Annotated in this window: 46 protein-coding genes and 2 pseudogenes (1 of these 48 cut by a window edge); 24 read left to right on the top strand and 24 right to left on the bottom strand. The window is 72.4% G+C overall.

Annotation, left to right across the window (positions count from 1 at the left end; all coding sequences use genetic code 11):
* Window positions 1–1,518, bottom strand: the 5' portion of a protein-coding gene (gene mdeB / locus FJ694_RS22325; RefSeq protein WP_157269532.1) for an alpha-ketoglutarate dehydrogenase. The gene continues 1,200 nt to the left of window position 1, outside the view; 1,518 of the gene's 2,718 nt are visible here — the first part of the coding sequence; its start codon is at window positions 1,516–1,518; its stop codon lies beyond the left edge, outside the window.
* Between the two features lie 119 nt (window positions 1,519–1,637).
* On the opposite strand from mdeB, the gene FJ694_RS22320 reads away from it, so the two are divergent.
* Window positions 1,638–2,105, top strand: coding sequence for an Lrp/AsnC family transcriptional regulator (locus FJ694_RS22320; protein ID WP_157269531.1), 468 nt, complete (start codon window positions 1,638–1,640; stop codon window positions 2,103–2,105).
* Between the two features lie 70 nt (window positions 2,106–2,175).
* Here FJ694_RS22320 and FJ694_RS22315 read toward each other — a convergent pair whose 3' ends face one another.
* A complete protein-coding gene (locus FJ694_RS22315) occupies window positions 2,176–3,144 on the bottom strand; it encodes a Bug family tripartite tricarboxylate transporter substrate binding protein (protein WP_157269530.1) in 969 nt (322 codons plus the stop codon).
* A 293-nt stretch (window positions 3,145–3,437) separates the two neighbouring features.
* Between FJ694_RS22315 and FJ694_RS22310 the strand changes: the two genes are divergently transcribed.
* Complete coding sequence (locus FJ694_RS22310) at window positions 3,438–4,367, top strand: hypothetical protein (RefSeq protein WP_157269529.1); 930 nt, start codon at window positions 3,438–3,440, stop codon at window positions 4,365–4,367.
* A 92-nt stretch (window positions 4,368–4,459) separates the two neighbouring features.
* Window positions 4,460–4,777 (top strand): hypothetical protein, encoded by a 318-nt coding sequence (locus tag FJ694_RS22305; RefSeq protein ID WP_157269528.1) that lies wholly within the window; start codon window positions 4,460–4,462, stop codon window positions 4,775–4,777.
* A 24-nt stretch (window positions 4,778–4,801) separates the two neighbouring features.
* Here FJ694_RS22305 and FJ694_RS22300 read toward each other — a convergent pair whose 3' ends face one another.
* Entirely contained in the window at window positions 4,802–5,764 is a 963-nt protein-coding gene (locus FJ694_RS22300) for a rhodanese-like domain-containing protein (RefSeq protein WP_157269527.1), read from the bottom strand.
* A 271-nt stretch (window positions 5,765–6,035) separates the two neighbouring features.
* Between FJ694_RS22300 and FJ694_RS22290 the strand changes: the two genes are divergently transcribed.
* Window positions 6,036–6,398: a BrnA antitoxin family protein gene (locus FJ694_RS22290; RefSeq protein WP_157269526.1), complete on the top strand. Its 363-nt coding sequence runs from the start codon at window positions 6,036–6,038 to the stop codon at window positions 6,396–6,398.
* Window positions 6,399–6,435: 37 nt separating this feature from the next.
* Here FJ694_RS22290 and FJ694_RS22285 read toward each other — a convergent pair whose 3' ends face one another.
* The 3 genes from FJ694_RS22285 to FJ694_RS22275 are packed head-to-tail and all read right to left on the bottom strand — an operon-like array spanning window position 6,436 to window position 9,451.
* The gene (locus FJ694_RS22285; RefSeq protein WP_157269525.1) at window positions 6,436–7,470 is read right to left on the bottom strand and encodes a Zn-dependent oxidoreductase; all 1,035 of its coding nucleotides are present in this window, start codon (window positions 7,468–7,470) and stop codon (window positions 6,436–6,438) included.
* A 19-nt stretch (window positions 7,471–7,489) separates the two neighbouring features.
* Window positions 7,490–8,698, bottom strand: coding sequence for a D-mannonate dehydratase ManD (gene manD / locus FJ694_RS22280; RefSeq protein WP_157269524.1), 1,209 nt, complete (start codon window positions 8,696–8,698; stop codon window positions 7,490–7,492).
* A 24-nt stretch (window positions 8,699–8,722) separates the two neighbouring features.
* On the bottom strand, window positions 8,723–9,451 hold the full coding sequence (locus tag FJ694_RS22275) for a GntR family transcriptional regulator (protein WP_157269523.1): 729 nt from the start codon (window positions 9,449–9,451) through the stop codon (window positions 8,723–8,725).
* A 144-nt stretch (window positions 9,452–9,595) separates the two neighbouring features.
* Between FJ694_RS22275 and FJ694_RS22270 the strand changes: the two genes are divergently transcribed.
* Both FJ694_RS22270 and FJ694_RS22265 read left to right on the top strand, forming a co-directional pair.
* Window positions 9,596–11,068 (top strand): mannitol dehydrogenase family protein, encoded by a 1,473-nt coding sequence (locus FJ694_RS22270; protein WP_232540172.1) that lies wholly within the window; start codon window positions 9,596–9,598, stop codon window positions 11,066–11,068.
* An 80-nt stretch (window positions 11,069–11,148) separates the two neighbouring features.
* Entirely contained in the window at window positions 11,149–13,038 is a 1,890-nt protein-coding gene (locus FJ694_RS22265) for a TRAP transporter large permease (protein ID WP_157269521.1), read from the top strand.
* Between the two features lie 205 nt (window positions 13,039–13,243).
* Here the strand turns inward: FJ694_RS22265 and FJ694_RS22260 are convergent, their stop codons facing one another.
* A complete protein-coding gene (locus FJ694_RS22260; RefSeq protein WP_157269520.1) occupies window positions 13,244–13,435 on the bottom strand; it encodes a hypothetical protein in 192 nt (63 codons plus the stop codon).
* A gap of 274 nt (window positions 13,436–13,709) precedes the next feature.
* Here FJ694_RS22260 and FJ694_RS22255 point away from each other — a divergent pair, with 274 nt between their 5' ends.
* Window positions 13,710–14,255, top strand: coding sequence for a hypothetical protein (locus FJ694_RS22255; protein WP_157269519.1), 546 nt, complete (start codon window positions 13,710–13,712; stop codon window positions 14,253–14,255).
* Between the two features lie 16 nt (window positions 14,256–14,271).
* Here the strand turns inward: FJ694_RS22255 and FJ694_RS22250 are convergent, their stop codons facing one another.
* Window positions 14,272–15,810, bottom strand: a complete 1,539-nt coding sequence (locus tag FJ694_RS22250; protein WP_157269518.1) for a sigma 54-interacting transcriptional regulator — start codon at window positions 15,808–15,810, stop codon at window positions 14,272–14,274.
* A 275-nt stretch (window positions 15,811–16,085) separates the two neighbouring features.
* On the opposite strand from FJ694_RS22250, the gene FJ694_RS22245 reads away from it, so the two are divergent.
* The 4 genes from FJ694_RS22245 to FJ694_RS22230 all read left to right on the top strand — a co-directional run bounded on the left by FJ694_RS22245 (window position 16,086) and on the right by FJ694_RS22230 (window position 20,909).
* Window positions 16,086–17,381, top strand: coding sequence for a D-amino acid dehydrogenase (locus tag FJ694_RS22245; protein ID WP_157269517.1), 1,296 nt, complete (start codon window positions 16,086–16,088; stop codon window positions 17,379–17,381).
* Between the two features lie 245 nt (window positions 17,382–17,626).
* On the top strand, window positions 17,627–19,018 hold the full coding sequence (locus FJ694_RS22240) for an alanine/glycine:cation symporter family protein (RefSeq protein WP_157269516.1): 1,392 nt from the start codon (window positions 17,627–17,629) through the stop codon (window positions 19,016–19,018).
* Window positions 19,015–20,154 carry an alanine racemase gene (alr, locus tag FJ694_RS22235; RefSeq protein ID WP_157269515.1) on the top strand — a complete coding sequence of 380 codons (1,140 nt, stop codon included), beginning with the start codon at window positions 19,015–19,017 and terminating at the stop codon, window positions 20,152–20,154. Before FJ694_RS22240 ends, alr begins: the two co-directional genes overlap by 4 nt.
* Window positions 20,155–20,219: 65 nt before the next feature.
* The gene (locus tag FJ694_RS22230) at window positions 20,220–20,909 is read left to right on the top strand and encodes a hypothetical protein (protein WP_157269514.1); all 690 of its coding nucleotides are present in this window, start codon (window positions 20,220–20,222) and stop codon (window positions 20,907–20,909) included.
* 22 nt (window positions 20,910–20,931) lie between these two features.
* Here the strand turns inward: FJ694_RS22230 and FJ694_RS22225 are convergent, their stop codons facing one another.
* The 3 genes from FJ694_RS22225 to FJ694_RS22215 form a co-directional block, all read right to left on the bottom strand.
* The gene (locus FJ694_RS22225) at window positions 20,932–21,228 is read right to left on the bottom strand and encodes a hypothetical protein (protein WP_157269513.1); all 297 of its coding nucleotides are present in this window, start codon (window positions 21,226–21,228) and stop codon (window positions 20,932–20,934) included.
* Window positions 21,229–21,333: 105 nt separating this feature from the next.
* Window positions 21,334–21,546, bottom strand: coding sequence for a hypothetical protein (locus tag FJ694_RS22220; RefSeq protein WP_157269512.1), 213 nt, complete (start codon window positions 21,544–21,546; stop codon window positions 21,334–21,336).
* Window positions 21,547–21,696: 150 nt separating this feature from the next.
* The gene (locus FJ694_RS22215; protein ID WP_157269511.1) at window positions 21,697–22,098 is read right to left on the bottom strand and encodes a cupin domain-containing protein; all 402 of its coding nucleotides are present in this window, start codon (window positions 22,096–22,098) and stop codon (window positions 21,697–21,699) included.
* Between the two features lie 144 nt (window positions 22,099–22,242).
* Here FJ694_RS22215 and FJ694_RS22210 point away from each other — a divergent pair, with 144 nt between their 5' ends.
* The gene (locus tag FJ694_RS22210) at window positions 22,243–23,154 is read left to right on the top strand and encodes a LysR family transcriptional regulator (RefSeq protein WP_157269510.1); all 912 of its coding nucleotides are present in this window, start codon (window positions 22,243–22,245) and stop codon (window positions 23,152–23,154) included.
* Between the two features lie 270 nt (window positions 23,155–23,424).
* On the opposite strand, the gene FJ694_RS22205 is transcribed toward FJ694_RS22210, so the two are convergent.
* Window positions 23,425–24,063, bottom strand: coding sequence for a nucleoside/nucleotide kinase family protein (locus FJ694_RS22205; protein ID WP_232540171.1), 639 nt, complete (start codon window positions 24,061–24,063; stop codon window positions 23,425–23,427).
* 278 nt (window positions 24,064–24,341) lie between these two features.
* Between FJ694_RS22205 and FJ694_RS22200 the strand changes: the two genes are divergently transcribed.
* The 7 genes from FJ694_RS22200 (at window position 24,342) to FJ694_RS22170 (ending at window position 32,020) form a co-directional block, all read left to right on the top strand.
* Complete coding sequence (locus FJ694_RS22200; protein ID WP_157269508.1) at window positions 24,342–25,343, top strand: HD-GYP domain-containing protein; 1,002 nt, start codon at window positions 24,342–24,344, stop codon at window positions 25,341–25,343.
* Complete coding sequence (locus tag FJ694_RS22195; RefSeq protein WP_157269507.1) at window positions 25,340–26,287, top strand: response regulator; 948 nt, start codon at window positions 25,340–25,342, stop codon at window positions 26,285–26,287. The genes FJ694_RS22200 and FJ694_RS22195 overlap by 4 nt, the downstream gene beginning before the upstream one ends.
* 160 nt (window positions 26,288–26,447) lie before the next feature.
* A complete protein-coding gene (locus FJ694_RS22190) occupies window positions 26,448–26,825 on the top strand; it encodes a response regulator transcription factor (RefSeq protein WP_157269506.1) in 378 nt (125 codons plus the stop codon).
* 49 nt (window positions 26,826–26,874) lie between these two features.
* Window positions 26,875–27,744, top strand: a complete 870-nt coding sequence (locus tag FJ694_RS22185; RefSeq protein WP_157269505.1) for a phosphate/phosphite/phosphonate ABC transporter substrate-binding protein — start codon at window positions 26,875–26,877, stop codon at window positions 27,742–27,744.
* Window positions 27,745–27,775: 31 nt separating this feature from the next.
* The gene (locus tag FJ694_RS22180; protein WP_157269504.1) at window positions 27,776–30,196 is read left to right on the top strand and encodes a PAS domain-containing sensor histidine kinase; all 2,421 of its coding nucleotides are present in this window, start codon (window positions 27,776–27,778) and stop codon (window positions 30,194–30,196) included.
* Between the two features lie 199 nt (window positions 30,197–30,395).
* The gene (locus tag FJ694_RS22175) at window positions 30,396–30,806 is read left to right on the top strand and encodes a response regulator (RefSeq protein ID WP_157269503.1); all 411 of its coding nucleotides are present in this window, start codon (window positions 30,396–30,398) and stop codon (window positions 30,804–30,806) included.
* Entirely contained in the window at window positions 30,803–32,020 is a 1,218-nt protein-coding gene (locus FJ694_RS22170; protein WP_157269502.1) for an EAL domain-containing response regulator, read from the top strand. Before FJ694_RS22175 ends, FJ694_RS22170 begins: the two co-directional genes overlap by 4 nt.
* A 226-nt stretch (window positions 32,021–32,246) precedes the next feature.
* On the opposite strand, the pseudogene FJ694_RS37645 reads toward FJ694_RS22170, so the two are convergent.
* The 7 genes and pseudogenes from FJ694_RS37645 to FJ694_RS22135 all read right to left on the bottom strand — a co-directional run.
* Window positions 32,247–32,357, bottom strand: a pseudogene (locus FJ694_RS37645) (diguanylate cyclase domain-containing protein); the annotation flags it as partial.
* A 43-nt stretch (window positions 32,358–32,400) separates the two neighbouring features.
* Window positions 32,401–32,883 carry a response regulator gene (locus FJ694_RS22160; protein ID WP_157269501.1) on the bottom strand — a complete coding sequence of 161 codons (483 nt, stop codon included), beginning with the start codon at window positions 32,881–32,883 and terminating at the stop codon, window positions 32,401–32,403.
* A gap of 24 nt (window positions 32,884–32,907) precedes the next feature.
* Window positions 32,908–33,231 carry a GGDEF domain-containing protein gene (locus FJ694_RS22155; RefSeq protein ID WP_232540173.1) on the bottom strand — a complete coding sequence of 108 codons (324 nt, stop codon included), beginning with the start codon at window positions 33,229–33,231 and terminating at the stop codon, window positions 32,908–32,910.
* An 854-nt stretch (window positions 33,232–34,085) separates the two neighbouring features.
* Window positions 34,086–36,137, bottom strand: a complete 2,052-nt coding sequence (locus FJ694_RS22150; RefSeq protein WP_157269499.1) for a sensor domain-containing diguanylate cyclase — start codon at window positions 36,135–36,137, stop codon at window positions 34,086–34,088.
* A gap of 4 nt (window positions 36,138–36,141) precedes the next feature.
* Window positions 36,142–36,426 (bottom strand): hypothetical protein, encoded by a 285-nt coding sequence (locus tag FJ694_RS22145; RefSeq protein ID WP_157269498.1) that lies wholly within the window; start codon window positions 36,424–36,426, stop codon window positions 36,142–36,144.
* A gap of 198 nt (window positions 36,427–36,624) precedes the next feature.
* Window positions 36,625–37,266 (bottom strand): response regulator, encoded by a 642-nt coding sequence (locus FJ694_RS22140; protein ID WP_157269497.1) that lies wholly within the window; start codon window positions 37,264–37,266, stop codon window positions 36,625–36,627.
* Window positions 37,241–38,761, bottom strand: coding sequence for a PAS domain-containing sensor histidine kinase (locus FJ694_RS22135; protein ID WP_198320936.1), 1,521 nt, complete (start codon window positions 38,759–38,761; stop codon window positions 37,241–37,243). The genes FJ694_RS22140 and FJ694_RS22135 overlap by 26 nt, the downstream gene beginning before the upstream one ends.
* A 419-nt stretch (window positions 38,762–39,180) precedes the next feature.
* Here FJ694_RS22135 and FJ694_RS22130 point away from each other — a divergent pair, with 419 nt between their 5' ends.
* Both FJ694_RS22130 and FJ694_RS22125 read left to right on the top strand, forming a co-directional pair.
* Window positions 39,181–40,158, top strand: a complete 978-nt coding sequence (locus tag FJ694_RS22130) for a diguanylate cyclase domain-containing protein (protein WP_232540170.1) — start codon at window positions 39,181–39,183, stop codon at window positions 40,156–40,158.
* Window positions 40,152–45,428: a PAS domain S-box protein gene (locus tag FJ694_RS22125; protein ID WP_198320935.1), complete on the top strand. Its 5,277-nt coding sequence runs from the start codon at window positions 40,152–40,154 to the stop codon at window positions 45,426–45,428. Before FJ694_RS22130 ends, FJ694_RS22125 begins: the two co-directional genes overlap by 7 nt.
* 24 nt (window positions 45,429–45,452) lie before the next feature.
* Here the strand turns inward: FJ694_RS22125 and FJ694_RS22120 are convergent, their stop codons facing one another.
* Entirely contained in the window at window positions 45,453–47,105 is a 1,653-nt protein-coding gene (locus tag FJ694_RS22120; RefSeq protein ID WP_157269493.1) for an ATP-binding protein, read from the bottom strand.
* Window positions 47,089–47,634 carry a heme NO-binding domain-containing protein gene (locus FJ694_RS22115; RefSeq protein ID WP_157269492.1) on the bottom strand — a complete coding sequence of 182 codons (546 nt, stop codon included), beginning with the start codon at window positions 47,632–47,634 and terminating at the stop codon, window positions 47,089–47,091. Before FJ694_RS22115 ends, FJ694_RS22120 begins: the two co-directional genes overlap by 17 nt.
* 245 nt (window positions 47,635–47,879) lie before the next feature.
* Between FJ694_RS22115 and FJ694_RS22110 the strand changes: the two genes are divergently transcribed.
* Together FJ694_RS22110 and FJ694_RS22105 are read left to right on the top strand one after the other, a co-directional pair.
* Window positions 47,880–49,661: a sensor histidine kinase gene (locus tag FJ694_RS22110; protein WP_157269491.1), complete on the top strand. Its 1,782-nt coding sequence runs from the start codon at window positions 47,880–47,882 to the stop codon at window positions 49,659–49,661.
* 125 nt (window positions 49,662–49,786) lie between these two features.
* Entirely contained in the window at window positions 49,787–54,385 is a 4,599-nt protein-coding gene (locus FJ694_RS22105) for an ATP-binding protein (protein ID WP_157269490.1), read from the top strand.
* Window positions 54,386–54,430: 45 nt separating this feature from the next.
* Here FJ694_RS22105 and FJ694_RS22100 read toward each other — a convergent pair whose 3' ends face one another.
* Window positions 54,431–54,874 carry a universal stress protein gene (locus tag FJ694_RS22100; RefSeq protein WP_157269489.1) on the bottom strand — a complete coding sequence of 148 codons (444 nt, stop codon included), beginning with the start codon at window positions 54,872–54,874 and terminating at the stop codon, window positions 54,431–54,433.
* A 220-nt stretch (window positions 54,875–55,094) separates the two neighbouring features.
* On the opposite strand from FJ694_RS22100, the gene FJ694_RS22095 reads away from it, so the two are divergent.
* Complete coding sequence (locus FJ694_RS22095; protein ID WP_157269488.1) at window positions 55,095–55,733, top strand: HAD family hydrolase; 639 nt, start codon at window positions 55,095–55,097, stop codon at window positions 55,731–55,733.
* 28 nt (window positions 55,734–55,761) lie between these two features.
* On the opposite strand, the gene FJ694_RS22090 is transcribed toward FJ694_RS22095, so the two are convergent.
* Both FJ694_RS22090 and FJ694_RS22085 read right to left on the bottom strand, forming a co-directional pair.
* Window positions 55,762–56,145 carry a hypothetical protein gene (locus FJ694_RS22090; protein ID WP_157269487.1) on the bottom strand — a complete coding sequence of 128 codons (384 nt, stop codon included), beginning with the start codon at window positions 56,143–56,145 and terminating at the stop codon, window positions 55,762–55,764.
* Between the two features lie 182 nt (window positions 56,146–56,327).
* Window positions 56,328–56,596: pseudogene (locus FJ694_RS22085) on the bottom strand (hypothetical protein); the annotation flags it as partial.

Here is a 56,596-nt window from a genome sequence, read left to right as displayed (position 1 = left end):
CTTGCCCTCGGCCTGCAGCGCGAACTGGCCGTACTGCGCCAGCGCCGGCACGGGCACCGCGGCCGCCTGGCTGCGGCGGCTGGGGATCGGGCCGCCCAGCGCCGCGCGCCGGGCGTGCAGGTAGCGCATCTCCGGGCTGTCGTGCGCCGGCCTCACGAACTCCAGCCGCGCCGCCGCGTCGTCGCTCAGCGGCAGGTCGAAGCGGTTGCGGAAGGCCACCAGGTCCTCGCGCTCCAGCTTCTTCTGCTGGTGCGTGGTCATGCGGCCCTGGCCGGCTTCGCCCATCCCGTAGCCCTTCTTGGTCTGGGCCAGGATCACGGTCGGCTGCCCGGCCGTGCGCACCGCCGCGTGGTAGGCGGCGTGGATCTTCACCAGGTCGTGGCCGCCGCGCTTGAGCTTGTCGATCTGGTCGTCGGTCAGGCCCTGGGCCAGTGCCGCCAGGCGCGGGTCCTGGCCGAAGAAATGCTCGCGGTTGTAGCGCCCGTCCTTGGCCGCGAAGGTCTGCAGCTGGCCGTCCACGGTGCGGGAGAAGACCTCGGCCAGCGCGCCTTCGGTGTCGCGGGCGAACAGGCCGTCCCAGTCCGAGCCCCAGATCAGCTTGATCACGCGCCAGCCGGCGCCGGCGAACAGCGCCTCCAGCTCGTCGATGATGCGGCCGTTGCCGCGCACCGGGCCGTCCAGGCGCTGCAGGTTGCAGTTCACGACCCAGACCAGGTTGTCCAGCTTCTCGCGCGCCGCCAGCGTGAGCGCGCTCATGCTCTCCGGCTCGTCCATCTCGCCGTCGCCGAACACGCCCCAGACCTTGCGGGCGCTGGTGTCGAGCAGGCCCCGGTGCGTCAGATAGCGCATGAAGCGCGCCTGGTAGATCGAGCTGATCGGCCCCAGGCCCATGGAGCCGGTCGGGAACTGCCAGAAGTCCGGCATCAGCCACGGGTGCGGATAGCTGGACAGGCCGCGCGCCCCGCTGCCGCTGCGTGCCGCGGTGATCTCCTGGCGGTAGTGCGCGAGGTCGTCCTCGGTCAGGCGCCCTTCCAGGAAGGCGCGCGCGTACACGCCCGGCGCCGAGTGCGGCTGGTAGAACACCAGGTCGCCGCCGCCGGCTTCGCCGCCGGCGCGGAAGAAATGGTTGAAGCCGACCTCGAACAGGTCCGCCGCGCTGGCGTAGCTGGCAATGTGGCCGCCCAGTTCGCCGTAGGCCTGGTTGGCGCGCACCACCATGGCCAGCGCGTTCCAGCGCATCAGCGACGCCAGCCGCTCCTCCAGCGCCAGGTCGCCCGGGAAGGGCGGCTGCTGCGCGGCGGGGATGGTGTTGACGTACGGCGTGCCGCGCTGGGGGCTCCAGCCCACCGCCGGGTCGCGCGCGGCGGTGGCCAGCATGTCCATGATCTGCCGCACCCGCGCCGGCCCGGCGGCCTGCAGCAGCGACTGCAGCGCGTCGCGCCACTCGGCGCTTTCCTGCGGGTCGGGGTCGGCGGCCACCGCGGCGGCCAGGTGCTGGTGGATCTTGTGGTCGCTCATGCCCGGGTCTCCTGTTCAGGCCAGTGTAGGAAGCCGCCCACGGCACGATGCGCTGAAAATGCTGCCCTGTTTGACACCACGCGGCACAAAATGCCGCTGAATCAGCCAGGGGAAGTGGAATGGAGCTCGATGCGGTCGATCTGCGGATTCTTCACGAGCTGCAGCGCGATGCCGGCCTCTCCAACGTGGCCTTGGCGCAGCGGGTGCACCTCTCGCCCTCGCCCTGCCTGGCGCGGGTGAAGGCACTGCACGCGCGCGGCGTGATCCGGCAGTACGTGGCGCTGCTCGACGCCAAGCGGCTCGGCCTGGACCTGAACGTGTTCATCTCCGTGAGCCTCAAGCACCAGACGCGCGCGGCGCTGGAGGCTTTCGAGGCGCAGGTCTGCGCCCGCGAGGAGGTGATGGAGTGCTATCTGATGTCCGGCGACGAGGATTACCTGCTGCGCGTGGCGCTGCCCGACATCCCGGCGCTGGAGCGCTTCATCCTCGAACAGCTCTCGCCCATGGCCGAGGTGTCCAAGATCCGCTCCAGCTTCGCGCTCAAGCAGGTGCGCTACAAGACGGCGCTGCCGCTGGGGAAGGGGTGACGAAGATTGCAGTCCCCATGAAAAAACGGGCCTCCCGGGCCCGTTTTCTCCAGGTTGGTTGCAACCGCGATCAATCGATCGTCGCCCCCGACTCCTTCACGATCTTCGCCCACTGCGGCAGCTCGGTCTTGATCTGCGCGGCGAACTGCTCGGGTGTGCTCCTGAAGGGCTCGCAGCCCACCGCCGCGAGCTTCTCCTTCACGTCGGGCGCCTCCAGCGCCTTGGCCACCTGCGCCTGCAACTGGTTCACCACCGCCTTGGGCGTGCCCGCCGGGGCGAAGAAGCCATACCAGGGCGTCGAGCCGAAACCCTTGAGCGTCTCGCCGACGGTGGGCACGTCGGGCAGCGCGGCCACGCGCTTCTCGTTGACCACGCCCAGCACCTTGAGCTTGCCGGACTTGATGAAGGCGATCGACGACGGCAGGCTCTGCACCGACAGCTGCACCTGGCCGCCGACCAGGTCCGTCACCGCGGCCGAGGCGCCCTTGTAGGGCACGTGCATCAGCTCGATGCCGGCGGCCTTCTGCAGCATCTCGCCGATCAGGTGGTTCAGCGTGCCGTTGCCGGCCGAGGCGATGGCGATCTTGCCGGGCTGCTTCTTCGCCACGGCGATCAGCTCGGACACGTTCTTCGCCGGGAAGTCGTTGTTGGCCACCAGCGCGTAGCCGGCGGTGGCCACGGGCGTGATCGGCTCGAAGTCCTTGACCGGGTCGAAGCCCGGGTTCTTGTACAGCGACGGGTTGATGACGTGCGCGCTGCTCACGGACAGCAGCAGCGTGTAGCCGTCGGGCTTGCCCTTGGCGGCCGCGACGGTGCCCAGGTTGCCGCCGGCGCCGGGGCGGTTGTCGATGATGAACTGCTGCCCGGTCTGCTCGGCAAGCTTCTGCCCCACGATGCGCGCGATGGCGTCGTTGGCGCCGCCCGGGGCCTGCGGCACCACCACGGTGACCGGCCTGCCCGGGTACTTGTCTTCCGCCAGGGCGGGGCCGGTACTGGCAGCGGCGAGCACCAGCAGGGCGGCGCGGCGCGTGAACTTCATGGCTTGTCTCCTTCGGTCTGTGGATGCCGGGCGCGCGGATTCTGCGCAGGGGCGCCGCGGCGCGGAATGACCGGCACGCGAGCCGAGCTTTCGCGGCTCGCGAAAGCGGCAGCGGGCGTTTCCGGCAATTCCGCACTTGCCAGGCGCCCGGGAGGCCCGGGTGGTCCAGCGGGCCGGCAAGCGCCGCGCCACGGGCCCGCTTTTCACCGGATCGGGCCGCCGCGCGCGCGGCTAGCATCGCCGCCGACCCAGAAACAACGGTCCCGGCGCAGCGGGCCAGGCGAGCAGGAACGATGAACGAGCAGCAAGTCCGGACCCGGCGGCGGGCGATCCGGGGCAGGGAGGGAAAGGCCACCGTCGCCATGGCGCTGGGGCTGGCACTGGCGCTTGCAGCGGGCCTGGAAGCGCTGGCGACGGTGGCCGGGCTGGCGCTGGGCCGGCCGGGCTGGCAGCGCGGCTGGCTGGATGGTGTGCTGGTCGGCCATGCGCTGCCCGGCAGCCCGCTGTGGCGCGAGCTGGCGGCGCTGGCCGCCGCCTCGTTCCTGCTGTGCCTGTGGCCGGCGCGGCGCATGGCGCCCACGCTGCTGGCGCGCTACGACGGTGCGGCGCTGCGCGTGGCGCCGCCCGGCGGGCCGGTGCCGGCATGGCAGGAGGACGCCGGCCAGCCGGCGCAGCGCGGCGCCTGGGCGGGGCTGGAGCGCTGGTGCGCGGACGCCACCGCGCCGGGTGCCTTGCCGCGCCTGGGCGTGGCCGTGCTCACCGGCGGCAGCGGCGCGCAGCAGTCGGCCCTGGCCGAAGCCTTCAGCCGCCACATCGACGGCACGGTGCGGCTGGAAGCGATGGGCCGGCTTGCGGGCCTGGCCTGGCGGCTGCGAATCAAGCTGGACGAAGCCCGCTGGTGGCGGGCGCTGCCACCCGGCTCGCCCTGGGACGCCGGCTACCTGCCGCTGAGCGGCGCCGAGCTGGCGCCGCTGGCCGCCTTCCAGCCGCGCCGCGCGACGCTGATCGTGGCCGACGGGCTGCATCCGGCCCTGCTGGCGCAGGCGCTGGCCGCGCTGGAGGCCGGCGCCGCCGGCTTCGCGCACCCGGTGCGGCTGCTGGTGCTGGCCGACCGGCCCGAAGGCTTGCCGGCGCTGGCGCCGGGAGCGAGCACCGAAGCGAACCGCCGCGGCGCGCGGCGCGTGCCGGCCGAGGTGCCGGTGTTCGAGCTGCAGGCGGCCTGAGCCCGGCGGCCCCGGGACGGGCAGCGCCCGGGCGCCGCGGCATGGTGGTTGCCTGGAGGCCGGCATCCCACTCCTTCGACCGGTGACGCGCCATGCCCGACCCCGAAGCCCAAGTGCCCAGCCTGGATGCCCTCATGGCCGCCACGCTGGCGCTGATGACCCGCTGGGCCGATCCCGTGCCCCAGTCCTGCCCGGAGCAGACGCGCCGCATGCGCTCGCTGCTGGCGCGCAAGATCGTCTCGAACCTCTTCTTCCTGCAGCACCACCCCGCCATGGGCGAGCAGATGGGCCTGATCGTGGCCAACGCGCACCGCTGCTGGCAGGGCATGGCGCAGGGCGACGAAGCGGCCGCGGACGTGGCGGCCGCCGCGGTGGCGCCGGTGCCGGCGCGCGGCGGCCTGCTGCATTGACGGCCGGGGCCGGGCCCCGGGACTTCAGCGCGCCGCCGAGGCCGGCGCCGCCGGCCCGTCGTCGAGCGCGGCCTCGTGCGCGGCGAACCAGGCATCCAGCCCGCCCGCGAGCGGCCGCACGTTGATGAAGCCCTTGTCCTGCAGCACCCGCGCCGCCTGCGCGGCGGAGACGTCATTGGGGCAGTTGCAGTAGACGACGATGTCGCGCTCGCGGTGCAGCTCGCCGGCCAGCGCCGCCACGGCGGCGAGCTCGACGTGGCGCGCACCCGGGATGCGGCGCGCGTCGATGTCCAGGCTGGAAGCCGGGCGCACGTCCACCACCAGCGGCGGTGCCTCGCCGGCCAGCAGCGCGCGCAGCTCGGCCACGCCCACGCGCGGCATGGCGGCGTCGCGCAGCGCACGGCGGCGGCGCCAGAAGCGCCAGGCCAGCAGCAGCGCCAGCGCGCCCAGCAGCGCGAACAGCGCCTGCGTGCCGGCCGCGGCCATCAGCGCCAGCACCTGCTCGATCTGCCGGCTGAACACCAGGCCCAGGCCGAGAAAGACGCCGCTCCACAGCGCGCCGCCCAGCAGCTCGAACAGCAGGAAGGTGCGCCAGGGCATGTCCAGCGCGCCGGCCATGGGCGCGGCCACCAGCGACACGCCGGGCACGAACTTGGCGGCCACCAGCGAGCTGCCGCCCCAGCGGCCGATGAGCAGCTCGCTGCGGCGCACGCAGGAGTCCGGCGACAGCGACACGCGGCACAGCAGCCGCATCACGCGGTGGCCGTAATGGCGTCCGCCCACGAACCACACCGCGTCGCCGGCGATGTTGGCCAGCACCGCGGCGACCAGCGCCGCGCCCAGCGAGAAGCTGCCCGCCGCGGCCAGCCCGCCGGCCACCACCAGCAGCGGCGCCGCCGGCACCGGCGCGCCCACGCGCGCGGCCAGCGTGACCGCGAACACCAGCAGCACGCCGTGCCGCAACAGCAACTCGACCAGGGCGTTCATGCCGGGCAGGGTAGGCGCGGGCGACGCGCCTTGCAGCAGTGGGCGCTTTCATACCGGTTCGTTCCAGCCAGTGCAACAACGAGCGGCTGGCCCTGATTCAGCCAGCCAGCCGGATTTGGAATCAGCGTGTCGTCCGGGATCGGGCCTGGCCGTGCACAAGCGGGGTGCCTGGTCTGCCTGTCGGACACTCCTGTACTCGTGTTCACCCTGCGCGACACGGTGGTACGCATCATCAGCCTGCGCAGGGCCAATTCCAGAGAGGTCAGACGCTATGCCCAAGACCATTAAGACCCGATCGGGACGAGTGCTGGAGCTGCCCTCTCCCGAGGAGGACGCCGCCATTGACGCAGGCATCGCGGCCGACCCCGACAGCCCGGAACTGGACGACGAGTGGTTCAGGCAGGCCCGCCCGGCCAAGGAAGTGCTGCCGCCCGATGCGTACGGGGATCTGGTGGCCGTCAGCAAGCGCCGCCCTGGACAGCGAGGCCCGCAGAAGGCGCCGCGCAAGCTGGCCGTGACCGTGCGCTACGACCCCGAGGTCATCGAGGCCTTCCGTGCCGGTGGCGAAGGCTGGCAAACGCGCATGAACGAGGCACTCAAGGACTGGTTGAAGACGCACCCGCAGGCCCGCTGAGGCCGTCCGGTCCGGTGCGCGCCTGTCCATCACCCCCTCAACCCTCCGCGCCGAAGTCCAGCAGCACCTTGCAGCTCTGCGTCGGGCGCTCCTGCGCCAGCGCGAAGGCGCCGGCCACGTCGCGGAAGTCCACCTCGTGCGTGACGATGTGGCCGGGGTCCACCAGCCCGCGCGCGATCCAGTCGATCACGGTCGGGAACATGGCGCAGTTCAGGCGCGAGGCGTGCAGCGACAGCTCCTTCTTCGTCAGCTCCTGCTGCGGGATGGCCGAGGGCACGGCCGAGAAGCCCAGGATGCCGATGCGCGCCGCCGGCGCGGCGATGCGCACCGCCTCCTCCAGGATGGCGGGGTGGCACACCGCGTCATAGATCAGCGTCGGGCCGCCCTCGACGCCGCGGCTTCGCAGCGCCTGCTCGATCGGCTCGCGCGCGGTGTTGATGACCTCGTCCTCGCCCGCGCCGCAGCCGCGCGCCAGCGCCAGCCGCTCGTCCACGTGGTCGGTGACGAAGGCACGCACGCCGTAGACCTTCTTGAGCACCTGCACCAGGTTCAGCCCGATCGGGCCGGCGCCGTAGACCAGCGCCACGTCCTCCTGGAGCACGCCGGTGCGGTGCGTGACGTTGGCGGCCACGGCGAAGGGCTCGATCACGGACGCGGCCGACAGCGGCAGGCCCTCGGGAATGACGTGGGCATTGCCTTCGGGCACCACCGCGTACTCGCTGAAGCCGCCGTCGCGGTGCACGCCCAGCACCTGCAGCCGGGCGCAGACGTTGGGACGGCCGACGCGGCAGGCCCAGCAGTGGCCGCAGCTGATGACGGGATCGACCGCCACCGTCTGCCCGAGGCGCGCGGCGCTCACGCCCGCGCCCACGGCGTCGATGCGGCCGACGAACTCGTGGCCGATGACGCGCGGGTAGGCCACGAACGGGTTCTTGCCGTGATAGATGTGCAGGTCCGAGCCGCAGATGCCCGCGTAGCGCACGCGCACGCGCACCTCGCCCGCGGCGGGCTCCGGCGTGGGCCGCTCCTGCACGGCCATGCGATGGGGTTGCTCGACGACGACGCTCAGCATTGAGGGCTCCTTTCGGTTTTCACCAGTTCCACATCGAGCCGTCGCGCAGCCGCGCCACGGGCAGGTAGGCGCGCTCGTAGGGATACCTGGCGGCCAGCGCCTCGTCGATGTCCACGCCCAGCCCCGGCACCTCGTCCATGACCAGCTGGCCGTCCTCGAAGCGATAGCTGTGCGGGAACACCGCGTCGGTGAGCGCGTCGTGCGGCATCAGCTCCTGGATGCCGAAGTTCGGCGCCCACAGGCCGAAATTCACGGCCGCGGCCATGCACACCGGCGACAGGTCGGTGGCGCCGTGGAAGCCGGTGCGCACCTGGTACAGCGCGGCGTAGTCGGCGATGCGGCGCACGTGCGTGATGCCGCCGGCATGCACGATGGTGGCGCGGATGTAGTCCACCAGCTGCTCGCGGATCAGGTCCTTGCAGTCCCAGATCGAGTTGAAGACCTCGCCCACGGCCAGCGGCGTGGTGGTGTGCTGGCGGATAAGGCGGAAGGCCTCCTGGTTCTCCGCGGGCGTGGCGTCTTCCAGCCAGAACAGGCGGTACGGTTCCAGGTCCTTGCCCAGGCGGCCGGCCTCGATGGGAGTGAGGCGGTGGTGCGCGTCGTGCAGCAGGTGCACGTCGAAGCCCACGGCCTCGCGCACCTTGCGGAACAGCTCCGGCGTGTGCCGCAGGTACAGCGCCGTGTCCCAGGCCTCCTCGACGGGCAGGCCCTTTTGCGCCGGCTCGTACTGCCCTGCGGCCTTGCCCACGCCGTACACCTTCTCCAGCCCCGGCACGCCCGACTGCACGCGGATGGCCTTGTAGCCCTGCTCGACGTGGCGCTGCACCTCCTCGACCGCCTCGGCATGGTCTCTTCCCGTGGCGTGGCCGTAGACCATCAGGCCCTCGCGGCTCTTGCCGCCCAGCAGCCGGTACACCGGCATGCCGGCGAGCTTGCCCAGGATGTCCCACAGCGCCATGTCGATGGCGGCGATGGCCGTCATCGTCACCGGGCCGCGGCGCCAGTAGGCGCCGCGGTAGAGGTACTGCCAGATGTCCTCGATGTTGCGCGGGTCGCGCCCGACCAGGCAGGGGAAGACGTGGTCCTCCAGGTACGACTTCACGGCCAGCTCGCGGCCGTTGAGCGTGGCGTCGCCCAGGCCGTGCACGCCCGCGTCGGTCACGATCTTCACCGTCACGAAGTTCCTGCCGGGGCAGGTGACGATGGTCTGCAGCCTCTCGATCTTCACTGCGGGCCTTCCAGTCCTGGTTGATCAGTCAATGAAAAAATCCGGCGCGCGCCCGCGCACCTGCTGCAGGTGGCCACCGACGCGGTCGATGTGCGCGGCCACCGTCGCGCCCAGCCGCGCCACGTCGCGCGCGGCCAGCTGGGCCAGGATCTGCCCGTGCTCGGCCAGGGCGTGCCGGGCGTGGTCGGCGACGTGGTCCAGCAGCAGCCAGCGCACGCGGTCGAACTGGCGCTTCATCGGCTGCAGCATCGCCCACACCTGCGCGCGGGCGGCAAACTCGAACAGCCGCCGGTGCATCAGCTCGTCCAGGCGGAAGAACTCGTCCACCCCGCCCGAGTCCACCGCGCGGCGCTGCGCTTCCAGGAGGGTTGCGAGCTCATCGAGCTGCGCCGGCGTGATGGTGGACGCCAGCTGCACGTGGTTGGCGCACTCCAGCGTGCTGCGCGCGAAGCGCGCCTGCTCCAGCAGCCCCACCGGTATCGGCGCCACCACCGTGCCCACCTTGCGGTAGATCAGCACCAGCTGCTCCTCGGCCAGCTGCGCCAGCGCCTCGCGCACCGGCGTGCGGCTGACCTGCAGCGTGCCGGCGATGGTCGCCTCCGACAGCCCGGTGCGCGGCGGCAGCGTGCCGCGCACGACCGCGTCGCGCAGGTGCCGGTGCACCTGCTGCGTGTACGAGCGCTCCGGGTCGAGCCGCCAGCCGCTGAGCGCGGCCACCAGCACGGCGTCGGAACCGGCAAGGGGACGAGGCATCGTGTTCACTGTCCTACCATGGTAGGTTGGCCGGCAGCCTCGCAAGATTCGGGTTTGTGCGCTGGAACCAAACAGGCGGGCTTCATACACTGCGCCGGGCCTGCCATGGCAGAAACCGTTTTCCATTGTTGTCCCGGACCCGCCGTGAGTCTGTTGAACCTGCAGTCCCTGAACGACCTTCCCGCCGGCGTCCGGCGCCCGCGCCACGACCGGGCGGCACTGCGCGGCGGCATCGTGCACCTGGGCCTGGGCGCCTTCGCCCGCGCGCACCTGGCGCTCTACACCGAGGCGGCGCTGGCCACGGGCGACGCGCGCTGGGGCATCGTCGGCGTGAGCCTGCGCGCCTCGCGCCAGAGCACGCTGCTGTCGGCGCAGGACGGGCTGTTTTCCGTCACCGAGCGCCATGCCGACACGGCGCGCACCCGCGTGGTCGGCGCGCTGCTTGAAGCGCTGTACGCGCCCGCGGCGCTGGAGCGCGTGCTGGGCGCCATCGCCGACCCCGGCGTGGCCATCGTCACCAGCACCGTCACGGAAAAGGGCTACAGCCAGCACCCGGCCGGCGGCGAGCTCGACCTGGACGACCCCGACATCCGCCACGACCTGGCCCGCCCCGACGCGCCGCGCAGCACGCTGGGCGTGCTGGCCGCGGGCATCCGCCGCCGCCCGGCGAATGCGCCGCTGACGGTGGTGTGCTGCGACAACATGGCCGCCAACGGCGACACGCTGCGCCGGCTGCTGGCGCAGTACGCGCGGCAGCTCGATGCCGGCCTGGCCGCGCGCATCGAGCACGACATCGGCTTCCCCAACACCATGGTGGACCGCATCGTGCCCGCGGCGACGCCGGCGTCGCTGGACGAGGCGCAGGCGCGGCTGGGCGGCGTGCGCGACGAAGGGGCGATCGTGTGCGAGCCCTTCACGCAGTGGGTGATCGAGGACCGCTTCACCGGCCCGCGCCCGGCCTGGGAGCTGGGCGGCGCGCTCTTCACCGCCGACGTGCGCCCGTACCAGGCCATGAAGCTGCGCCTGCTCAACGGCACCCATTCGGCCATCGCCTACCTGGGCCAGCTGCGCGGGCTGCAGACCGTGGCCGACGCCATGGCCGATCCGCTGCTGGGCGCCTTCGCCCGCGCGCTGATGACGCAGGACCTGCTCGCCACCGTGGCCGTGCCGCCGGGCTACGACGCGCGCGCCTACTGCGTCGAGCTGCTGCACCGCTTCGAAAACCCGGCGCTGGGCCACCGCACGCAGCAGATCGCCATGGACGGCACGCAGAAGGTGCCGGTGCGCTGGCTGCCGCCCTTGCGCGAGAGCCTGGCCGCGGGCATCGAGCGCCCGTTCCTGGAGCGCGCGCTGGCGGCCTGGCTGCACTACCTGGCCGCCGGGCGCGACGACGCCGGCGCCGAAGTCGTGATCAGCGACCCCGGTGCCGCGCCGCTGGCGCAGCGGCTGCGCGAGGCGCGCGGCGAGCACGACGCCGTGGCCGCGGCGCTGGGCCTTGCCAGCGTGTTCGGCCGCGAGCCGTGGCCCGAGGTCTTCGCGCAGCGCGTGGCCGCGCACCTGGCGCTGCTGCGCCGCGGCGGCACGGCCGCGCTGCTGGCGCCGACCTCACGGCGCTGACGCGGGCCGCGCGGGCCCCGCGTGCCGGCGCAGGGCCTGCCCCGACAATCCGGCCGTTTCCCCTCTCCGACTCCCGCCCCATGTCCACCCACGCCAGTCCCACCTCGGCGGTCGCCAGCGACAACGTCGAGGTGCCGCCGCCCGCCACAGCCGCCGCCAGCCGCGTGCTGTCCAAATGGATGGTGCCGCTCGAAGGCATCGCCGCGCTGCTGATGGCCGTCATCGTCACGCTGCTGCTCAGCGGCGTGGTCTCGCGCTACGTGCTGTCGCGGCCCATCGACTGGATCGACGAGGCCGTCTCCATCGCCTTCATCTGGCTGGCCATGATCGGCGCGGCCATCGCGCTGCACCGCAACGAGCACCTGCGCCTGACGCTGTTCCTGGACATGCTCGCGCCGCGCGCGCGGGAGTTCGTGCACGCCTTCGCGCTGGTGGCCGTGGCGGCGGTGCTGCTGGCGCTGCTCGGGCCGGCCTACGAATATGCCGAGGCCGAGACCTTCGTGACCACGCCCTCGCTGGGCATCGCCAACGCCTGGCGCGTCGCCTCCATCGGCTTCGGCGTGGCGGTGATGCTGGCGCTGGTGCTGGCCTACGCGGCACGCACGGTGTCGCGCGGCGCGCTGCTGGGCGCGGCGGCGCTGGTGGGCGTGGCCGCGGCGCTGTGCCAGGCGTTGTCCCCGCAACTGTCCGAGCTGGGGCTGGTGAACATCGCCATCTTCCTGGTCGGCGTGGTGGGGCTGTGCCTGGTGGCGGGCGTGCCCATCGCCTTCTGCTTCGGGCTGGGCGTGATCTCCTTCCTCGCCTTCACCACGCAGGTGCCGCTGCTGGTGGTGGTGGGGCGCATGGACGAGGGCATGTCCAGCCTCGTGCTGGTGTCGGTGCCGGTGTTCGTGCTGCTGGGCTGCGTGCTCGACGCCACCGGCATGGGCAAGGCGATCGTGGACTTCCTGGGCTCGCTCATCGGCCACGTCAAGGCCGGCATGTCCTACGTGCTGCTGGGCTCGCTCTTCATCGTCTCGGGCATCTCCGGCTCCAAGGTGTCGGACATGGCCACCGTGGCGCCGGCGCTGTTCCCGGAGATGAAGCGCCGCGGCCACCAGCCGCGCGAGATGATCGCGCTGCTGGCCACCGGCGCGGCCATGGCCGACACGGTGCCGCCGAGCATCGTGCTGATCGTGCTGGGCTCGGTGGCGGGGGTGTCCATCGCCGGGCTGTTCCAGAGCGGCTTCGTGGTGGCGATGGTGCTGCTGGCGGCGCTGCTGGTGCTGGCACGCTGGAAGGCGCGCCACGAGCATGCCGAGGGTGCGCGCCGCGCGCCGCTGCGCCTGGTGGCGCGGCTGCTGCTCATCGCCGCGCCGGCGCTGGCGCTGCCGTTCCTGATCCGCAGCGCCGTGGGCGGCGGCGTGGCCACGGCCACCGAGGTGTCCACCATCGCCGTGCTCTACGCGCTGCTGGTGGGGCAGGTGCTCTACGGCGGCATCGGCCTCAGGCGGCTGTACGCGATGCTGGTGGAGACGGCTGCGCTCAGCGGCGCGATCCTGCTGATCCTGGGCACGGCCTCGGCCATGGCCTGGGCCATCACGCAAAGCGGCGTGGTGCAGCAGCTGTCGCAGTTCCTGACCACGCTGCCCGGCGGCTGGATCGCCTTCATGGGCGTGACCATCGTCGTCTTCCTGGTGCTGGGCTGCCTGCTGGAGGGGCTGCCCGCGGTGCTGCTGCTCGCGCCCATCGTGTTCCCGATCGCCAGGAAACTGGGCATCAACGACGTGCACTACGCGATGGTGGTCGTCACGGCCATGAACGTGGGCCTGATGATGCCGCCCATCGGCGTGGGCTTCTACGTGGCCTGCCGCATCGGCGATGCCAAGCCCGACGACGTGATGGGCGCGATCTGGCCATACCTGGCCGCGCTGCTGGTGGGCGTGGTCGTCATCGCCGCGGTGCCGGCAATCTCGACCTTCGCGCTCTGAGCGCCACGGCGGCCCGCGCGGCCGCCGTCTCCAATCGTTGTTATGTCAACCATGCGCCGGAGCCCGGCGGATGGCGCGCATCAAGCGAAGAAGCGCCGCGGGACGGGCGTGTCCCGCGGCGCTTCGTTCATTGGGGAGCCTGCCGCCGGCCTTCCCGGCCTCCCCGTTGCTGTTCATCCCACCGGCGCGGCCGGTGGGCGGTGGCTCAATGCCGGTCGCAGTGGCGGTACAGGGCGGTGGGCTGGCCGTCGGTGTAGCGCTCGCGCAGGGCGAAAATCTCGTGGCGGGCCTGGGCCAGCGTGACCTCGCCGCGCGCGGCGCGGCGTTCGAGGTCGGCGATCGCCTTTTCGTATTCGGGATGTGGGCCGTCGCAGCAGCCGCGGGTGCTCAAGGTCATGTCCATCACTTCGATAAGGCAGGAATTCGGGAGATGGCCTGGGCCATGCGTGGGCGCCGTTGACACACCGGAATGTGTCGTGGTGGAGCCCATAAGCAAGCCATGTTCCAGCCAGTCTGGGCGTCATCGTACGAGCCGGGCCGGCACGCGTCGCGGCGGATTTCCCTGACTTGACGGCAATTGAATGCAGAAGATTTCACGTTCCCACCCTGCGGAAACGCCGCGCCCTTCCCTGTCCACCCTCGCGAAGCTACCGGCCCGGCTGAAGAAATGCGTGTACGGGTTGTCAATGCTGCGCTCCACGCTGTGTTCCCTGGAGGAGCAACTTGCCCTGGCGCGCGACAGGGTGATGGCCTGCGACACGGTGCCGCGCAAGCAGTTCGCACCCGTCCACCAGGCCCTGGACGCGGCCATCGACCACGTGAAAGGCATGGTCAATGAGCGGGGCGTCGAGGCGCTGGCGCTGGCCGAGGCGCATTTCGCCCGGGTGGGCCTGGTGCCCGGCGCGGTGGTGGACCTGAGCTATCCGCTCTACGGCTCGCGCCTGGACGCGGCCTTCGACGAGGACCGCATCCCGCGCCGGCTGGCCCGCGCCACGCTCAAGGTCGAGGGTTTCACGGTGGAGCACGTGCGCGGCCCCGCCGAGGTGGTGCTGGGCGTGAGCGGGCGCGTGGTGCACGAGGGCAAGCCGGGCAAGGAGGTGCTGACCTGCCCGCTGCACCCCGGCTGCGCCTTCGAGCTGCTCAAGCCGGCGCCGGCCCGGCTGGCGTTGCCGGCGCCGTCCCCGAAGCCGGCCGAGGACGGGCCGGAGGCGGACTGACCGGCCTCGCGCCGGCTCAGGCCGCGCCGCCGATGCCGTGCTTGCGCAGCCGCTGCGCGATGGCGGAATGCGAGGTCTTCAGCCGCTGCGCCAGCTTGCGCGTGGACGGGTACTGCGGGTGCAGCCGCTGCAGCAGCGCCTTCTCGAACGCGTCCACGGCGGCTTCGAGCGAATCGACCTCCGCTTCCGCGCCCGGCGTGGCACCCGTGTCCACCCCCGCCTCGGCGCCGGCCAGCTCCAGGTCACCCACGTCGATTTGCGCCGCTTCGCTCATGGTCACGGCGCGGAAGATCACGTTCTGCAGCTGGCGCAGGTTGCCCGGCCAGGGATTCGCCTGCAGCGCGGCGCGCGCGGCGGACGTGAGCCGCGCCAGCGGCCGCCCGGCCTGGGCGCAGGCGCGGGCCAGGAACACCTCGGCCAGCGGCACGATGTCCTCGGCGCGCTCGCGCAGCGGCGGCACCTGCAGGTGCAGCACGTCCAGGCGGAACAGCAGGTCCTGCCGGAAGCTGCCCGCGGCCACCATCTGCTCCAGCGCGCGGTGCGTGGCGCTGACGATGCGCACGTCGGCCTTGAGCTCGCGGTCGCCGCCCACGCGCCGGAAGCTGCCGTCGTTGAGGAAGCGCAGCAGCTTGGCCTGCAGGTACGGCGACATCTCGCCGACTTCGTCGAGGAACACCGTGCCGCCATCGGCCAGCTCCAGCAGCCCGGGCTTGCCGCCGCGCAAGGCGCCCGTGAACGCGCCCGGCGCGTAGCCGAAGAGCTCGCTCTCGGCCAGGCTCTCCGGCAGCGCCGCGCAGTTCAGCGCGAAGAAGGGCTGCCCTCGGCGCCGGCTGCCGGCGTGGCAGGCATGCGCCAGCAGCTCCTTGCCGGTGCCGGTCTCGCCGTGGATGAGCAGCGGCGCGTCCACCTGCGCCATGCGCGCCGCGCGCTGCTTGAGCTGCCGGATGGCGGGCGATTCGCCCAGGATCGCCTCGAAGCCGCCGGCGCTGTAGTTGCGCAGCGCACTCAACCGCTCGCCCAGCCGGTGCGGCGCGTGCAGGGTCAGCACCGCGCCGGCGACCGTGCCGCCGTCCTCCTGCAGCGCCACGCTCTCGGCCAGGAAGGGCTCGCCGTTGAACAGCACCTCGCCCGTGGGCAGCCGGGCGTCGCCCAGGGCCAGCGCCGCGTCGCCCATGAGCGCCCGCAGCGACGACCCGACCAGCCGCTGCTCCGGCAGCCCGCTGGCCGCGACGGCCGCGGCGTTGGCCACGACGATGACGCCCTGCGCGTCCACGGCCAGCACCGGGTCCTCCATCGAGGCCATCAGCGCGTCCAAGTACAGCCGGCGCCGCGCGCCGGGCAGGATGGCCAGCTCGCGCACCGACTCCACCCCGGAGATGCCCAGCAGCGCGCCGCGCAGCTCCTCCAGCCCGGTGGCGTCCAGCGCCGGCGCCTCGATGTAGACGTGCGGCGGCTCGACCTCCACCGCCGACACGTTCAGCGCCCGTCGCGCCAGCTGGGCCAGGATCTCCTGCGCGATGCCGACCCGGTCGGCGATGACGACGTCGATGCGCATGCTGTGGGGCGCCGGAACGCCGTAATGAAATCGCGACAGTGTACGGATTTCGCTACGGCGACGCCAAGTTGTTGCTGGTCAAGGCTTTAGGGGCGCGGCGTGATCTGCGTCACGTTCCGGCTGTATTGATTTCAATACGACACCGTGCTGCGCAGCATGCCTTGAACTCACCCAACCCGTTGATTTGAAAGAGGTTTCTTCTCCTGGCACAGCGGTTGCAATGAGGGTGGAGACGCGCGCCGCCGGGGCGCGCCTTCGAACCAAGCGAGATCGACATGAAGGTGATGGTGCTGGGCAGTGGTGTGATCGGGACCTCGGTGGCGTATTACCTCGCCCGTGCCGGTCACGAGGTGACGGTGATCGACCGCCAGCCCGGCCCCGGGCTGGAGACGAGCTTCGCCAACGCCGGCGAGGTCTCGCCGGGCTATTCCGCGCCCTGGGCCGGGCCGGGCGTGCCGCTCAAGGCCATCAAGTGGCTGCTGATGCACCACCGGCCGCTGGTGATCAAGCCCTCGCTGGACCCGGCCCTGCTGCGCTGGATGGGCGCGATGCTGGCCAACTGCACCGAGGCCGCCTACCGCCGCAACAAGAGCCGCATGGTGCGCCTGGCCGAGTACAGCCGCGACTGCCTGCGCGCGCTGCGCGCCGAGACCGGCATCCGCTACGACGAGCGCGCGCAAGGCACGCTGCAGCTGTTCCGCACCCAGAAGCAGCTCGACGCCACGGCCAACGACATCGAGATCCTGAAAGCTTACGGCGTGCCCTTCGAGCTGCTGGACCGCGCCGGCTTCGTGGCCGTCGAGCCCGGGCTGGCCGCGACCCAGGAGAAGTTCGTGGGCGCGCTGCGCCTGCCCGGCGACGAGACCGGCGACTGCTTCAAGTTCACGCAGGCGCTGGCCGGCATGGCGCAGGCGCTGGGCGTGCAGTTCCGCTTCGGCGTGGACATCCAGGGCCTGGACAGCGCCGGCGGGCGCATCACCGGCGTGCGCACCGCCGCAGGCGTGCTGCGCGCCGACCGCTACGTGGTGGCGCTGGGCAGCTACTCGCCGCGGCTGCTGGCGCCGCTGGGCCTGGACCTGCCGGTGTACCCGGTCAAGGGCTACTCCATCACCGTGCCGATCACCGACCCGTCCGGCGCGCCCGAGTCCACCGTGATGGACGAGACGCACAAGGTGGCCGTGACGCGGCTGGGCGACCGCATCCGCGTCGGCGGCACGGCGCAGCTCTCGGGCTTCGACCTGGGCCTGTCGGAGGCGCGGCGGCGCACGCTGGAGTTCGTGGTCAGCGACCTGTTCCCGCGCGGCGGCGACGTGGCGCGCGCCGAGTTCTGGACCGGGCTGCGCCCGATGACGCCGGACGGCACGCCGGTGGTCGGCGGCACGTCGCTCGACAACCTGTTCCTGAGCACCGGCCACGGCACGCTGGGCTGGACCATGGCCGCGGGCACCGGCCGCGTCATGGCCGACCTGATCAGCGGGCGCGAGCCCGAGATCAGCATGGAAGGCCTGGGCCTCGAACGCTACGGCCGCAACGCGCGCCGCGTGCACGTGCCCACGGCGCAGCCGGCGTAAGGACGCCCGCGCCACCCCCCTTTCAAGAGCGCGGCCGAGAGGCTCACGAGAAGCCTCCGGCCGCGCGGCACCCGACCTGACCGGCGCCGCCTCCCGCATCCCTTGCGGGCTGCGGGTCGGCTCGGTTGCGGGTGCAACTTGATGCCGCCATGTGCTGGCGGCCCCCTCGCCTGCGCCTGTCGTCCCGCCCCACCGTGGCGGGCGCGGCGCGGCGGGGTCCTTGCGACAACCTGGAGACATTTCCCGTGGAAAAACTCACCGCCGTGGTCACGGCGATCAACGACTTCGTCTGGGGCCCGCCCATGCTGGTGCTGATCCTGGGCACCGGCCTGTTCCTGCAGTTGCGCCTGAAACTGCTGCCGCTGCGCCGCATCGGCACGGCTTTCCGGGTGGTGTGGCGCGGGCGCCGCCCGGCCGAAGGCGCCGCCGGCGAGATCAGCCCCTGGGCCGCGCTGATGACGGCGCTGGCCGCCACCGTGGGCATCGGCAACATCGCCGGCGTGGCCACGGCCATTGCCATCGGCGGCCCCGGCGCGCTGTTCTGGATGTGGGTGACGGCGCTGGTGGGCATGGCCACCAAGTACGCCGAGGTGCTGCTGGCGGTGCATTTCCGCGAGACCGACGCCCGCGGCGAGCAGGTCGGCGGGCCGATGTACGCCATCAGGAACGGCCTGGGCCCGCGCTGGCGCTGGCTGGGCGCGGCCTTCGCCGTCTTCGGCGGCGTGGCCGGCTTCGGCATCGGCAACATGGTGCAGTCCAACAGCATCGCCGAGGTCATGAGCAGCAGCTTCGGCGTCTCGCCCTGGGCCTCGGGCCTGGTGATGACGCTGGGCACCGGCTTCGTGCTGCTGGGCGGCGTCAAGCGCATCGGCGCGGTGGCCGAGAAGCTCGTGCCGTTCATGTGCGTGGGCTACGTGCTGGTGTCGCTGCTGGTGCTGGGCCTGTACGCGCAGGAGATCCCGGCCGCCTTCGGCCTGATCTTCCACCACGCCTTCAACCCCACCGCGGCGGCCGGCGGCTTCGCCGGGGCGGGCGTGATGATGGCCCTGCGCTACGGCGTGGCGCGCGGCATCTTCTCCAACGAGGCGGGCCTGGGCACCGCCGGCATCGCGCAGGCGGCAGGGCGCTCGCGCCACGCGGCCGAGTCCGGGCTCATCGGCATGATGGGCACCTTCATCGACACCCTCGTCGTCTGCACCATGACCGGGCTGGTGCTCATCGTCACCGGCGCCTGGAGCAGCGGCCTCAAGGGCGCGGTGCTGACCTCCACCGCCTTCGAGACCGCCCTGCCCGGCTTCGGCGCGCACTTCCTGGCCGTGGCCATCGTGGTCTTCGCCTACACCACCATCCTGGGCTGGGCCTACTACGGCGAGAAGTGCTGGGCCTACCTGGTCGGCACCGCGGCGGAAGTGCCCTACCGCCTGGCCTGGACCGGCTTCGTGCTGGTCGGCGCGGTCACGCACCTGGACTTCGTGTGGCTGGTGGCGGATACGCTCAACGCCTTCATGGCCTTCCCCAACCTGGTGTCGCTGGTGCTGCTGGCGCCGGTGGTGCGGCAGGTGACGCGCGACTACTTCGAGCGCCAGGGCGTGCCGGCGCGGTTCGTGGGCGGGCGCGCCGCGGAGTCGGCGCAATGAGCGGCACCGCCACCGCCGCGGGCTTCCCGCCCGGCAGCGCCGGCGCGCTGCTGAGCATCGACCTGGGCGCCATCGCCGAGAACTGGCGCAGCCTGCAGGCCGCCGTCGGCAAGGCGGCGTGCGCCGCGGTGCTCAAGGCCGACGCCTACGGCCTGGGCGCGGCGCGCGTGGCGCCGGCGCTGGCCGCGGCGGGCTGCCGCCGCTTCTTCGTCGCGCACCTCGACGAGGCGCTGGCCCTGAAGCCGCTGCTGCCCGCGTCGGCCACGCTGACCGTGCTGCATGGGCCGACGCCGGGGGCGGAAGCCGAGTTCGCGGCCCGCGGCATCCAGCCCGTGCTCAACGGCCGCGCGCAGGTCGACGCCTGGAGCGCGCTGGCGCGGCGGCTGGACCGCGAGCTGCCCGCCTTCGTGCAGGTGGACAGCGGCATGGCGCGGCTGGGCCTGTCGCCCACGGAGCTGCGCGCGCTGGCGGCGGACCCGCGGGCGCTGGCCGGCATCCGCGTCGCGGGCGTGATGAGCCACCTGGCCTGCGCCGACGATCCCGGACACCCGGCCAACCGCGAGCAGCTGGAACGCTTCCGCGCCGCGCGGCGCCTGCTGCCGCCGGCCCCGGCGAGCTTCGCCAACTCCTCGGCCATCTTCCTGGGCGAAGACTTTCATTTCGACTTGGTGCGCCCGGGCGCGGCGCTCTACGGGCTGGCGCCGCAGGCGGGCATGCCCAACCCGATGCGCCCGGTGGTGAGCCTGCAGGCCCGGGTGATCCAGTGCCGTGAGATCGAGGCCGGCGCGCCGGTGGGCTATGGCTTCGCCTGGCGCAGCGCGCAGCCCTCGCGCATCGCCACGGTGTCGGTGGGCTATGCCGACGGCTGGCTGCGGTCGTTGTGCAACCGCGGCGCGGCCTGGTTCGACGGCACGCTGCTGCCGCTGGCCGGGCGCGTGTCCATGGACACCATCACGCTCGACGCCAGCGCGCTGCCCGAAGGCGCGCTGCGGCCGGGCACGCTGGTGGAGCTGATCGGCAAGCACCAGGACGTGGACGCCGTGGCGGCGCGGGCCGGCACCATCGGCTACGAGATCCTGACCAGCCTGGGCGCGCGCTATGCGCGGCGTTACCTGGAGGCACCCGCCACGGCCTGACCCGGCGCCGGGACGCCGGGTATCCTGCGCGGCTTTTCAATCCCCGCAATGCAGGAGAGCGCGCGATGAGCAGCAAGGGTGGAGCGATGGCCAGGGCCAGGGCCGCGAGGTTCTGGACCGTGGTGCAGGGCCAGGCGAAGGAACTGCTGGCCACGGCGCAGGCCCTGGAGAACCCCGCCGCCCGCGACCAGGCCACGCAGCGGCTCTACGACCTGGCGCCGGTGCTGGGCAAGGCGGCGCAGGCCTACCACCGCGAGCTGGGCGTGGAGTTCAACCCTGTTTCGCCGCCGCCGGGCAGCCGGCTGGAGATCCTCGTCACCTGCGACGGCAACGGCGCGGGCGCGGCCGCCGTGCGCGAGCTGGTGGCCGCCGCTCCGGCGTTGCCCGCGGGACTCAACGTGCGCGCCTTCCGCCCGCCAATGCCGCCCGAAGTCATCGAGGTTTCCGAGGTGGAAGTGGGCGGCAAGGGCGTGAAGCTGGGCGACATCCGTTTCACCGCCACGCCCAGCGCGGCGCATGCGGGGCGCTTCGACATCCAGGCCTTCGTGCCCTGGCAGGCGGTGACGCCGGACGACCGGGGCAATCCCGGCTCGGTGATCGCGATGCTGGCGCTGGGCCACGGCATCGGCGAGGAGCGGCTGCTGGAGCGCGTGGGCGAGGTGCGCATCGAGCTGACCTTCCAGCCCGCGGCGCAGGGCCTGCGCAGCTGGGAGCTGTGCCCGCTGCTGGACGGGCAGGCGGCACCGGCGGCCTGAGCCGGCACGCGCCGCGCGAGGCTCAGCGCAGCCGGTAGCTGCGCGTGAGCGGGCGCCCGTCGCTGCCGCGGCGGTGGCCGGCACGCGGCGTCCAGCCCAGCTCGCCCAGGACTTCGAACACCTTCACGGCCTCGACCAGGCGCGTGGTCTCGATCACGTCGAGCAGCGCGCCCTGCTCGTCCTCGATGCCGATGCGGATGGCGCGCGCCGTCGGGTCGGCCGGTGTCTTGCGGACCGCCAGGTTGCCCAGGCGGCGGCGCAGCTCCAGGCAGGCGGGAGAAACGGCGTGGCCAGGGGCCGGCTCAAGGGTGGAATGCATGATCACGGTGCGCGACAAGTAAGACGCCATCGGCAACGCAAGCACGATGCCCGGCCGCACCGGGATTGCCCTGGAGCCGCGTCAAGGAGTCCGCTTTTCTACGGGTTAGTCCCCGGTACGCGGGGGCAGCATCCAGGTCATCCACGCCGTCAGCAGTCCCAGCCAGGCTTCCGCGAACGCATGGACGCCTGTCCAGGGCGCGAAAACGGACGGCATGCCGGGCCACGCCGGCAGCGCGGCGTCCGCGGTGTCCGTCGCGCCCGACTGCCAGGACGAACATTCCGGTGCCAGGAGCACCAGTGCCAGCCGCTTGCGCATCACTGCGCTCCTTTCGTGCAGGGTCCCGCCCCAGCACGGGGCGGCGGGCGGGACGAAAACCAGGGGGCCGGATTCTCGGTCCGCGGCGCCGGCACGGCGTCGGCGCCGCGCAACGACGGGTGCAAATCCCGAGGGAGATCCGGGCCCCTTTCAGCTGCGCCAGGGCAGCGCGATGGCCTGGCCGTCCGGCAGCCGCGTCTGCACCGGCGTGGCGGCGAACACGGCCAGCAGTTCCAGCGCCGCATCGCCGGTGTTGAGGATCTGGTGCACGCTGCCGCGCGGCAGCAGCACCGTGCTGTCCGGGCCGAAGCTGAACACGCCGCCGTCCACGTGGGCCTCGCCGTGGCCGGCCAGGCAGAACACGACCTCGTCGCAGTCATGCCCGTGCGGCGGCGTGGCCGCGCCCGGCGCCAGCGACTGGCGCCACACCGAGAGCTGCTCCAGCCCGTCGTCGCGGCCGGCCCAGGTGGCGTGGGCGATGCCGGGCAGGCCGGCGGACTGCGGCCTGGGCTGGGCCAGGACGGGGGTGAAGGCGGTGTGAGCGGCAGTCATGGTGGTCTCCTGGGGAGGGGGCATCGATGGGCTGTGTCCGCGGCGCCTCGGACGGTCGGCAGTGTGGCGCTGCCCCCCTTGCCGCGGAAGCCGCTGCCGGGGCACAACAGCGAGGACGTTTTGTCCTCGACCGGAGGTCGTTCCATGCACGGACTGCAGCAGTACGTCGCCTTCGCGGAAACCGCGCGCCACGGCAGCTTTGCCGCGGCGGCGCGCTCGCTCGGCAGCGTGCCGTCGGGCGTGGCCAAGGCGGTGGCGCGGCTGGAAGGCGAGCTGGGCGTGCGGCTGTTTCACCGCAGCACGCGCCAGGTCACGCTCACGCCCGACGGCGAGCGGCTCTACGCGCACTGCCAGCGGCTGCTGGCCGAGGTGGAGGAGCTGCGCGCCCAGGCCGCCGGCACGCGGCTGGAGCCGTCGGGCCTGCTGCGCGTGGATGCGCCGGTCTGGTGGGGCAAGCACCGGCTGATGCCGGTGCTCGCGCAACTGATGCACCGCTACCCCGCGCTGCGGCTGGACCTGCGGCTGCAGGACGGCTTCGCCGACCTGGTGCAGGAAGGCATCGACCTGGCGGTGCGCGTGGGCCGGCTCGACGATTCCTCGCTGGTGGCGCGCCGCATCGACACGCAGACGCTGCTGCTGTGCGCCAGCCCGGCGTACCTGGCCGCGCGCGGCACGCCGGACGGGGTCGCGGCGCTGGGCGCGCACGCCGCCATCGCCTTTCGCATGCCCAGCAGCGGCCGGCAGCGGCCGTGGCAGTTCGTGGAGGACGGCCGGGCCGTGGACCTGCCGCCGCCCAACGTCGCGGCGCGCATCAACGACGGCGAAGCCATGGTCGAAGCGGCGCGGCTGGGCCTGGGGCTGTGCCAGGTGCCGGACTACATGGCCGCCGCGGCGCTGGCGCGCGGCGAGCTGGTCGAGGTGCTGCCCGGCTGCCGCCCGCCTCCCATGCCGGTCAGCGTCGTGCACCCGGGTGGCCGGCTGCTGCCGGCGCGCGTGCGCGTGGCGCTGGAGGCGCTGTCGGCCCTGACTGCGACACAGGCCCCGGCGGCAGCCTGAACCCGGTGGCTGCGCTTCCGGCTCATCGGGGACCGACGCGACGTTGACAGCGAATCAATACAACATACGCGCAGGTTCGTGCGCCGTCCGTGCCGTTGGGCTGCGTTGCGGGGAGCACTCTTGATGTGGATGCCTTCCTGTTGGAGGGAGTCGTGGGGTTCAGGCAGGACAGAGAAGGTGTTTCGTTATCGGGATTCGATGTTTGTCAGCGCATCGCGTATGTTGTTTTACAGAGTTGGAGTACCTGGATCAGCCCGACGGCCGCAGCCTTCAAGGCCAGCACAACGACCATGTCGAGCGCTGGCGTGTCGCCGCGATCAACCGCGCGTTGGGCTCGTCGGTGTCCCGCACCCACTGCGCGGCTGCCTCCGGGCTGCGGCCGTGCGCCACGTGCCGGCGCAGCAGGCGTGCCACGCGCGCGGCGTCGTCGCCGTCGAGGTACCAGCACTCGTCCAGCAGGCCGGCCACGTCACGCCAGTGCGGTTGCTCCAGCAGCAGGTAGTTGCCCTCAGTGATGACCAGCGGCAGCGCCGGCGGCACCGCGATGGCGCCGGCCACCGGCTCCTCGATCTCGCGCCGGAAGGACGGTGCCCACACCGTCTCGCCTTCGGCCGGTGACCGCAGCCGCCGCAGCAGTGCCACGAAGCCGGCGCTGTCGAAGGTGTCGGGCGCGCCCTTGCGGCCGGCACGGCCCAGTTGCTCCAGCGCCGCCTGCGCGAGGTGGAACCCATCCATCGGCACCACCTGCGCCCGGCCGGGCAGCGCGTCGGCCAGGGCCTGCGCCAACGTGGACTTGCCCGCGCCCGGCGGCCCCACGATGCCCAGCACGCGGCGCGTCCCGGCGCCGGCCAGCGCCCGGGCCCGCGCCAGCGCCGCTTCCGGGACCTCGATCCCGGCGGAACTTGCCACGCCTTCGTCCGCTCCTGCCGCCATGCCGTCTCCCGGGCCGCCTTCAGATGCCCCAGCGTAGCCGCCACGGGCCGGCGGCACGGATTTGCCTGTTTTTTGGGCAATGACGGCGCAACCATGGCGGATCAGGCACTTGGCCGCGCCGCACGCAGCCGCCCCACAGACTTGTCCACAGCGGCGGGGGGTAAGTCCTGGTCACTTTGACACTCCGATAACAGATGCGCGGGCTCGGTGGCGGACAGTGGCGTCCAAGGTTTTTCGCAGTACGAATCCCGAGCATGACCTCCGCTTCCACCATTCTCATCGTCGACAGCCATCCCGAGGACCTGGCCGGCATGGCCCAGGTGCTGGGCGCCGAATACCGCCTGGCCTTTGCCTGGAACGGCCGCGACGCCGTCGCCGCGGTGCGCAAGCACCGCCCGGCCCTGGTGCTGCTGGAGATCGACCTGCCCGACCTCGACGGCTTCGCCGTGTGCCGCGCGCTCAAGGCCGACGTGAGCACTGCCGGCGTGCCCGTCGTGTTCCTGGCGCAGCGCTCGCGCCTGGGCGACGAGGCCGCCGCGTTCGAGGGCGTCGAGGGCTGCCTGTTCAAGCCCGCGCAGCCGGCGGAGCTGCTGGCGTGCGTGCGCCGCCGCCTGGCGCAGCCCGATCACGGCACCTACGAGGCGGCCTACCGCGAGGCGCTGCTGATGCTGGGCAAGGCCAGCCATTTCCGCGACGACAAGGCCGGCCGCCATCCGCAGCGCATGGGCGCCTACGCCGCCGCGCTGGCCGAGGCCGCGGGCTGGGACGCCGAGCGCAGCGCGGTGCTGGAGCTGGCCGCGGCGCTGCACGACATCGGCGAGCTGGGCGTGCCCGACTCGATCCTGCTCAAGCCGCTCAAGCTCGACGCCGACGAGTGGGAGACGATGAAGACCCACTGCCGCCTCGGCCACGACATGCTCGTGCAGCACGACTCGCCGGTGTTCCAGCTCGCCGCCGTCATCGCGCTGCACCACCACGAGAAGTGGGACGGCACCGGCTATCCCGACGCGCTGGCCGGCCGCGCCATCCCCGAGGCCGCCCGCATCGTGGCCGTGGCCGACGTGTTCGACGCGCTGACCATGAAGCGCCCCTACCGCCAGGCCTGGCCGGTGGAGGCCGCCATCGCCACGCTGCGCGGCGCCGCCGGCACGCACCTGGAGCCGCGCCTGGTGGACCTGTTCGAGTCGATCCTGCCGCGCATCCTCGACATCAAGGCGCGTTCCGAGGCCGCGGCACGGGCCAGGGCCGGTTCATGACCCGCATCCTGCTCATCGAGGACGACCCCTTCGTCCGCGACCTGCTGCAGCTGGCGCTGCGCGGCTGCGGCTACGAGGTGGTCGAGGCCGCAACCGCTGCCGAGGGCTGGCGCCAGTTGCAGGCGCAGCCGCCGCGCGCCGGCGCCGGCTTCGAGGCGGTGCTGCTCGACCGCCAGCTGCCCGACCTGGACGGCATCGAGCTGCTGCGCCGCATCAAGGGCGACCCCGCGCTGTGCGGCCTGCCCGTGATCATCGAGTCCTCGGTGGCCGACACCGACATGGTGCGCGTGGGCCTGCAGGCCGGCGCCTACTACTACCTGACCAAGCCGCTGCAGCTGCCGCTGGTTATGGCGGTGCTGCAGGCCGCCATCACGCAGCGGCGCGAGACCGAGCAGGTGCAGGCCGCCGTGCGCAACGCCGGCCAGGCGCTGCACATGCTCGGCGAGGGCACCTTCCACTGCCGCACGCTCGAAGAGGCGCGCGAGCTGGCGCAGGCGCTGGCGCTGGCCTGCCCGAACCCGGCGCGCGTCGTGCTCGGCCTGCACGAGCTGCTCATCAACGCCGTGGAGCACGGCAACCTGGGCATCGGCTATGCCGAGAAGACCGAGCTGCTGCTCGAAGGCCGCTGGCACGACGAGATCGCGCGGCGCCTGGCCGATGCCGCCTGGTCGCAGCGCCGCGTCACGGTGCAGCTCGCGCGCACGCCCGCGGCGCTGACGCTGACGGTGCAGGACCAGGGCGCGGGCTTCGACTGGCAGCCCTACCTCGACCTCTCGCCCGAGCGGGCCTTCGATCCGCATGGCCGCGGCATCGCCATGGCGCGCATGGGCTGCTTCGACGCCATGGAGTACCTGGGCAACGGCAATACGGTGCGCGTGACGCTGCAGCGCCCGGCCTGCGCCAACGACGAGCCCGCGCCGCGCCCGGAGCGCGCCGCGGTATGACGACGGTGGCGGCGAGCACAGGCCCTCAACGCAAATTCGCCCGAAGTGCCAATTATTTGTTCACGCCATCCAGGCCCAAGCCGTTGCGGTGCCTGGAGCCGGCGCGACGCCTGCACTCCAATCCCCCCATACCTTCGACAAGCATCCGGACCACGGCCCCATGAAACAAGTGCTCATCGTTGATGACCAGCCCGACCTGCGCAAGCTGCTGAGCTGGTCGCTGGACGTGTTCGAGGACCGCATGGCGCTGCACGAGGCCGGCGACGGCGCCTCGGCGCTGAAGCTGGCCGCGGACATCCGTCCCGACCTGGTGCTGCTCGACGTGATGATGCCCGGCGAGCTCAACGGGCTGCAGGTGTGCCGGCAGCTGCGCGAGATGCCTGCGCTGGCGGCCACGCGCATCGTGCTGCTGTCGGCGCGCGCGCAGGCCAACGACATCCAGGACGGCATCGCCGCCGGCGCCAACGCCTACATGGTCAAGCCCTTCAGCCCGCAGCGCCTGATCGAGACCGTGGAACGGCTGCTGCCCGACCTTTGAGCCCCGCACGGGCACTCCGCGCACGCGCGTCGCAACGACCCCTCGAAGCATGAAGAACATCCGTTTCCCGCGCCGCCGCCTGGCCGCCGCGCTGGCGCTGGCCGGCGCGCTGGCCCCGCTGGGCGCGAGCCTGCCCGTGGCCGCCGCCGAGGGCTACAGCTTCTCGCCCGTCAACCTCTACGGCATCGCCGTGACGGCCGAGTACTGGAACCCGATCATGGCCTACGTCTCCGAGAAGAGCGGCGTGAAGCTGCAGCTCAAGATCGGGCGCACCTCCGCCGACACCACCGCCTACGTGCTGGCCAAGGAGGTGGACTTCGTCTTCACCAACCACCTCTTCAGCCCCGAGCGCGAGAAGATGGGCTGGAAGGTGTTCGGCCGCCGCGAGATGCCGCCGGTGCACGGCCAGATCGTGGTGCCCGAGGAGTCGCCCATCCGTGAGCTGTCGGAGCTCGCGGGCAAGGAAGTCGCCTTCCCCGGGCCCGAGGCCACGGTGTCCTACAAGTTCACCTACGCGCACCTGCTGTCGCGCAAGATCGACGTCAAGCCGGTCTTTGCCGGCAATGCCGACGGCGCCTTCGTGCAGCTCTTCAGCGGCAAGGCCGCGGCCGTGGGCGTGAACTCGCAGCTGGCCGAGGGCTACACCCGGCGCGAGGGCCGCAAGTTCCGCGTGCTGTGGTCCTCGGCACCGCTGCACGACCTGGCGCTGATGCACTCCGACCGCGTGCCCGATCGCGACGCGCGCGCCGTGGCCCGGGCGTTCCTGGGCATGCACCAGGACCCGCGCGGGCGCGAGATCCTGGAGCAGGCCTCGAAGGTCGCGGGCATGAAGCAGACGGCGCACTTCGTGCCCTCTGACGGCAGCGAGTACGGCGCCTACCGCGAGTTCTACCGCACCGCGCCGCCGCAGCTGCGCTGAACGGCCGCCTTCCGAAGAAGTCCCACCCACGGTGAAGAAGCCCAGGCTCTGGCTGCCGCGCTCGCTGGCCGGGCGCGTGTTCGCGCTCTACGCGATCGCGCTGGTGCTGTTCGTCGCCGGCGGCCTGGTGCTCTTCTACCGCTACGAGTTCCTCGTCGAGCTCGAGAACACGCACCTGCGCGCCGAGGCGCTGGTGGAGGTGATCGCCCCGGCGGTGGCCGACAGCGCCGTGATCGGCGACTACGACACCATCCGCCACACCCTGGGGCGTGCCATCCGGCATTCCGACTACGCCGGCGCGGCCTTCATCGACATCAAGGGCGCCAAGATCGAGGCCGCCAGCGACGAGGAGCCCCAGGCCGTGCCGCCGGGCTGGCTCAGGCACGTCATCGCCGCCGGGCTGTACGACACCAACCGGCCCATCACCGTGGGCGGGCGCGACTATGGCGTGCTGCGCCTGCGCTTCGATGCCGAGAGCATCGCCGGCGCGCTGTGGGCGCAGTTCCGCGCGGCGCTGGCGCTGGCGGCGCTGGCGCTGGGCGGCGGGCTGCTGGTGTTCCGGCTGGCGCTCAAGCGCTGGCTGGGCAACCTCGACCGCATCGAGTCGCTCGAAGCCGACATGCGCTCGGGCGTGCTCAGCCCCGAGCGCGCGCTGGCCGACGACGCGCCCATCGAGCTCAAGCGCACCTTCGACGTGATCAGCCGCGCCGCGGCCAACGTGCAGATGCAGCGCGAGCAGGCCGCGGTGACGCTGGGCGCGATCGCCGACGGCGTGCTCACGCTGGATGCGCAGGGGCGCGTGGTGCTGGCCAACCCGGCCGCGTGCGAGGCGCTGGGCCTGGCGCGCGAGCAGGTGCTCTCCCGCACCGCGCACGAGCTGCTGCCCGAGATCTTCGGCGCGCGCGCCTCCTACGCGCCCTGGCGCGCCCGCCGCGCCGGCATCCATGCGCGCGACGGGCGCACGCGCGTGCTCGACACCACGCTGTCCTCCATCACCGGGCCCGACGGCGAGCTCCACGGCCACGTGCTGACCTGCCACGACGTCTCGGAGCAGCATGCGCTCGACCAGAAGTTGCAGGAGCAACTGCGCGCGCGCCAGGCGGCGCTCACCGCGCTGCGCGGCATCCTCGAAGGCCTCATGTCCCAGGCCGGCACGCCCGGCGCGGCCGAGCGCGCGCCCGTGCCCGCCGGCGGTGACATCGAGGCCATCTCGCACATGATCTCCGGCCTCGTGCAGCGGCTGCGCGAGCACGGCGAGCAGCTCGACGCCATCTTCGCGCTCAGTCCCGACGGCTTCGTCTCCTTCGACCACGCCCGGCGCGTGAGCTACGTCAGCCCCGGCTTCACGCGACTCACGGGGCTGGCCGCCGAGGAGGTCGCGGGACAGGACGAGGCGCGCTTCGCGGCGCTGCTGGGCGCGCGCTGCGCGCGCGACGTGCACGCCATGCCCGGCTTCGACACGCTGCGCCGCGCCGAGGCCGAGTCCAGCGGCCATGGCCGCGAGGGCGCCGCGCCGCGGCGCGTGCTGCTCGACCTGGAGCGGCCGACGCGGCGCACCCTCGTCGTCACGCTGCGCCCGGGCGACGGCGCCATCTCGCAGGTGCTGTACCTGCGCGACGTGACGCACGAGACCGAGGTGGACCAGATGAAGAGCGAGTTCCTCTCCACGGCCGCCCACGAGCTGCGCACGCCCATGGCCAACATCTACGGCTTCGCCGAGCTGATGATGAACCGCAAGCTCTCGCCGGCGAAGCAGGCCGACGTGATCGCCACCGTGCACCGCCAGACCGGGCTGATGATCTCCATCGTCAACGAGCTGCTGGACCTGGCGCGCATCGAGGCGCGCCGCGGCAAGGACTTCAACATCGAGCGGCTGGACCTGCGCGCGCTCGTGGCCGAGGTGGTGCACGACTTCAAGCCGCCGCAGGAGCGCCCCGCGCCGGCGGTGGAGCAGCCGGCGCAGCCGCTGCCCGTGCGCGTGGACCGCAGCAAGCTGGCGCAGGCGCTGGGCAACGTGCTGTCCAATGCCTACAAGTACTCGCCCGCGGGCGGCGAGGTGCGGCTGGCGCTGCGCCTGGAAGGCCCGGACGGCCCCGGCGGTTGCGAGGGCGACAACGCCGCGCCGCGCCGCGTGGGGCTGGTGGTGCGCGACCAGGGCATCGGCATGACGCCCGGGCAGCTCGCGCGCGTGAGCGAGCGTTTCTACCGCGCCGACACCTCCGGCAACATCCCCGGCACCGGCCTGGGCATGAGCATCGTCAAGGAAATCGTGGAGCTGCTGGGCGGCTCGCTGCAGCTCGCCAGCGAGCCCGGCCAGGGCACCGAGGTGACGCTGTGGCTGCCGCTGGCGCAAGGCGCGCCGGACGAGGCACCGGCCGCCGCACCCGCCCCTGCCGCCGCGACCGATGCCACGGTCCCAGGCAGCGGCGAGGTGCTGATCGTGGCAGCGTGACAGTCAGGTAACAACGTGTCGAGCGCCCTGCCGAAAAATGTTTCCAACACGCGCCGCGCGGCGTGCCCGCGGCACGGCCTGAGCTGCCCGCATCAACCGCGTGACATAAGTCCGCACGCCGTTTCAAGCCCGGCGCGGCGGGGCCGATAGCACCAAGGGACGGAAGAGCTGCTTGCACGAGCAGCACGCCAGAAAGACCATGAACAAGCGAACCCTGATCGTTGACGACAACCAGCTCACCGGGCGCCTGGTGAGCGTGTTCCTCAAGCGCCTGGGCTGGCAGCCGCAGCTCGTGGACAGCGGGCAGGAGGCGCTGGCGGTGCTGGCGCGCGAGCACGTGGACATGGTGCTGCTGGACCTGCGCATGCCCGGCATGCCCGGCGAGCTGGTATGCCGCTGCATCCGCGACGAGCTGGGCCTGCGCGCGCTGCCGGTGGTGGCCTTCACCGCGCACAGCATGCCCGAGGAGAAGGCGCGCATCATCGCCGCCGGCTTCGACGACGTGCTCATCAAGCCCATCTCCTTCGACGACGTGCGCCGCCTGTGCGAGAGCGTCGCCGACGCGCCGGGCGGCCAGGGCGCTGCCGAGGCGCCGCGGGCCGTGGCATGAGCATGCAGCCCGAGCTGCGGCCGGCCCCGCGCAGCGCCTGGGTGGTGCTGGGCCAGCACACGGCCGCGCCGGTGGCCACGGCGCTCAACGACGCGGGCTGGCACGTGCAGCAGGTGCACGCGGACCTGCACGGCGTCTTCAGCCTGCTCGGCCAGGGCACGCCGCTGCCCGACCTGGTGGTGTGCGAGCTGCATTTCGAGGACGGCGACGGGCTGCAGCTCACGCGCGTGCTTGGCGGCCTGCCGCACCCGCCGGCCGTCTTCTACGCCAGCCGCCAGCAGCGCGCCGTCATCAAGGCCGCCATCAGCCTGGCCGCGGCGTGCCGCGTGCGCGTGGCCGGCTACTGCGAGACGCCCGAGGACGCAGCCACCATCGCGCGCGACCTCGACAGCTTCAGCGCCGCCGCGCCGGCCAAGCCGCGCGTCGCCCTGCCCCAGCTCAGCCGCTACGAGGCCTCCGAGCTGCTGCGCCAGGGCCGGCTCGAAGGCTGGGTGCAGCCGCAGATGCGCCTGGCCACCAGCGAGGTGGTGGGCTTCGAATGCCTGATGCGCGCGCGCGACGAGTCCGGCGCGCTGATCACGCCCGACCGCCTGGTGCCGGTGCTGTGCAACCACGGGCTGATCGAGGAGGCCACGCTCGACATGGCGCGCCAGACCGTGGGCGTGGTGGCCGAGTGCCTGATGGAGGGCATGGCCGTGAGCGGCTCGATCAACGTGTCGATGGCCTCGCTGTCGGACCGCGCCTTCTGCCGCGAGCTCGCGCGCGTGACCGAGCGCGCGCAGCTCGACCCGAGCTGGATGACGGTGGAGATCACCGAGAGCGACGCCATGGCCGACCTCTCCACCGTGATCGAGAACACCACGCGCATCCGCATGCTGGGCTTCAACATCGCCATCGACGACTTCGGCACCGGCTACTCCAGCCTGTACCAGCTCTCGCAGATCCCGTTCTCCGAGCTCAAGATCGAGCGGCTGTTCGTGGCCAACGCCGACGCCGACCCGCGCAAGCGCGCCATCGTGCAGGCCTGCGCGCAGCTGGCCGCGGCGCTGGACCTGAAGGTGGTGGCCGAGGGCGTGGAAACCGTCGAGGAGCTGGCCGTGGTGCGTGCCGCGGGCTGCACCGAGGTGCAGGGCTACCTGGTGGCCCGCCCGCAGCCGGCGGCGCAGGCGCTGCAGTGGCTGCGCTCGCTGGACCTGATGCGGGTGGGGTTGTAACGGCAGGGTCGCCCGGGCCGTTTGCGTGCCACGGAGCAAACCAAAGAACAAGTACCGTCATGCCTGCGCACGCGGGCTCCATTTTCCGGCCGTTCGCCAGAACGGCATTCAAACGCCGAAATCTGCCAAGCCGAGGGCCTCGTAAAGAGCCGCCGTCCTGCCGGACGGCCAAACTTGGATGCCCGTGTTCGCGCAGTCCAGCGACAGCCGGCAGCCCAGCTGCGCGCAGCAGGTTGTCAGCCATTGCGTGTCCCAGGCTGTCGTTGATCTGCTTGAAGCGGTCGCAGTCCATGTAGAGCAGCGCGAAGCGGCGCTGACCTCGCAGCAGCTGCGCCATGTGGGCCATCAGACGTGGCCTTGTCCGCGGTGTCGGGGCGGGCTCATGAGGCTGCGGCGCATGTGTGTCGTTGCGCCTGGCCCGCCTGCACCTGTTGCAGCACGTCGCGCAGCCGCTCGAAGCACACCGGTTTGCTCAAGTGCCCGTTGGCCCCGGAAGTCAGTGCTGCTTCCACGTCGCAGGCAAAGGCGTGGCCGCTCACGATCCAGACCGGTGTGCGGCCCGGGACCCCGGGCAAGCTGCGAATGCGGCGTGTGGCGTCGAGCCCGTCGATGCCGGGAATCTCGATGTCCATGAGGACCAGGTCAATCACGCCGGAGGCCACGCGCTCGACGGCCTGCTCACCGTTGCCCACCTCGTGCACGGCATGGCCGTGGTGCGACAGCAGCAGGCGCAGCAGTTCGCGGTTGATCGCCACGTCGTCCACTACCAGTACCTGCAGCGCCCGGGCCGGAGCGAGCGGCGCGGCTGGCACGTCGTTCATTTCACGGTCAATCACGGTTGTCTTCTCCTGCGCAGCGCTCATGCGTCTGTCTTGCTGTTGTTCGTCTCACGTGTGCAGCAAGCCGGTGAGCGGGTTGCCGTGCTCGGCCACGCTCACCGAGGCCTGCTGCTGGGCCAGGTGCAGCGACTCCCTCGCCGACGACAGCGCATCGCTGGCGCTGACGGTTTCAACCTTCACGAGCACGCCCAGGCTCAGCGTGACGCTGCCCGCGGCCCGGCACGGCGTGGCCGATGCCGCCAGCAGCAGCTTCCTGGCCACGACGGTTGCACCCTCCGCACTGGTTTCCGGCAGCAGCAGCACGAACTCGTCGCGCCCGAAGCAGCCCACGAAGTCGGTGCAGCGGCAGGCGCTGGCCAGCCGCGTGGCCATGGCCTTGACCACCTCGTCGCTCTCGGCCGGACCCAGCGTGTCTGCGAGGTCGCTGCTGCAGCGCGGCCTGTGCATCGATCCGTACCCGGGCCGCCTGCTGCAGCGCTTCATCCACCTCGCGCAGTTCGGGCACGTGCCCTTCAGGCACCACGCGCTGCGGCATGTCGCCCTGCTCCAGGTGCCCAAGCTGCCCGGCCAGGGCGCGCAACGGCCGCCCAAGGCGTGCGAGCGCCGCCCAGGCCAGCGTCGCCAGCGCCACTGCTGCCAGGGCTGCCGCCCACAGCACGGTGTCGCGCGCGACGGCTGCGCCGTCGAGCGCCGCGGCCATGGGCTGGCGCACCACGGCGATCCAGTCCGGCTGCCCGGAAGCCAGGGGAGCGCGCACGGGCACCGACGCCGTCAGGTACTCCCGCCCGCCATGGCCGAGCCGCCCCGCCACCGGCCAGACCGCGGCCATCGCATCGGTGGCCGGTGCGGCGCCGGCGCCGTACACGACGGCCCTCGACCGGTCCAGCACGAAGAACTCCACGCCCCGGGCTGCGGTTTCCGCGGTGAGGACGCCAGCGGCCAGCCGGCCGACCCATTCAACGCCCAGCTGCTCCGCCCGGCCGGCTGAGAGCGACTGCGCCAGTGCGCCATCCAGGGCCTGCAGCATCACGCGCTGCTGCTGCTCGTGCCGCTGCGCCACCCGCTGCTCCACGGCCAGTGCCAGCACGCCCAGCAGCGCGGCGGTTGTCAGCGCGGCACCTGCGGCCACACGGACCCGGTACGCATGCACGCCACTCACCGCACGCCCTCGCTTGCCTGCACCGTGGGCGTGAGCCGAACCAGGATGCCGGCCACAACCAAATCGCTCATGACGCCAGCAGCGCCTCGGACGACAGGGATACGGCAACCGGCCGGGGAGCCGGCTGCACGGCGCGAGGCTTGAGGCCGGCGACCTTGAGGATCTGCACGCCCGAAGGCGCGTCCTCTTGCGCGACCGCGAGCAACTGCACCCGGTTGCGGCCCGCGTGCTTGGCCTGGTAGAGCGCCTGGTCGGCACCGTTCATCAGCTCGGCCATCGAGCTGCCGCGCAGCGGCTGCACCGCGTGCACACCCACGCTCACGCTCACATGGCCCAACGGGCTGCCACGGTGGGCGATGGCACGGGCCTGCACCGCCTCGCGCAGCCGCTCGGCCACGACCAGCGCGCCCTCAGCGTCGGTGTGCGGCAGCAGCACCACGAATTCTTCCCCGCCCCAGCGCGCGGCCAGATCCCCGGGGCGGCGCTGCACGCCCTGCGTGGCCTGCGCCACGGCCTTGAGGCACTCGTCGCCAGTGGCGTGGCCGTAGGTGTCGTTGAACTGCTTGAAGTGATCCACGTCCACCATGAGCATCGCCATCGGGCCGCCCAGGCGCTGCGCGCGCCGGTGCTCCTTGGCAAAGGTCTCGTCGAACTGGCGTCGGTTGGGCAGCCCGGTGAGCGCGTCGAAGGCGGCCAGCCGCGCCAGGCTGGCGTTGGCGTCGCTCAGGCGCTCGTGGGCCTGGCGCAGCTGCTCTTCTGCCTGCTTGCGCGCGGTGATGTCGCTGCGGATGGCGATGTACTGGACCGGGCGCCCGCGCTCATCCAGAAAGGGCACGACCGTGGCGTTCACCCAATACTCGCTCCCGTCCTTGGCGCGGTTGCAGACCTCGCCCTGCCACACGCCACCGCGCGCCACGGTGCGCCACATGGCGCGCCAGAAGTCCTTGTCGTGGCGCTCGGACTTGAGGACGCGATGGTTGGCGCCCAGCAGCTCGGGCAACGTGTACTTCGAAAGGGCGCAGAACTTGTCGTTGGCATGCACGATGCGGCCCTTGACGTCGGTGACAGCCACCACGGCGTGCTCGTCGATGGCCTTCTCCAGGTCGGCCAGCCGGCGGTTGGCCGCGGCCAGCGAGCCCAGCGTGCCCTGCTGCTGCCGCAGCAGCCGCTGGTGACGCCAGCCGCCCCAGCCCAGCAGCGCCACGAGCACGCCCACGATGGCCATGTTGACCAGGGCCGCCTGCCACCAGGCGGCCAGCGCATGAGCCTTGGACAGCCCGACCACGGCCATGACCGGAAAGTCCGACGAGTGCTTGAAGCTGGCGATGCGCTCGATGCCGTCCACGGGCGAGGTGGCGATGAACGTGCCCTGCTCGCTGCGTGCGTAGTGGTCCCGGTACATGGCGGTGTCGCGCAGGCTCATGCCCATCGCCTTCTCCACGAAGGGATGGCGCGTGAGCACCATGCCCTCGCGCGTGATGAGCGCTACCAGCGCGTCCGGGCCCAGGTCGAGCTGCGCGTAGTGCTCGCTCAGGTGGCTCGCGCGCATGGCCACGACCACGATGCCGGCGAACCCGCCATCGCTTGTGGACAGTCGCCGCGACACCGGCAGTACCCATTGCCCGTCGTGCTCGGCACGGTAGGGCTTGCCCAGGTGCAGCACGTCCCGGGCCGTGGCGCGATGGAAGCCGAAGTACTCCCGCCCCAGCGCCGAGGCTTCATAGCGCCCTTGCGCCCAGGAGCTGGCTGCCAGTGTCCCGTCGGCGCCGTAGACGTACACGTCCTCGATGCCTGGCTGCGCGCCGGCCTGCGCAATGATGACTTCACGCAACCCGGTGCGGGCGCCGGTGTCCAGGGCCGCGCCTTCATGCAGCCGCACCACCATGCCGATGACGATATCGGCCTGGCGCATGAACGCCATGGTGTGGCGCAGCACCGAAGCCGAGAGGTTGCGACTGTCGCGCTGCGCCTGCGCCATCGCCGCAGAGTAGGACTGCCATTCGAAGACGAGAGCCGCGGCCACGAGTGCCAGGCAGGCCCACACGGCCGTGCTCGTGCGCCAGCGCAGCCTCGTCGGCCGCCAGGCCAAGCTCATGATGTTGCCGGTGATGCTGGCCATGGGCTTACCGCGCAGCGTCCGTGGCGGCCAGCACGCTGGCCAGGGCCGGCATGGAGCTGTGGCCGGCCCCGGCCGGGTGCACGTGCACCTGTGTCAGAGGAGAGCAGCGCTGGGCTTGCAGCAGCAGCATCTCCAGTGCCTGCTCGACGTGGCGGGTATCGAGCACGGCCACGCCGACGCCGCCGGCGCACAGCTCCAGCGCAGCCTGCTCGACGCTCGTGACCAGCCGCCAGTGCAGGTCGGGACGCTTGTGTGCCAGGGCCGGCAGCAGCGCAGCGCCCGCACCCAAGCCGGAAACCAGCATCGCAGAAGCAGCAGACAACGACATGACGGATCAGCCTTTCGGCGGATCCCGGACATGGCCGCCAACTTGTCATGAAGTGTGTTGGCCGGCGCCCGTTGCGTCTGCAAGGAAAGCGTGTCTTGTGCTGTAGGGAGCCTGAAGCTCCTTTTGTCAGGAAATCTCGACCGACCCCCTGGGGGGCCCTCAGGCCTCGGCAGGGTCCACCAGCCCGGTTCGCATGGCCAGGCGCATGAGCGCCGGCATGTCGCCCACGCCCAGCTTGGCCATGAGCCGGCTGCGGTAGGTGTCCACCGTCTTCGGGGACAGGTGCAGCTGCTCGCCGATGGTCGCGCTCGTGAGCCCGCGCACCACCATGCGCAGAATCTGCATCTCGCGTGGCGACAGCGCGGCCAGCGGATCTGCCGACCCTTGTGCCTGCAGAGCCTGCGCCACGAGGTCCACCACGCCGGGCCCAAGGTGGCGCTGGCCGTGCACCACGGCATCCACGGCCTGCAGCAGCTCACGCCCGGTAGAGCCCTTGAGCACGTAACCCTGAGCGCCCAGCCGCATGGCTTCGGAGACGATGCGCGGCTGCGTGGACATGGTCAGTACCAGCGTGGGCAGGGCAAGGCCGCGCTCCTTGAGCATGAGCAGCAAGTCCAGCCCCGAATGCTCACCCAGCGTCATGTCCAGCACCAGCACGTCGGGCTTGCATTGCGGAATCTGCACCAACGCCTGCGCGGCGTCGGCACTCTCGCCCACCACCTCATGGCCGCCGGCTTCAAGCAGCGCGCGCAGTCCCTCGCGCACGAGGACATGGTCATCGACCAGATAGATTCGGGTCATCGCCCGCCAGCTCCCATTCCAGTTGCATGTGGATCCCGCCTGCGGCGCGATCGCTCCATTGAAGTCGGGCACCTACGGCCAGTGCGCGCTCGCGCATGCTCACCAAGCCCAGCTGCCCGGGCGCCAGCAGGTCGTCAGGACGGCCCTGGCCGTCGTCGCGCAGCTGCAGCCGCAGCCAGTCCGGACTCCCACCCACCACGCATTGCACATGCTGCGCCCGGCCGTGGTCGATGGCCTGGTCCAGCGCCTCGCGCGCGACCATGAAGAAGGCGTATTCCACGTCCGGCGGCCAGCGCCGCGACTGCAACGCCGGATCGGCCAGCAGCTCCAGGCTGATGCCTGGGAACTCCTGGCGCCGGCGCACCAGCTGGGCCTGCAGCGCCGCCACCAGGCCCTGTTCCTGCAGCAGCGGCGGGTGCAGCTCGGCCAGCGCACCGCGCAGCTCCTCGATGGCCTGGCGCGCCTGGCGGCTGAGGGCAGAGGCATGGCGCTGCAGCTTCTCGACAGCCGAACAAGCGGTGCCCGGCATGCAATGGGCGTCGAGCAGGTCGATGTGCATCGTCATGGCGCTGAGCGTCTGGCCCAGCCCCTCGTTGAGCAGGTACGCCAGCCGATCGGTGGTGACTCGCTCCTGGGCCATGAGGCGCCGCGTCAGCCGCGTGAGCTCCAGCTGCGAGCGCAGCAGCAGCGCCTGAGCCTGCTTGTGCTGCGTGATGTCGGCCAGCGCCACGACGTGATGCGAGGCTCGACCCTGCGCGTCGAGCACGGCGCTGGCGCTCAGTTGCGCGGCAAAGCGCTCCCCCGTGCGGCGCCGTGCCTGCACCTCGCCTTGCCAGCGGCCCGCGCGCAACACCTGCGCCAGGCCAGCCGCGCAGCCAGCCTGTTCCTCAGCGTCCGACAGCAGCACCGCGAGGTGCTGCCCGACCAGATCTTCAGCCGCATGGCCCGTGAGCACGCACAGGCCCGCGTTGACGCGCAGCAGGCGCAAGTCGGAATCGGCCACTGCCAGCGCATCCCCGGACTCGAACGTGACGGCCGCAATGCGCAGCGCCTGCTCGGCCTCGCGGCGCGCGCCGATGTCCTGGACGACGGAGACGAAGTAGGCCGGCTGCCTGTGCTCGTCGCGCACCAGTCCCACGGTCAGCTCGGCCCACGCCGAGCCGCCGTCGCGGCGCCGGTAGCGCTTTTCCATCACGTAGTGCGGAATACGGCCCGCCAGCAGCGCCGCCACGTTGGCTTCGTCCTCGGCCAGGTCCTGCGGATGCGTGATGTGCTGGAAACCCGCTGCCAGCAACGATTCGCGCGCGTGGCCCACGATGGCGCAGAAGCGGTCGTTGACGGCCAGGAAGCGCCCGTCGAGCGCAACGTGGGCGATCCCCACGGCCGCATGCTCAAAGGTGCCGCGCCACCAGTCTTCGCTGCGCGTGAGATCACCCGGTGCGTTTGCAACCGACACGGCGTTGCGGGCGGTCGTGTCCGCGAAACTCCAATTCATGGGCAGGACGTCCCGTGCAAGGGGTTCAAGGCGTGGCAGCTGCCGTGGTAGGCCAGCCGATGCATGGCACAGGGGCCTGCGCGAAAAAGGCTTGCATGACAAGCATGCCCGAATCCGCGGCCTTGGCGAAACGGCTTCCTGTGCACTTCTTGGCATGCGGAGAAGGCACGACACCGTGCCGTAACGTTTGAGCGTACGGCTGCGGCAATTATTGGCGGTTATGGATGGCTGCAGCCTCAACGCACTTTGTCAGCGTGCCGAAAGCTGCCATGTTCCAGTCCCGGGATCGGAATGCCCGTCAAGCCTTGCGTGTGGCGAAAGCGAGCAGCCTGACCGAGACGCCAGGTGCTGCCCGCGCCGTGGCGCCCTGTCTTGTTCCTTCCCCGTCATGCACCGACCCTACACCCCACCGCTTCGCCTTGGACAAGATTCTCATCGTCGATGACGACCCCGTGATGATCCGGGCGCTGGGCCGCATCCTGGGCGACTATCCCGGACGGCAGTTCGCGATGTCGGGGTCGAGCGCCATTGAGCAGGCGCTGGCTGATCCGCCGGACCTGATGCTGCTCGACGCCCAGTTGCCCGACTTGAGCGGCTTTGCGGTGTGCAAGCGGCTCAAGGCAGACGCGCGCTTCAGCCGCATGCCCGTGATCTTCATCACGGGCCAGGGCGACCGCGACACGGAGGCCATGGTGTTTGAGCTGGGTGCCTGCGACTTCATCGCCAAGCCGGTGAACCCGCTGGTGCTGCAGGCGCGCGTGGCCACGCAGTTGCGCATGCGCCGCATGACGGCCGAGCTGGAGCGGCTGGCGCACACCGACGAGCTCACGGGCCTGGCCAACCGCCATGTGTTCGACGATCGGCTGTCGCTGGAGTGCCGGCGCGCCGCCCATGGCGGGCAGCCCCTGGCGCTGGTGATGGTGGACGTGGACCACTTCAAGGCCTACAACGACCACTACGGCCACCCGGCGGGCGACGCGTGCCTGCGCGAGATCGCCGCCGTGCTGCGCGGCTGCATGCAGCGCCCCGGCGGCCTGGTGGCGCGCTGGGGCGGCGAGGAGTTCGCGCTGCTGCTGCCGGCCACGGACGCTGCCGGCTGCGCCGCCGTCGTGCAGCGGCTGCTGCAGGCGCTGGCACTGCGGGCGCTGCCCCATGCCCGCAGCGCCTGCGGCCCCCACGTCACGGCCAGCGTCGGCGTGGCCTGCCTCGCACCCGGCGTGCATGCACCGCCGGACATGGCCGGGCAGTTGCTCGCGCGCGCCGACGGCGCGCTCTACGCCGCCAAGGCGCAGGGGCGCGCCCAATGCTGGCTCGTGCCCCCGGGCCAGGATCGCGCCGAGCTGCTTGTGGTGCCGCGCCCGCACAGCGCTTGGGTGACCGGCACGCTCGCATGCTGACGATGTCCCGGTTGAAGCAGTTGCTCGCAGGACCGCGGCGCCTGGTACTGGCGCTGTGGCTGCTGGCGCTGGCCTTGAGCATGCTGGCGGGCTGGCGCGTCGAGCTGCACAACGAGGCGGTGCGCGAAGCGCGGCTGCAAGCGTTGGTGGACGACAAGGTGGAGTTCATTCAGCGGCGCTTCCTGCGCTACGAGGGCGTGCTGCGCGGCACGCTCGGGACCGTTCTCGCGGTCGATCCGGGGCGGCTCACGCGCGAGCAGTTCGAAGCCGCTCTCAGCGTGAGGGACCTGCCCAGGGAGTTTCCGGGCGTGCAGGGCCTGGGCTTCATCCGCCGGGTGCCACGAGACCAGGAAGCCGGGTTCCTCCAACGCGCACGCGCCGACGGTGCGCCCGGCTTCGTCTTGCGCCCGCTCGCGCCCCATGACGGCGAGCGCTTCGTGGTCCAGTACATGTATCCGCGGGCTACCAATGCGGGCACTGAAGGGGTGGACGCCGCCGGCAATATCGAGCGCCGGGAAGCGGCTCTCGAAGCCATGCGCAGCGGCGAGCCGCGCATGACGGCGCCGGTGACGCTGGTGCAGGTGCCCGAAGCACTCAAAGGCAGCCTCATGCTGCTGATGCCGGTGTACCGCGGCCCGGAGCCGCTGCACACGCCGGCGCAGCGGCAGGCGCAGGCAACGGGCTGGATCATTGCGCCGGTGGTGGCCGCCAACGCGCTGCGCGACGAGGGCCTGGGACAGGACGAGTTCACCTACACGCTCACGGACAGGGCCAGCGCGACCCGGTTCTACGCGTCTGCTGGCGGTGCAGGCGACATCGAGCCAGGAACCGGCGTGCCCCATGTGACGCGGCAGCTCTCCCTTTACGGCCGTACCTGGCAGCTGCAGGCGCAGGGACTGCCCAGACTGGCCGCGGCCGATGTCCTCGTGAGCGGCACGCGATTGAGCGCCGCTCTGGCCTTGCTGTGCACGCTGACGGCCTTCGCAGCGTTCCCGCTGCTGCGCACGCGAGAGCACCGGCTGCAACTGCAGCACGAAGCCGAGCGCTTCGCCGCCGGCATCGTCGATGCTTCACCGCAAGCGCTGCTGGTCGTGGACGAGCAGGGCAGCATCGTGCGGGCCAACCAGGCCGCGGCCGAGCTGTTCGGCTACCCGCTGGCCGAGCTGAACGGGCTGTGCGTGGACCGGCTCGTCGGTGCCGCCCATGCTCACGACCATGCCCGGTGGCGCCAGGGCTACGACGGCCAGCTGCGTTCCCTGGTCAGCCGCCCGGGCCTGGGTGCGCGCCGGCGCGACGGCAGCGAGTTCACGGTCGCGCTGAGCCTGAATCCGCTGCAGCTGGGCGGCCAGCGATTCGTCGTGGCCAGCGTTGCCGACGTCACGGCGCAGCAGCAGGCCATCGAGGTGCTGCGGCGTAGCGAGCGCCGCTGGCAGGAGATGACGCACCTGCTGCCGGGCATTGTCTGGAGCTGCGACGCCCAGGGCGCACCCGAGTTCGTCAACCGCCGCTGGCAGGACTACACCGGTCAGCGCGCCGATCCCGTGCCGACGCAGGCGCAGTGGCTTGAGGCGGTGCATCCAGATGACCACGCTGAGGTCGTGGCCGCATGGCAGCACGCGGTTGAATCGTGCACCGCTTACTACATCGAATATCGCCTGCGGCGCCATGACGGTGCCTGGCGCTGGTTCGAGGTGCATGCCGTGCCGCTGCTGAGCGACCAGGGCCAGGCGCTGCGCTGGATCGGCGCCTACAACGACATCCACGACCGCCGGCAGGCGCAAGAGGAGCTGCGCCTCGCCCTGCAGCACGAGGAGCAGCGCGTGGCCGAGCGCACGGCCGAGCTGCGGCGCACGCAGCGTGACCTGCACAACATCCTCGATGCGCTGCCCTCGCTGGTGAGCTACTGGGACCGAGGCCTCATCAACCGCTTCGCCAACGCCGCGGTGCGCCAGTGGCTGGGGCTTGAGCCCCATGCACGGCAGCGACCGCACCTGCGCGAGGTCCTGGGCGAGACGCTCTACGCGCAGAGCTTGCCCTACGCGCAGGCCGCGCTGCGCGGCGAGCCGCAGCGCTTCGAGCGCAGCTTCCCCCGGCCCGACGGACAGGGTTTGCGCCACTCGGTCACGTACTACCTGCCCGACGTGGTGGACGGCGAGGTGCGCGGCTTCTACTCCCTGGTCCACGACGTGACGGAGATCGTGGAGAGCCGCCGCGCGCTCGATGCGGAGCGCCAGCGGCTGGACGACATCCTGCGTGACACCCGCGTGGCCACCTGGGAGTGGAACGTGCAGACGGGCGAAGCGCGTTTCAACGAGCGCTGGGCCGAGATCGTCGGCCACCGGCTCGAAGAGCTGCAGCCCGTGTCATTCGCAACCTGGGAACGACTGGTCCACCCCGAAGACCTCAAGCGCTCTGGCGAGCTGCTGCAGCGGCATTTCCGCGGCGAGGTCGGCCACTACGAATGCGAGGTTCGCATGCGCCACCGCGAGGGCCAATGGGTGTGGGTACGCACCAGTGGCCGCGTGAACACCCGGGGCGAGGACAGCCAGCCGCAGTGGATGCACGGCATCCACCAGGACGTGACGCCGGCCCGGGAGGCCCAGCAGGCGCTGGCCGCGAGCAAGGCCTTCCTGGAGCGCGTGAGCCGGGTTTCCGGGGTGGGCGGCTGGCAGGTGGACCTGCGCAGCGGCGAAGTGCAGTGGAGCGCCGAGATGCACCGCATCACGGGTGTGGCCCCTGGGCGCATGCTCGGCATCGAGCAAGGGCTCTCCCGTTATCCCGGCCAGGCGCTGCAGCAGGTGGCTGCCGCCGTGCGCGCCGCCGTCGAGCAGGGCCGCCCCTACGAGCTGGAGGTGCCCTACACGACCGAGGACGGGCGCAGCATCTGGGTGCGCACGGTGGGCGAGCCCGAGTACGACCCGACCGAGCCGCATGCCGCTCCGGTGCGGCTGGTGGGCACGCTGCAGGACGTGACCGAGCGCCATGCCGCGGCCACCGCGCTGGTCGATGCCCGGCACGCTGCCGAGGCGGCCAATGCCGCCAAGAGCGACTTCCTGGCCAACATGAGCCACGAGATCCGCACCCCGCTCAATGCCGTCATCGGGCTGGCCTACCTGCTGGAGCAGTCGGCACTCGACGCGCGCCAGCGCGACTCGGTGGCCAAGATCCAGGTGGCCAGCCGCACGCTGCTGGCCGTGATCGACGATGTGCTGGACCTGGCCAAGATCGAGGCGCGCGAGATCGCGCTGGAGTCGCGCACGTTCGATGCGCGCGCGCTGTTGCAGGACCTGCGCCACCTCTTTGCCGAGCAGGCCCAGGCCAAGGGGCTCGCGCTGGAGATCGAGCCCGCGCCGCCGACGCTGGAGCTGCTCGTGGGCGACGACACGCGGCTACGCCAGATCCTGGTGAACCTGCTGGGCAACGCGATCAAGTTCACCGAAAGCGGCGTCGTGGCGCTGCGGCTGCGCGCGGAAAGCGCAGGCTCGCGGCGCGTGCGGCTGCACTGCACGGTGCAGGACACGGGCGTGGGCATCCCGCTGGACGCGCAAAAGCGCCTGTTCTCTCCCTTCACGCAGGCCGACACTTCCACCACGCGGCGCTTCGGCGGCACGGGACTGGGCCTGTCCATCGTCAAGAAGCTCTCCGAGCTCATGGGCGGCAGCGTGGCGGTGGTGAGCGAGCCGGGCCAGGGCAGCCAGTTCTTCGTCACGGTGGAGCTGGGCCTGGGCGCGCGCCCGGGCGAGGAGGACAGCGGGCTGCAGGTGGCCGTCGTCGCGCAGCAGCCCGAGCGCCGCGAGACGCTGCTGGCGATGTGCCGCGCCATGGGCTGGCGCGCCGCGAACGTGTCTCCGGGCCAGGCTTCGGCGCAGCTGCAGGGCAGCCCGGGCCGCGACACGCTGGCCGACGTGCTGGTGGTGGATGCGCCCGCCGGTGCCTCACCCTCGGACAACGCGCAGGCCCTGGTGGCCGAGGCGCTCGCGGTGCATGCCATCAACGGCAAGCCGGTGGTGCTGCTGTCCGGGCAGGCACCCGAAGCCGTGACCACCACGGATGCGGCGTTGCGCCCGCATGGGCGCCTGGCCTGGCCCGTGAGCACGTCCAGCCTCTTCGACACCGTCACGCAGGCCATGACCCGCCATTGGGCCGGCGCCGACCGCGCGGCGCTGTCGCGCACGCCGCTGCCCGCGGGCAGCCGCGCGCTGCCGGGCGTGCGCGTGCTGGTGGTGGACGACAGCCACATCAACCGCGAGGTGGCCACGCGCATCCTGGAGCTGCAGGGCGCCGTGGTCAGCTCGGCCGGCGACGGCGTGCAGGCGCTGCAGTGGCTGCGCGAGCACTGCGACGCCTGCGACGTGGTGCTGATGGACGTGCAGATGCCCTTGATGGACGGACTGGAAGCCACGCGGCGGCTGCGCGCCGACCTGGGCCTGGCGCAGCTGCCCGTGCTGGCGCTGACCGCCGGCGCGCTGGTGAGCGAGCGCGAGCGCGCCCGCGCTGCGGGCATGGACGACTTCCTGTCCAAGCCGCTGGAGCCGCAAGCGCTGGTGAGGAGCGTGCGCTGGCACGTGGAGCGCGCGCAGGGCAAGCCCCTGCCCTACGAGGCACAGCCGGCGGCCACGCTGACCGTGAAGCAGCCTCGACACGTCGAGCCAGCGCCGCGGGCTGAATCGGAGCATTCATGGCCGCAGGTGGCCGGCATCAACATCCCGGCTGCAGCGCAGTGCATGGGCTACGACTTGCCGTTCTTCAAGTCGCTGCTCGCGACGCTGCTGCGTGACACGGCCGATCTCGCCAGCGAGGACGGTGTGCGCCGCCAGTTCGATGCGGGTGTGGCCGCCTTTGCTGCGCGCATGCACCGGGTGCGCGGCAGTGCGGCGATGCTCGGCATCGAGAGCCTCGAAGTCGTGGCGCAGGCATTGGAGAGCAGTGCGGATGCAGGCACGCTGACCGACTCGGAAGTGCAGGTACTGGGCGTCGACCTGGTCGCTGCGCTCGAGGAGCTGCGCCTGGCGTACGCGGCGCTGGAGCCCGATCCGCAGCCCGAGGCCGCAGGGCCGGCGGCGCCAATGGAGCGTAGCGACGTGGACGCCTTCATCGCGCTGCTGTCGCGCCAGAGCCTGGATGCGGAAGCGATGTTCGACAAGTTCACGCCGCAGTTGCGTGCCGCGCTGGGCGCCGGCGGGTTCGAGCAGCTGCGCGAAGCCATGCATGGCCTGGAATTCCGGGCCGCCAGGGCCATCGTCGAAGGCCGGCTGCCGGCCTGCGGCTGAGCGGCCGCCGCGGGCGAAGCCGGCTCAATCCTCCTGCCGCAACGCCTCCTGCACCGTCGCGCGCAGCGTCTCGCAGCACAGCTGCGCCACGGCGTCGTCGCCGGTGCGCAGCGCGGCCTCGATCTCGGCGCAGATGTGCGTGAGCTCGGGGTGGCCATAGGAGCCGGCCGAGCCCTTGAGCGTGTGCACCAGGCGCACCAGCAGCTCGCGCTGGCCTTCCCCGCCGGCCAGCGCGGCCTCGATCTCGGCCAGCCGCTGCGGCAGCTCGCGGCGGAACTCGGCGAACAGCGCCTGCAGCTCCAGCTCCATCTCGTCGTCGGCCGACAGCCGCGCCGGCGGCTTGCGCAGGTGCTGCGCCACCACGGCGTAGAAGCGCTGGCGCTCCACCGGCTTGGCCAGCACGTCCACGCAGCCCACGCCCAGGTAGCGCTGCACGTCGTGCTTCATCACGTTGGCCGTGAGCGCCACCACCGGCGTGGGGCAGCCCGCGGTCTTCAGCAGCGCGGTGGCGGCCATGCCGTCCATCTCGGGCATCTGCACGTCCATGAGCACCAGGTCGTAGTCGGTGGCCATGGCCGCCTCGACGGCGGCGCGGCCGTTGTCCGCGATGTCCACCTCCAGCCCGGCACGGCGCAGGAACAGCGACAGCAGCCGCTGGTTGTCGATGCCGTCCTCGGCCAGCAGCACCCGCCCGGTCAGCGCCGGCACCTCGATGCGCACGGGCGCCGCGCCGCGCCCGCTGCTGTCGAGCAGCGCGAACGCCGCGGGCGCCAGCAGCGGCCCCGCGTCGCGCACCGGCAGCACCAGCGTGAAGCTGCTGCCCTGGCCCGGCTCGCTGCTGAGCTCGATGCGGCCCTGCATGAGCAGCGCCAGCTCGCGGCTGATGTGCAGCCCCAGCCCCGTGCCGCCGAAGCGCCGCGTGGTCGAGGCGTCGGCCTGCGTGAAGGGGCGGAACAGCCGCGCGCACTGCTCCGGCGTCATGCCGATGCCGGTGTCGTTCACGCTGATGCGCAGCTGCGCCGCCGCGGCGTCGTGGCTGACCAGCACCCGCACCGCGCCCTGCTCGGTGAAGCGCACGGCGTTGCTGCAGAAGTTCAGCAGGATCTGCTTGATGCGCACCGGGTCCGCGCGCAGCCGCGCCGGCACCGGCGTCAGCGCCTTGACCTCGAACAGCAGCTCCTTCTCGCGCGCGCGCAGCCCGGCCAGCGCCTGCACCTCGCGCAGCAGCGCGGGCAGCGAAACCTCGATCTCCTCCAGCTCCACGCTCTCGGTCTCGATCTTGGAGAGGTCGAGGATGTCGTTGATGATCTCCAGCAGGTGACGGCCCTGGTGCACGATGGTCTGCAGCGCCTCCTGCGGATCGACCAGCTCCGAGCGGCCTTCGAGCAGCAGCTCGCCGAAGCCGATGATGGAGGTCAGCGGCGTGCGGATCTCGTGGCTCATGTTGGCCAGGAACGCGCTCTTGGCACTGCTGGCGGCCACGGCCTCGTCGCGCGCGCGGCGCAGCTCCTCGGTGCGGCTGGCAATCAGCGCCTCCTGCGACTCGGCCTGCGCCTGCAGCTCGCGGTTCTTCTCCCACAGCGCGCGCGCCTTGCCTTCGAGCAGCGCCTCGGCCTCGTGCCGGGCGGCGCGCTCGCGCGCCAGGCGCCGCTCCAGCAGCTCAATGCGCTGCTGCATCGCGCTCGATCACGAAGCGGGTGCCCTGCCCGTCGAGCGTCTCGCGCCGCAGCCGCACGCTTTCGCCGTACTGGCGCGCGCAGCCCAGGATCAGGCCCTCGGCCAGGTCCTCGAAGCAGCGCTGCGAGCGGTACAGCAGCGTCATGCGCTGCGCGTCGCGCGACTCCACCGGGAAGCTCGGCAGCTCCGCGTCGGGATAGAGCTTGCGCACCTCGATGTGGATGTGCGAGTCGATGCTCGCGAGGAAGCTGAACAGGTCGGGCTGCTCGGCGAAGAAGGCCGGGAACAGCTGCTTGAAGCGCTTGGCCAGGTGGCCGCCGAAGAGCGCGATGAGGTCCCCCAGCGGCACGCCGGTGATCTGGCCCAGCGCCACCACCATGCGCACCAGCTCGGCGTGCGGGTACGTGCCCACGGAGGTGTAGGCGCCGCCGCCGGGCAGCTCGGCCGCCGTGATCATGCGATCGGCGACGTCGGGGTCGAAATGCTCCTCGACCAGGTCGATGAACTCGGTGAAAACGATGCCCTTCATGGACGGCCCTGCGGTTGAACGAATCCCGTGCTCTTCGGCTGCGCGGCGCCCGCATTGATGAGGCATCCCCGCGGCGCAATGACAAAGTACCGCTTGTGCGGCCCGCGCGCCGGCACGGCCGCCGCCGCGGCGTGCGCTGTTCACACTCCGGTGACAGTCCGGGCTCAAGGCGCCGGCGCCGCGGGCCGATGAGACGGTGTCCCGTTTTCCAGCTTCACCGCCCTGCCGGGCCCGTTGCCACGCCCATGTCCGCGTCCACCGCCATCGTCGAGTCCTCAACCAGCCGGGCCTGGCACCACTTCACGGCGCCGCGCGAGTCGCGCTGGTCGCTGAGCCGCCTGGTGGCGCTGAGCACCGCGCTGGCGCTGCTGGTGGCCTGGGGCAGCGTGGCGCTGCTGCTCAAGACCAAGTGGGACGACGCCGTGCAGGCCGAGGTGCGCCAGAACGCCAACCTGGCGCGCGCGCTGCAGGAGCAGACGGTGCGCGTCATCGCCACCGTGGACCAGGCCACGCTGCGGCTGCGCGACGCCGTGCGCAGCGGCGACTTCACCACCGCGCAGCTGCCGCAGCTCGCCAACGAGACCGGCCTGGCGCCCAAGATCCTGGTGCAGCTGTCGCTGGTGGGCGCCGACGGCCGCTTCGTCGGCTCCAACATCGACCCCGACGGCAGCAAGACCGGCCCCATGGACCTGAACGGGCGCGAGCACGTGCGCGTGCACCTGCAGCCCGGGCTGGCGTCCGACGCGGCGCTCGACGCCGGCGGCCTGTTCATCGGCAAGCCGGTGCTGGGCAAGGTTTCCGGGCGCTGGACCATCCAGCTCACGCGTCGCATCGATGCCGCCGACGGCCGCGTGCTGGGCGTGGTGGTGGCCTCGCTCGACCCGGGCTATTTCGAGGAGGTCTACCGCGGCGTGGCGCTGGGCGCGCAGGGTGCGGTGACGCTGGTGGGCACGGACCGGGTGGTGCGCGCGCGCGTGCTCGGCGGCGGCAGCCACGGCCTGGGCAGCACCATCGGCGCGGCCACGCTGCAGGGCCGCTACCTCAACAGCGGCGCCAGCGCGGGCGACTACATCACCACCAGCAGCATCGACCAGGTCGAGCGCATCGTGGCCTTCCGCCGCGTGGGCGAGTCCTCGCTGTACGTGCTCGTGGCCACCGCCACCGCCGAGGCGCTGCTGCCCTGGCGCGTCACGCGCGGCATGATGCTGGGCCTGACCGCGCTGCTGACCGTGGCGATCCTGGCGGCGGCGTTCATCTTCCTGTCGGGCGTGCGCCGCCTGGAGCGCAAGAACGAGGCGCTGCGCCTGAGCGAGGCCCAGGCCCAGGCCGCCAACCAGGCCAAGAGCGAGTTCCTGGCCGCCATCTCCCACGAGCTGCGCACGCCGCTGACCAGCATCCGCGGCTACGCCGAGCTCATGGAGCACCGCCTGGAGCACCCGCGCTTCCGGGAAAGCGCCGGCCTCATCCGCAAGGGCGCCGAGCACCTCAACGAGCTGCTCACGCAGATCCTGGACCTGGCCAAGGTCGAGGCCGGCGCCATGCCCGTGAACCTCGCGCCCGTGGCGCTGCGCCCGGTGCTGCAGGGCACGCTGGACTTCTTCGAGCTCACGGCGCGCGCCAAGGGCCTGGCGCTGGAGCTCGACGTCGCCGCCGAGCTGCCGCCGCAGCTGGTGTGCGACGACCTGCGGCTGAAGCAGGTGCTCAACAACCTGCTGTCCAACGCGCTGAAGTTCACCGCGCAGGGCGGCGTGCGCATCGAGGCCGCTCGCGCGGGCGACATGGTGTGCTTCCACGTCGTGGACACGGGCCCGGGCATCCCGGCCGAGCTGCACGAGACGGTGTTCGAGAAGTTCCGCCAGGCCAACGGGCGCGTGTCCTACGAGCACGGCGGCACGGGCCTGGGGCTGGCGCTGTCGCGCGGCCTGGCCGAGCTCATGGGCGGCACGCTCACGCTGCAGTCCGCGCCGGGGCAGGGCTGCCGCTTCACGCTGTCGCTGCCGCTGCGCAGCGTGCCGGCCGCGACCTGACACCCAACAGGCACACCAATGCGGCAATAGTTGGCGCGCGCGACGCCGCGTCCCTTCACGCGCCGCCCGCGCGGCCGATGGCCGGGCATCGGGCCGCACCGGCGCGATGCCCTGATACGGCCCCCATGCACATCACCCCGCCGCCGCCCTCGCCCGCCCTGCACGCCAGGCCGCTGTCCACCTGGGCCGCGACGCTGCTCATCGGCACCGTGCTGGCCACCGCGCTGGTGCTGGGCCTGGTCATCGAGCGCTTCGCGCGCCACCACGAGATCACGCGCTCGCGCACCGCGCTGGCGCAGATGGGCTGGCAGCTGCGCGACCAGCTCGACCGCGGCATGGCCGAGCGCTTCGACGAGGCGCTGGCGCTGGCCGCGTCGCGGCCGCTGCAGTCGCTGGAGCGGGTCGAGGCCGTGCGCGACACGCTGCAGCTGCTCAAGGACAAGTCGCCAACCAACACCTGGCTGGGCGTGGCCGACACCAGCGGCCGCATCGTCGCGGCCACCGGCGCCCTGCTCGAAGGCCAGGACGCGTCGGCGCGGCCCTGGTTCCGCGGCGGCCTGCAGGGGCCCTATGTCGGCGACGTGCATCCCGCCGTGCTGCTGGCCGGCAAGCTGCCGGCGCGCGCGGCGCCCTGGAACTTCGTGGACCTGGCCGCGCCGCTGCACGTGGACGGACAGCCGCGCGGCGTGCTCAGCATCCACCTGGACTGGGAATGGGCGCGCGGGCTCAGCGAGGCGCTGCTGGTGCCCGAGCTGGCGCGCAGCGGCATCGAGTTCTTCATCCTGCGCGCCGACGGCGAGGTGCTGCTGGGCCCCGAAGGCTCGGCGGGCACCCGCATGGACCTGCCCGCGCTGCGCGCGGCCGCCGCGGCCGACCCGGGCTGGTTCAGCAGCGGCCGGCATCTCGACGCGGTGGTGGCCACGCAGGGCCACGGGCGCTATCCCGGCCTGGGCTGGGTGGTCCTGGTGCGCCAGCCCGTGGCGCTGGCGCTGGCCGACTACGCCCGGCTGCGCACGCAACTGGCGCTGGCCACGCTGCTGGTGGTGCTGGGCATCGGCCTGGCCGCCCCCGGCCTGGGGCAGCGCCTGGCCTACCCGCTGCTGCAGATCATGCAGTGGCTGGCGCTGGCCCAGCCGCCGTCGCTGCGGCTGCGCGGCCGGGCCTTCCGCGAGGCGCACGACCTGGCCGAGTCGCTCGATGCGCTGCGCGCGCGCGAGCGCCGCCAGGCCGATGCGCTGCGCGAGCTCAACGCCGGCCTGGAAGAGCGCGTGGCCGAGCGCACGGCCGAGCTGCAGAAGGCGCGGCACGACCTGCGCAACATCGTCAACGCGCTGCCCACGGCCGTCGGCTACTGGGACCGCGAGCTGCTCAACCGCTTCGCCAACGAGGCCTGGCGCGACTGGTTCGGCCTCGACCCGGTGACGGTGCCGGGCTGGCATTTCAGCGCCGTCTTCGGCGCCGACGCCCACGAAGCGCTGCGGCCGCGGCTGGAGGCGGCGCTGGCCGGGCAGGCGCAGGCCTTCGAGCACACCTTCCGCCGCCCCGGCGGCACGGGCGAGCGCCACGCGCTCGTGCACCACATCCCCGACCTCGTCGATGGCCAGGTGCGCGGCCTCTACACCCTGGCGCACGACATCACCGAGCTGGTCGAGGGGCGCCGCAGCCTCGGCCGCGAGCGCCAGCGGTTGCAGGACCTGCTGCACGACACCCACGTCGGCACCTGGGAGTGGAACGTGCGCACCGGCGAGCTGCGCATCGACGAGCGCTGGGCCGCCATCGTGGGGCGCAGCGTGCAGGAGCTGCAGCCGGGCACGGTCCAGACCTGGGCCGCGCTGACGCACACGCAGGACGTGGCCGAGGCCTTCCGGCTGTTCAACGAGCATTTCCGCGGCGAGACGGCGCTCTACGACAACGAGCTGCGCATGCGGCACCGCGACGGCCGCTGGGTCTGGGTGCACGCCACCGCGCGCCTCATCAGCCGCGGCGCCGACGGCACGCCGGAGTGGGTGCACGGCATCCACCAGGACGTCACGCGCGACAGGCTGGCGCAGCAGGAGCTCGCCGCGAGCAAGGCCTTCCTGGAGCGCGTGGGCCGGGTCTCCGGCGTGGGCGGCTGGCAGCTGGATCTGCGAACCGGGAAGGCCGAGTGGACGGCCGAGATGTGCCGCATCGTGGGCACCGGGCCGGACACCGTGCAGTCGGTGGAGTCGGCGCTGGAGCGCTACCCCGGCGCCGCGCGCGAGCAGGTGCGCGCCGCGGTGCAGGGCGCCATCGAGCGCGGCGAACCCTACGACCTGGAGGTGCCCTACACCACGCTGGACGGCCGCTCGCTGTGGGTGCGCACCGCCGGCCAGGCCGAATACGACCCGGCCGACCCGCAGGGCCCGCCGGTGCGGCTGCTGGGCACCTTCCAGGACATCAGCGAGCGCCACGCCGTGGCCACGGCGCTGCGCGAGGCCAAGCAGGCGGCCGAGTCGGCCAACGCCGCCAAGAGCGAGTTCCTGGCCAACATGAGCCACGAGATCCGCACCCCGCTCAACGCCGTCATCGGGCTGTCGTACCTGCTGGAGCAGTCGGCGCTGGACGCGGGACAGAAGGACTCGGTGGCCAAGATCCAGGCCGCCGGCCGCTCGCTGCTGGCCGTGCTCAACGACGTGCTGGACCTGGCCAAGATCGAGGCGCGGCAGGTGGAGCTGGAGTCCCGGCCCTTCGAGCTGGACGCGCTGCTGGGCGACCTGCGCGCCGTCTTCGGCGCGCAGGCCCAGGCCAAGGGGTTGGCGCTGACGGTGGCCGCGGCGCCGCCCGGGCTGGGACGGCTGGTGGGCGACGACACGCGGCTGCGCCAGATCCTGGTCAACCTGCTGTCCAACGCGCTGAAGTTCACCGAGGCCGGCGAGGTGGCGCTGGCGCTGCACGCCGAGGCGCCGCGCGAGGGCCGCGTGCAGCTGCATTTCGAGGTGCGCGACACCGGCATCGGCATCCCGGCCGAGGCGCTGCGGCGCCTGTTCACGCCCTTCACGCAGGCCGACGCCGGCATCACGCGGCGCTTCGGCGGCACGGGGCTGGGGCTGTCGATCGTGCACCGGCTCGCCGCGCTCATGGGCGGGCGCGCGTGGGCCGAGAGCGAGCCCGGCCAAGGCAGCCGCTTCATGGTGACGCTGCCGCTGGGCCTGCAGGCGCGCCCGGGCCAGGACGGCCAGGTGCCGCGCGTGCTGGTGGCCGCCGGCGAGCCCGCGCGGCGCGAGGCGCTGGCGGCGCTGTGCCGCGCCCGGGGCTGGGACACGCAGGCGCTGGACACGCCTGACGCCGCCGCGCGGCTGCAGGCCTGCCGCGGCGCGGCGCCGGCGCTGCCCGACGTGCTGCTGCTCGACGCCGCCGCGCCGGCGCTGCTGGCCGACACGCTGGCGCTGCACGCGCTGCAGGGCAGTCCCGTGGTGCTGCTGGTGTGCGAAGGCGGCGCCGGCGCGGATGCGGGCGTGGGTACGGGCGCCGACACGGCGCTGCGCCCGCACGGGCTGCTGCAGGGTCCGCTGGAGGGCGCGGCCGGCGCCGAGCGCCTGGCCGGCGCCGAGCGCCTGGCCGGCGCCGTGGAGGCCGCCCTGGCCGCGCACTGGCGCGGCGCGCAGGCGCAGCCGGCCAACCGCGCGCCGGTGCCCCAGGGCAGCCGCGCGCTGCCGGGCGTGCGCGTGCTGGTGGTCGATGACAGCGGCATCAACCTGGAGGTCGCGCGCCGCGTGCTGGAGCTGCACGGCGCGGTGGTGAGCACCTGCGGCGACGGGCTGCAGGCGCTGCAGTGGTTGCGCGCGCACCACGAGCGCTGCGACGTGGTGCTGATGGACGTGCAGATGCCGGTGATGGACGGCCTGGAGGCCACGCGCCGGCTGCGCGCCGAGCTGGGCCTGGTGCGGCTGCCGGTGCTGGGCCTGAGCGCCGGCGCGCTGGCGAGCGAGCGCGCCGGGGCGCGCGCCGCGGGCATGGACGACTTCCTGGCCAAGCCGCTGGAGCCGCAGGCGCTGGTGGGCACGGTGCGCTGGCACGTCGAGCAGGCGCAGGGCCAGCCCCTGCCCTACGAGGCGCAGCCGGTCGTGCCCTGCAGCGCGCCGGCGGCCGGCGACTGGCCCGAGATCGAGGGCATCGACATGCCGGCGGTGGCGCAGCGCCTGGGCCGCGACCGGCAGCTGTTCCGCTCGCTGGTGGGACGGCTGCTGCGCGAGTTCGCCGACCTGGAGGATGGCGGCACGGCCGAGCAGCAGCGCCAGGACGATGCCGCCGCCTTCGCCGCGCGCATGCACCGCCTGCGCGGCAGCGCAGCCATGCTGGGCATGGTGCGGCTGGAGGCGGTGGCGCGCGCGCTGGAGACGGGGTTGCGCGAGCACCGCCTCAGCACCGCCGAGCTGCAGGCCCTGGGCAGCGAGCTGGCCCGTACCCTGCGCGACACGCGCACCGCGTGCGCGGCCGAGCTGGCGAACGCCGTCGAGGCCGCGGCGGGCGCCGACGGGACCCTGGTTGCCGACGCACCGGCGGCGCTGGACCGCACCCGGCTGCAGGACTTCCTGCGCATGCTCTCGGCCCAGAGCCTGGACGCGGAGCGGGCCTTCGAGCAGCTCGCGCCGCAGCTGCACGCCGCGCTGGGCGGGGATGCCTGGCAGCGGCTGCGCGAGGCGATGGAAAGCCTGGAGTTCGAGGCGGCGCGGGCGCTGGTGGAGGCGGGGATTCCGGGCTGAGTGCCCGGACGAACGTCGCGGGCGCAACGCGCCCGCGAGCCGGGCTCAGTGCAGCACGAGCACCGGCAGCTTGCTGCTGGCGATGATGTGCTTGGTGTGCGAGCCGAACAGGAACTCGCCCAGCGGGCCGCGGCCGTGGGTGACCATGACGATCATGTCGCAGCCGGCCTTCTCGGCCTCGCCGGTGATGGCGTCGTCCACGGAGGAAGACTCGACGAAGCGGCCGGCGAAGGCCACGCCCGCGGCGACGGCGCGCTCCTCGAACTGGCGCAGCAGCGCCTTGGCATGGGCCTCGTTCTGCTGCTCGTGGCTGCGCACGCGCTCGGCAAACGCCGCGGCGTTGGAGCTCACCATCGACAGGCTGATCTCGGGCTCGACCACGAAACCGGTGATGCGCGCGCCCAGCTGCCTGGCCAGCTCGATGCTGCTGTCCATCGCGCGGTGGGACAGCTCGGAGCCGTCGACAGGAACGAAGAGGTGCTTGTACATGGGGTGTCCTTTCGCCTTGCAGGTTAGATGCGGAGCGCTCCCGCCGGCTTGAGGCACGTCAAGCCGGCGGGGCCCGGTCCGGGCTCACCGACTCAGCCCGTGAGCCTTTGGCGGGCGGCCTCCGATGAGAACGGCACGCGCGCCGCCGCCGGCCAACAGCCCTGACGGCGGCATGGCGATGAACTGCGCCACCATGCAGCGGCAAGGAGGCTCTTCGCGCATGACGCCCATTTCCTTTGACGCCGTCATCTTCGACTGCGACGGCACGCTGGTGGACAGCGAGCCGATCCTGGCCGCCACGGTGCGGGAGCAGGCCCTGGCGCTGGGCGTCGCGCCCGCGCTGCTGGAGGACCTGCACGCCATGAAGGGCCAGAGCATGGCGCTGACGCTGTCGCTCATCGCCCGGCGCTGGGGCCGGCCGCTGCCCGCGGACTTCGAGGCCACCGTGCGCGCGCGCATGGCCGAGGTGTTCCAGGAGCGGCTGCAGCCCATGCCCGGCGCGCAGGCGCTGCTGCGGCGGCTGCGCCTGCCCTGCTGCGTCGCCACCAACGGGCCGCGCGCCAAGACCGAGCTGACGCTTGCCCTCACCGGGCTGCTGCCGCTGCTGCGCCCGGACCGCATCTTCAGCGCCTACGACGTCGGCGCCTTCAAGCCCGACCCGGCGCTGTTCCTGCACGCGGCGCGCGCGCTGGGCGTGGCGCCCGGGCGCTGCGCCGTGGTCGAGGACAGCGAGTCGGGCGTGCGCGCCGGCCTGGCCGCGGGCATGCAGGTGCACGTGCTGCGCTCGGCGCAGCCGCTGCCCGCGCCGCTGCACGAGCGCGTGCGCCACCTCGACACGCTGGAGGCGCTGATCGATTGAACGAGCGGGCCGGCGGCGCGGCGCCGGCTCAGCGCTGCGGCGTGGCCGGCGTGGGTTGCGGGGCGCGTGCCGGCGCGGCGCCCGCGGCCGGCTGCGGCGCGCCGTCCACGCCCATGCCCGCCACCTCCGGCACGCCGGCTTCCGCGCGCGGGCCGGTGAGGTGGCCGGCGCTGGCACGCGCTTCCGCGCGCGTGACGCGCTTGCGCGATTCGCCCGGGCTGGTGTCGCGCGGTCCGCCCTGCACGCCGCCATCGACCGTGCCGGACGAGCCCGAGCCCGCGCCCATGAAACCGGGCCCCGGATTGCCGCCGCCGACCATGCCGCCGGAGGACTGCGTCTGCGCCTGCGCCGCGCCGGCCAGCGCCATCACCGCCGCCGCGACCACCCAAAGCTGCCTTCGATGCGTGCTCATGAACCGCTCTCCCGGCACCGCCCTGCGCAGCCTCGGGGCCGCCGCTCGCCGGCGCGCCCGGCCGCGCCCGCGGCAGTGCTTTGGCGCTCCTCAGCAACGCCGGTTCCCGGTGCCGGCGGCGCGCCTGCCCGGTTCGCGCGGGGATGCGCGGGGGGTGCGCGGCACGCCGGGTGCCGCGGCGCTCAGGCCACCCTGAAGCGCTGCACCGAGCGCGCCAGCGCCTGGGCCTGGTCGTTGAGGCTGGCCGCGGCGGCGGCGGACTCCTCCACCAGCGCCGCGTTCTGCTGCGTGGCGGTGTCCAGCTGCGACACGGCCGCGTTGATCTCGGCAATGCCCTGGGACTGCTCGTTGGCCGCCGTGGTGATGCGCGCCACGATGTCCGAGACCCGGTGCACGCTGCCCACCACGCCCTCGATGGTGCGTCCGGCCTCGCGCGCCTCGTGCGCGCCGG

Source organism: Azohydromonas aeria (genome assembly GCF_009760915.1).
GTDB lineage: Bacteria > Pseudomonadota > Gammaproteobacteria > Burkholderiales > Burkholderiaceae_C > Azohydromonas > Azohydromonas aeria.
Note: the sequence above shows the minus strand (reverse complement) of the source record. Positions and strands in the feature narration are given on the sequence as shown.

Coding starts and splice junctions, on each gene's coding strand:
- FJ694_RS22125 (WP_198320935.1), top strand. CDS start 40,152: ATGCTGACGATGTCCCGGTTGAAGCAGTTGCTCGCAGGACCGCGGCGC.
- FJ694_RS22305 (WP_157269528.1), top strand. CDS start 4,460: ATGCCCGACCCCGAAGCCCAAGTGCCCAGCCTGGATGCCCTCATGGCC.
- FJ694_RS22090 (WP_157269487.1), bottom strand. CDS start 56,145: ATGAGCACGCATCGAAGGCAGCTTTGGGTGGTCGCGGCGGCGGTGATG.
- FJ694_RS22260 (WP_157269520.1), bottom strand. CDS start 13,435: ATGACCTTGAGCACCCGCGGCTGCTGCGACGGCCCACATCCCGAATAC.
- FJ694_RS22200 (WP_157269508.1), top strand. CDS start 24,342: ATGACCTCCGCTTCCACCATTCTCATCGTCGACAGCCATCCCGAGGAC.
- FJ694_RS22275 (WP_157269523.1), bottom strand. CDS start 9,451: ATGCCTCGTCCCCTTGCCGGTTCCGACGCCGTGCTGGTGGCCGCGCTC.
- FJ694_RS22320 (WP_157269531.1), top strand. CDS start 1,638: ATGGAGCTCGATGCGGTCGATCTGCGGATTCTTCACGAGCTGCAGCGC.
- FJ694_RS22195 (WP_157269507.1), top strand. CDS start 25,340: ATGACCCGCATCCTGCTCATCGAGGACGACCCCTTCGTCCGCGACCTG.
- FJ694_RS22170 (WP_157269502.1), top strand. CDS start 30,803: ATGAGCATGCAGCCCGAGCTGCGGCCGGCCCCGCGCAGCGCCTGGGTG.
- FJ694_RS22190 (WP_157269506.1), top strand. CDS start 26,448: ATGAAACAAGTGCTCATCGTTGATGACCAGCCCGACCTGCGCAAGCTG.
- FJ694_RS22140 (WP_157269497.1), bottom strand. CDS start 37,266: ATGACCCGAATCTATCTGGTCGATGACCATGTCCTCGTGCGCGAGGGA.
- FJ694_RS22220 (WP_157269512.1), bottom strand. CDS start 21,546: ATGCGCAAGCGGCTGGCACTGGTGCTCCTGGCACCGGAATGTTCGTCC.
- FJ694_RS22315 (WP_157269530.1), bottom strand. CDS start 3,144: ATGAAGTTCACGCGCCGCGCCGCCCTGCTGGTGCTCGCCGCTGCCAGT.
- FJ694_RS22245 (WP_157269517.1), top strand. CDS start 16,086: ATGAAGGTGATGGTGCTGGGCAGTGGTGTGATCGGGACCTCGGTGGCG.
- FJ694_RS22265 (WP_157269521.1), top strand. CDS start 11,149: ATGTCCACCCACGCCAGTCCCACCTCGGCGGTCGCCAGCGACAACGTC.
- FJ694_RS22310 (WP_157269529.1), top strand. CDS start 3,438: ATGAACGAGCAGCAAGTCCGGACCCGGCGGCGGGCGATCCGGGGCAGG.
- FJ694_RS22160 (WP_157269501.1), bottom strand. CDS start 32,883: ATGAGCGCTGCGCAGGAGAAGACAACCGTGATTGACCGTGAAATGAAC.
- FJ694_RS22135 (WP_198320936.1), bottom strand. CDS start 38,761: ATGAATTGGAGTTTCGCGGACACGACCGCCCGCAACGCCGTGTCGGTT.
- FJ694_RS22155 (WP_232540173.1), bottom strand. CDS start 33,231: ATGGCCACGCGGCTGGCCAGCGCCTGCCGCTGCACCGACTTCGTGGGC.
- FJ694_RS22115 (WP_157269492.1), bottom strand. CDS start 47,634: ATGAAGGGCATCGTTTTCACCGAGTTCATCGACCTGGTCGAGGAGCAT.
- FJ694_RS22215 (WP_157269511.1), bottom strand. CDS start 22,098: ATGACTGCCGCTCACACCGCCTTCACCCCCGTCCTGGCCCAGCCCAGG.
- FJ694_RS22100 (WP_157269489.1), bottom strand. CDS start 54,874: ATGTACAAGCACCTCTTCGTTCCTGTCGACGGCTCCGAGCTGTCCCAC.
- FJ694_RS22175 (WP_157269503.1), top strand. CDS start 30,396: ATGAACAAGCGAACCCTGATCGTTGACGACAACCAGCTCACCGGGCGC.
- FJ694_RS22105 (WP_157269490.1), top strand. CDS start 49,787: ATGCACATCACCCCGCCGCCGCCCTCGCCCGCCCTGCACGCCAGGCCG.
- FJ694_RS22150 (WP_157269499.1), bottom strand. CDS start 36,137: ATGGCCAGCATCACCGGCAACATCATGAGCTTGGCCTGGCGGCCGACG.
- FJ694_RS22110 (WP_157269491.1), top strand. CDS start 47,880: ATGTCCGCGTCCACCGCCATCGTCGAGTCCTCAACCAGCCGGGCCTGG.
- FJ694_RS22185 (WP_157269505.1), top strand. CDS start 26,875: ATGAAGAACATCCGTTTCCCGCGCCGCCGCCTGGCCGCCGCGCTGGCG.
- alr (WP_157269515.1), top strand. CDS start 19,015: ATGAGCGGCACCGCCACCGCCGCGGGCTTCCCGCCCGGCAGCGCCGGC.
- FJ694_RS22210 (WP_157269510.1), top strand. CDS start 22,243: ATGCACGGACTGCAGCAGTACGTCGCCTTCGCGGAAACCGCGCGCCAC.
- FJ694_RS22290 (WP_157269526.1), top strand. CDS start 6,036: ATGCCCAAGACCATTAAGACCCGATCGGGACGAGTGCTGGAGCTGCCC.
- FJ694_RS22285 (WP_157269525.1), bottom strand. CDS start 7,470: ATGCTGAGCGTCGTCGTCGAGCAACCCCATCGCATGGCCGTGCAGGAG.
- FJ694_RS22120 (WP_157269493.1), bottom strand. CDS start 47,105: ATGCAGCAGCGCATTGAGCTGCTGGAGCGGCGCCTGGCGCGCGAGCGC.
- FJ694_RS22300 (WP_157269527.1), bottom strand. CDS start 5,764: ATGAACGCCCTGGTCGAGTTGCTGTTGCGGCACGGCGTGCTGCTGGTG.
- FJ694_RS22225 (WP_157269513.1), bottom strand. CDS start 21,228: ATGCATTCCACCCTTGAGCCGGCCCCTGGCCACGCCGTTTCTCCCGCC.
- FJ694_RS22230 (WP_157269514.1), top strand. CDS start 20,220: ATGAGCAGCAAGGGTGGAGCGATGGCCAGGGCCAGGGCCGCGAGGTTC.
- FJ694_RS22250 (WP_157269518.1), bottom strand. CDS start 15,810: ATGCGCATCGACGTCGTCATCGCCGACCGGGTCGGCATCGCGCAGGAG.
- FJ694_RS22095 (WP_157269488.1), top strand. CDS start 55,095: ATGACGCCCATTTCCTTTGACGCCGTCATCTTCGACTGCGACGGCACG.